Genomic DNA, 55,729 nt, shown 5'->3' on the forward strand with positions numbered 1-55,729 from the left:
ACGGCAGGCCCGGGCGACACGGACAGCGATTTCGCCACGGTTGGCGATCAACACCTTGCGCATGTCAGGACGCATCCTTTTCATGACGGGGCCTGGAAGCGAGTGGGGGCTCCTCGCGGCGGGAGCCTCCCGGCGCCACCGCGAAGAGCACGTGTACTTCCGCTCAGGAGTCGCTGCCGTCAGGGGTTTCCCAGGAGTAGATGTGCACCCAGCGTCCGTCCGGGTCCTGGAGCCTGAGGATGTAGCCGATGGCGGCTTCGACGATGGGCGGATGCTCGATGCCGATCTTGTCCATGTAGGCGGCCCATTCCTCGACGTCGGCACGGGTCTGCACGCCGAAGCTGATCGGGTCGAAGTCCTTGAGTCCGGCCGCGGCCTCCGGGTTCTCACGGAGCGCGAAGAGCGTGGTCTCGACGCCGGGCACCTTGCTCACCAGACCCCGGAGGACCCCGTCGTCGTCCTTGAACTCCATCGTCGTCTCGATGCCGAGGACCTTCTGGTACCACTCGAGCGACCGGGCGACATCGCTGACGGGAAGCTTCACGTGGTGGATTCCGCCAAGCACGGGCATGTCCTGCTCCTTCAATGGTGTCGAGTGCGGGCCGGAACCCGCGAGGGGATTACTTGCTCCGGCGAGCGCTGGTCTCCGCAGCGGTGGAATAGACGACCGACCCGTCCGTTCCGTAGACAGTCGCCTTGCCTGTGCCGGAGTACCCGGACTCCGACAGTCGCGCGTCGAACTCGATCTGTATGTACGCGACGGACTTTCCGGTCGGGCTGATCTGCTCGCCCTTGAAGACCTCCTTGACCGTCATGTGGAAGGCGTCCGGACCGGTCGTCGACCAGCTTCCGGTCCCGATGCTCTTCTTCGTGTCCAGTGACAGCGATCCGTCCTCGACGAAGATGGCCGTGTAGTCGTCGACCAGTCCGTCGTAGAAGACGGAACCCGTCCACGTCCCAACGGGGCCGTCCGGAAATGCGGACAACGGCAGCTCCTTTCTGTGATGGTGATGAACGATCTCTCGGAGATCCGGGCCGGCGGACCGGACCGTCACCCGTCCAGGATCGGATGGACTCCGAGCTGCTCTTCCTCGAGAGCACCCAGCGCTCCCCTGAAGAAAATGAGCGGTTCCTGATGCCTGCGCGGAATTCCCAGCTCCATTACCTCGCCCAGGATGATGGTGTGATCACCACCAGGGAATTGGTCGACGATCCTGCACGCCAGAAAGGCGAGGGCTTCACTGAGAATGGGAACGCCTTCCGCGCCCCGGTGATGGGCCACCTCGGAGAAGCCTGCGGTCTTCCGGCCGGCAAACGCCCGTGCCAGGTATTCCTGTTGTCCGGAGAGGAAGTTGACCGCGAAACCACCCGACTCCCCGAGCACCTCGTGGAGTCGGGACTGCCGGTGCAGACAGAAGAGGACCAGTGGGGGGTCCAAGGACACCGAGGTGAACGAGTTGACAGTCGCACCGTCGGCACGACCGTCGACTCCGGTCGTGATCACGGTGACGCCTGTCACAAAGAGCCCACACACCTGTCGCAGGGTCCGCGAGTCGATCTGCTGGCCCTCGTGCACAGAATGCCACTCGGTGGTCATTCTCGTCCTTTCGGCAGCGGGACTCGGCTGAACGGCCGCTTCACAGCAGCTTCCTGACGCGGGGGCCGGCCTTGAGGAGTTCCCGTGCGAGATCGCGGCCCAGGCGCCTCATCTCCGGCCCGCTTTGGACCGACGCCCAGTACATGAATTTCGCCAGGGTCGCGCTCTGGGGCGCCACGAAGCGGTGCTCCGGGTCCTTCCAACCGAATTCCGGGTTGACCTCGTCGGACTCCTGGAGGACCTTGAAAATGATGTCTGCGGCTTCGTCGCCGGTGAGTTCACCGACCTCGTACTTCTCACAGGTCTCCGCGGTGACGTCGAGGATGTGCTTGAACGCCTCGCCCTCGGGCCACCACAGCCCGGGATAGGGGACGTTCTCAAGGTCGCGGAAGTGCCAGTCGTTGCCGTCCGCCATGTAGCGGAGCCTGGCGCGGGCGAGACGCATGACGCCCGGGGTGATGAAGGCGCCCCACACCCTGAACACCGCGTTCCACAGCCTGAAGTGGTTGAAGGCGATGAAAGAGCTGTTGACCAGTTCGTCGTTGAAGTGCAGCAGGCCCCGCTCCACCTCCTCGACGTACCGGAAACGCTCCGCCGAGAAGTCGCCGTCCTTGAGCGCGTCGATCAGGCGGCAGCTGAGCGCGTCGACCACCTCGAAGGTGTTGGACAGGCCCCGGGAGTAGAGCGGGTCGATGAACCCGGCCGCGTGGGACATGAGGCACCAGCGATCGCCGATGGTCTGTTTGGAGGAGTACTGCAGCCGGTCCGTCGACACCCAGTCCCGGACCCGGCGCGCGCCTTCGAACTGCCGCTTCACCGCCGGGTACATGTCCAGGTAGCGCTGGAACTCCTCTTCGGGGGTGATGTCGGTCGGCTTCGGATAGAGGCGTTCGTCCAGCTGCAGGCCGACGCTGCACAGGGGGTTCTTCGACTTCGGGTGGCTGTCGAAGGGAATGATCCAGAACCAGCCGCGCTCGATCAGATGGTGCATGGTGCCCTTGTGCCAGTCAACCGGCGGACGCAGGTGCTTCGGGTGGCCGCAGACCTCGTCGAACGGCTTGACCCCGATGAAGTGCGTGAACATCGAGCGCGAGTGATGCTTGAACCGCGCGGGTTTCTCGCGCAGATCGAACTTCTCGGCGAGCGGCGAACGGAACCCGCTCGCGTCGATGAGGTACTTGGCCCGGAACGCCTCGCCGGTGTGCCCGGTCACCGTGACACCGTCGTCGTCGAAGGCCAGATCGGTCGCGCGCCAGTTCTGCCGGACGGTCGCCCCGTACCGGATGGCGACATGGAACATGTAGGAGTCGCTGTCCTGCCGGAACAGGTGGCTGGTCTGTGCGAGGAGCCGCGGGATGGCGAACTGCGTGGCTTCCCGGGGGTTGGGCTCCTTGCCCGGCTGGTGGCGCATGAAACCGAAGTGGATCTTGGTGCCGAAGACCGGGCCGATGTCGCGTGTGCTGGCGTCGACGCTTGTCAGGCTCTTGATCTCAGGAACCTGGTAGCGCTCGCTGAGAATGTGCAGCCACTCGACCAGCTGCGGGGTCGTGGATTCTCCGATGGCGAATCGGGGGTGCTGGCCGGCGTCGATGAGCACTACGTCGGCGCCGTTCCGGGCCAGGATCGAGGCGACCACCGAGCCGGCGAGTCCCGATCCCAGGATGAGGACGTCGCACGGTTTCGCGTCAGAGGCTTCCTTCGCTGCAGCGGTCATCTTCATCGCCATGAACAGTCTCCTGTCGGTCAGATTGCGTTGGCTTCGCTCGACCTGGTGCCACCCTGGGATGGAAAGGAAAGTGCCGTGTCGGTCATGGGACCGACACGGCACAGAGGTATGGAAAACTGGCCGGGAAGCGAAGATGAGAGATGCGGAAATCAGGGCCGGGGATCAGCGCCGCATGCCTGTTCCTGATTCCGGGCACGACTCGGCCACGGATCAAGCGTGACAGGCTTCCACCGACGAGTCAACCATTCCAAGGAATTCGAGAGGACGCGCAACTATACGTTTGCCGCCGTGTGTTGGTGTTCCAGCAGCTTGAACAGCAAAGTCCGCAGCTCCGCATCTCCGCCGGCACCGAGCATCCCGGCTACGTCGGACTGGAGCTCCTCGACCGCTTTCCCCACCGTCGCAAGGCTCTCCCTGCCGCGGCCGGTGAGTTCCAGGGCGTAGCGGCGACGGTCGTGCGGATCCCGCCCGCGCCGGACAAGGCCCGCCCGTACGAGTTCGTCGACGACCACCGCGGCGGCCGGCTCGGTGATTGCCAGATGTTCCGCCAATTGCCGCTGGGCGCAGGGAGCGAAGGTGTTGATCGCCGAAAGCGGAGCGAAATGGCGTACGCGCAGGCCGGTGCCGGCGAGCTTGTCATCGCCGATTCTGCGCAGCCGGTAGTGTGCCTGTGCGACAAGGTATGCGGTACTGCGCGGGATGGGCTGTGCCGGTGTGGGCAGCAGTCTGCTCAGGAGCACATCGAGGCGCGTGCGCTCGCGCGTGGACAACGGTGCAGTGAGCCTCATGTCGCGGTCCGCCACGGACTGGCGCATGCCCTCCAGGGCGTCGCGGCCCGAGGCGGTGAGCGAGAGGACGTACGACCGCCGGTTGTCCGGGTTCCGGGTGCGGGTGACGTAGCCGTCGCCCTCCAGACGATCGATGACCTGCACCATGATCGTCCGATTGATGCCCAGCCGTTCGGCCAAGTGGTGCTGGGACAAGGAGTCCCCACCGGCCAGCGCGTCCAGCACGACAAAATTCCGGGTGGCGGCTTCATCGCTGCCCGCACTCGTGCCGAGCAGCACGAAAACACGCCGCAGCGTATACCCGATATAGCTCGTCAGCTCGGACGGGAGCGCGACACCCGGCACTTCCCCCATTGGTTCCTGGGCGGTGTGATCGTGTTCGCTGAGCAAGATGAGATACCTCCCGCGCAAGCGTACCCGAGCAGCGCTTTCACGGGCCCGGCGCCCGGCGTGCGTCCGCGGTTGCGGATGCGGGCCGGGCGCCGGGCGCCGATCACGGTTCCGGGGGCGGCAGGTCAGTGCTGCCGTTGCACCGCGGCCCTGATGGTCAGTGAACCGACGATCAGGGCGGCCAGGTAGAAGCCGCCCCCCACGACGAAGCCGACCGTGTAGCCGTCGGTCAGGTCAGCGGCGGTCGGGGCGCCGCCCTTCGCCGCGTTGGAGGTCACCGTGGAGGCGATCGTGGCCAGGACTGCCAGGCCGACCGCGCCGCCGACCTGCTGGCTGGTGTTGAGGAGACCGGAGGCGATGCCGGTGTCCTCCGGAGCGACCCCCCGCACCCCGATCATCGTGGTGGTGACGAAGGTGAGACCGAGGCCCACGCTCACGACCAGCTGTGCCGGCAGCAGCGCGGCGAAGAGGTTCGACTGCGGGGTGAGCACGCTGAACCAGCCCATGCCGACGGTGGCGAGGAGCAGGCCCAGCACGATGACCGTCCGCTCCGAGACGCGGCTCAGCAGCTGAGGGCCGATACCGCCGGCGGCGATGCCGATGCCCAGCGCGAACGGCAGATACGCCAGTCCGGTCTGCATCGGGGAGTATCCCTTCACGACCTGCATGTACAGGGTGAGGAAGTAGAAGGTGGCGAACATGCAGGCGCCCGCGAGGAACATGATGAGGTTCGAGCCGACCCTCCCGCGTTCCTTGAGCACCCTGGAGGGGATCATCGGTGCCGCGCTGGCCCGCTGGATGAGCACGAAGGCGATCATCAGGACGGCCGCGACAGCGAGGAAGCCGACGGTGAGACGGTCACCCCAGCCCTCTGAGGCCGCCCTGTTGATCGCGTAGACCAGCGACCCGAGAGCGGCCGTCGCGGCGATCGCGCCGGGCAGGTCGACCTTGACGCGCTGCCGCTCGCCCTCGACCAGCGAAGAGGTGCCCATCAGCACGGCGATCGCGATCGGAACGTTGACGAACAGAACCCAGCGCCAGCTGAGGTACTCGGTCAGCGAGCCGCCGAGCAGCAGACCGAGCACCGAGCCGAGCGCCCCCATCGCCCCGTACACGCCGAACGCCTTGTTGCGCGCCGGCCCGGGCGGGAATGTCGTGGCCAACAGGGACAAGGCGGTGGGTGCGATGATCGCGGCACCGATGCCCTGCAGCGCCCGGGCGGCGATGAGTGCGGATCCGCTGGTGGCGAGGCCGCCGATGAGCGAGGCGACGGCGAAGACGACCAGCCCTATGCGGAACACCTTCCTGCGGCCGAACACGTCACCGGCGCGCCCGCCGACGAGCAGCAGTCCGCCGAAGGTCAGCGCGTAGATGGTGATCACCCAGTTCAGATCCGCCACCGCTAAGTGCAGTGCCCTCTGCACGCTGGGCAGGGCGACGTTCATGATCGTGCCGTCCAGCGTGAGCATGCACTGCGCGGTGGCAATGATCAGCAATGCGAGGCCGTGCCTGCCGCCGGCGGCCGACGGCGCTTCGGCCACCGCCGTGGGCTCGGTTCGTTCGTGCGCGGACATGAAAAGTCCTCCTCAGATGGCGCGCTCAGTTGTTGGCCGGTGATTCCGTGACGCCCCAGGGATCCAGCTGGGCGAAGGTCTCGCGCCATTCGTCCTCGTAGGCGAGGCGCGCCTTCTCCGGTATGCGCGAGAGGACGGAGGCGACCATCTCCTCGTGCTGGCTGTCCAGCAACCACGGCAGGTACCGGGACACGTCAGGACCGATCCGGTCGCGATGGACCTCGGCGAAGCGCTGCCACTGCTCTTCCGTCAGAGCCGAGTCGATCAGTGCCAGGCCCTCCTCCTCCTCGTGCTTGAGGTGGAAGGCCACCTTGGTGGCGAGAGTGTCGATGAGTCCCCCGAGCCGCTCGGGTCCGGACTCGCGATCGGCCAGCGCCTCGTCGACCGCATTCAACAGGGGGTCGATGAGGGCGTGTTCCGCCTCCATCTCCCCCATCAGGGCGAGGTCGTCCGGGCGTTCGGCCAGCACCTGCTCCATGACGCCCCACACGGTGTCGTCCTCGGAGGTGTGATGCACACGCAGATGAGCCTTGAACAGCTCCCAGCCGACGGCGGTTTGCAGGATGTGACGGGGATCGTCGTCGGTGCGGGCGGTTATTCGTGCGAGTCGCTCCAGATCCCGTCGAAAGGCGTTGTGGACGGCATACATCATCGTCATGTCCAGATTGAAGGGCTTGCCGCTCATGGTCTTCCACCTTCTCCATCGGGCTGGGTGAGCATTCGTCAGGGCCGATCCGCATGGCCCCAGGGCCCCCGAATCCGTCGTCTGCCGCTCACAGTACCGCTCAGGGGGGCAATCATCAACTACCCAACTAACAACCTACGAACTATCAGGAGGCACCAGTGACCTGGCGATGCCGGCGCGCCTGCGCCGCCGGCTCGAGGTCCGAATCCCTCGCCGACCGGCGGAACCAGGTGAGGGCAGGGGTGGTCACCGCCGTGGTGAGCAGAGCCATCAGCACGAGCACCGTGAACAGATCGGGCCCGATGACACCCAGTTGGAGGCCGATGTCGAGCACCACGAGTTCGGTCAGGCCGCGGCAGTTCATCAGCACACCGATCGACATCGCGCCGCGCCATGGCCAGCCCGCCATCCGGGCCGCACCCGTGCTGCCGCCCCATTTACCGAGCACCGCCACGGCGAGGACCGCCAAGAACCACAGCCAGAGGACGGGGTTGTCCACGAGCAGCGCCAGATCGGCACGCAGACCGGTACTCACGAAGAAGAGCGGGAGCAGCACCGGCATGGTGAAGGCCCGCGTCCGGGCGGCGGAGCGCTCGATCGTACGGGAACCGCGCGGGCAGACGGCGCCGAAGACGAAGGCTCCGAACAGCGCATGCACCCCGATGGCTTCGGTGGCCAGCGCCGACAGACACAGCCCACTGAAGAGCACGACCAGCACAACGCTGTCCGAGCCCCGCTCCGCGCGCGCCGCCCACCTGGCGAGCAGCGGGCGCACCACGTACACCATCACGACCAGGAACGCGGCGGTCAGTGCGGCCGTCACGAGGGCCCCGGTCGGCGAGCCGCCGGTGGCCACGGCCACGACCGCGGCGAGCAGACACCACGCCGTCACGTCGCCCACCGCGGCGCACGTCATCGTGAGGGTTCCCACGGACGTCCGGTACAGGCCGTGGTCGGTGAGGATCCGGGCGAGCACGGGAAACGCGGTGATGCTCATCGCCAGCGCGATGAACAGCACAAAGGGCAGCATGCCCACGCCCTTGGGGGCTAGTGTCTTGTACATGCCAAATGCAAGCAGTGCGCCCAGTGCGAGCGGCAGTGCGATGCTCATCTGGCCGACCGCGACCGCGGTACGGCCGTGGCCGCGTATCGCGGACAGGTTGAGCTCCAGACCGGCCAGAAGAAGGAACGCCAGCAGGCCTATGTTGCCCAGCGTCTCGATGTACGGCAGCACCGCCTCCGGGAGGAGCCAGTGCTCCGCGCTCGGCCAGATCCAGCCGAGCAGGGAGGGGCCCAGCACGATCCCGATGGCGATCTCCCCGACGACCGGCGGCTGACCGGCCCTGCGCAAGAGTCCCGCTCCCGCTCGGCAGGCCAGGATCACGGTCGGGATGGCGATCAGCAGGTCATGTAGCGGGGCAGCGGAAGACGACATCGCAGCTCCTTGTAGGGACGCACATCAGGCGTGATGCAGTTTCAGCCGCCGTACGGCCGCCGCTCCTTCGCGTCGCGCAGCGCACGCGCCCACCAGACGAGCTGGTCGAGCATGACCTTGGCGGCGGCGTTGGCGCCCTCGGGGTCGACCGGGAAGCGCCCCTCGGAGTCGTAGTGGTCCAGGATCCGCGGGAAGCTGACGGTGTCCTTCATCCCGATGGAGTGGAACTCGGCGAAGATCTGCCGCAGATGTTCCACCGCGCGCACCCCACCTGCCATGCTCAGGCCGTAGCCGACGAACCCGACCGGCTTGGCCTCCCACTCGGAGTTGAAGCTGTCGATGAGGGTCTTCAGGGGACCCGGCACGCTGCGGTTGTACTCCGGCACGATGAACACGAAAGCGTCGGCCGCGGCCAGGCGCGGGCGCAGCGCGACAGCCTCGGGCACATCAGGGTCGAGACTGGCCGGCAGGGGTGTGCCGGACAGGTCGACGACGTCCGTGACCAGATCGTCTCGCTTGTCCGTCTGCCCCGCGAACCATCGCGCCACATCGGGGGCCAGCCGCCCGTCACGGGCGGATCCGACGACAACGACCACCCTGATCCGCTGGTAGGACATGATCCGCCTACCGCTTCGCCGCGGTCGGCGCGGCGGACAAGGTCAGGGAGAGGAACTCGGTGGCGCCGACCCGGGACAGGATCCGCCGGGTGAGCGCGGGCATCCGCGTCTGCCCGTCGTCGGAGAAGACGACCGGGTTGGTCAGGTGCATACGGCGTCCGCGGGTCGTGATGTCACAGCCCCCCGCCGCCAGCACGTTCTTGACCCAGTCGGAACCGGGCCCGTACGGCAGGGTTATCACGATGTCCTCGCCGCGCCGGAACAGCTTGACCGGAGTGCTGTATTCGCGCCCGGACTTGCGGCCGCGGTGGTGGACTTTGCCGAAGCCCGGCATACGGCTCAGGACCGGGCCCACGAAGTGGTTCGCCACCGCACGGTTGAAGCGCGCCACCCGCCTGTCGATCGGCACTGATTCCCTCCTTGTCCATGATCTGGAAGCGGTAGTGGTACAGGGCGCCGGGACCGCATGGCCCCGGCGCCCTAAGGCACATGACGACTTGTCAGGCCGGCCCGGGCTTGCCGGCGCCAGGGCCGCCCGGAGTGAGAGGCCCGCCGGGCTTTCCGCCGGACGTCAGGAAGCGGTACGTCGTGAAGTTGTCGACGATCCCCCAGCGCTCCGCGATCTTCTCGCCCTCGAACCGGAACCAGATGATCGCGTTGTGCTCGACCTCCAGACCGGTCGGCTGGACACCGAGGAACGGGCCGGTGTGCCTGCCGTACATGACCCAGCGGGCGGCGGCCCGGTCGCCCTGAGAGACGAAGTCCAGAATCTCGTACTTGATGTCGCTGAAGGCGCTCTGCTGGATACGGATGGTGTGCTTGAACGCCTCCGGACCCCGCATGGAGTCGTCGTGGCTGCCGTTGTTCTTGAAATCCGCGGTCAGGTGTTTGTCCGCCACAGAGAGATCACCGTTGGTGAGCCCCTCGCGGAAGATCTCCTCAACGATTTCCTTCTGCCGCTCAGCGCTGGCCATGTCTGCCATTCCTTTCTTCTGAGGTACCGTCATATGTTCCGTCGAGCTTTCGACCGTCGTGGCATCGACCGATGTCACGCCTGAAGGAACCGCCCCGGTGGACCACACGATCCGGAGCTTCAGGCTCTTGATGCGCCAGCCGCGCGGTGTGCGCTGCGCCACTCCGTCGAACCTGCCGCCCAACTGGAAGTAGCTCGTCGGCGCCGGGGGCCGGGGCGAACCGAAGTGAACATGGGAGGCGATCAGACTCCAGCTGATCGAAGCCCGGTCGCCGTCCAGCTCGATGACCGTCCCGGAACCGTGGTGATGGGTCCGTTCCCAGCGGTTCATGATCTTCTGTGTGAAATCGGCTGCGCCTGCGATTCCCTGATGGCTTCCCACGGGGAAGACCAGCGAGATGTCCTCGGTGAACAGGGACTTGGCCCAGTCATCGTCGAACGGACCCTCGTCGAGGGTGACCATGTAACGGTCGACGAGCTCGCTCAGACTGGCGCGATCGGACAGCGTGCGCACCTGCTCGGCGATCTGATCGAGTGGACTCTCAGCGGGCAATCCGCCTCCCCCTTCTGATGGTCGCGTCGACAGAATGAAGCACTGGACACCACTTCCTTCGGTCACGGGGCGGACTGCTGCCGGGTCCGCACAGCACTGAGTGCAGCCGAGGGGAACTCGGCTGCACTCTGGGGTCATTGCGGTCGAGCGTTTCGAACCAGGAAAAGAGCGGGGCCCTTTGATGACAGCTGTTTCAGTGATGCCGCCGCTGTCCGATCGCGACCGGTGCGTCCGCCGATGCGCGACAAAAGAGCCGCAGAAAGTGTCGATGCGCGTTGAACTCGGACACTTTCAGGGCATGGGGGCGCCGCCAGCAGCGTGACACACACGCGTTTCTCGCGTCAACACCAGTTCGGAGAAGGTCAGTTCGACGCCAGTTCGACGTGACGGGCTGTCATGGCAGGCCCGGCCGGGAAGCCGGGCACCGACTGCTGGGACAGCACGGGGAGCGGGAGCAGGCGGCGATCGCCGCACAACGACCTACCGGCGCCCGACCCCTCGGCGTCGGCCCCCTCGCGGTGAGGCCGTCGACCGGCGGGCGCCGCCCATCACTCGTCAACGTCCCAACTAATCATTGGGCCAATAATCACCCTTGATATGCTCTATGTTGAGTCGCACCGTAGGAGAGACGAGGCAGCAGGGTGAGCGCCATAAGACCGACGGAGGTCCAGGGCAGGGCCGCACCCACGCCCGCTCCGGCAGGCGGATACTTCGGTGATCTGCTGCGCCGCGTGTTCGCGCAGTTCACCGCGGACGCGATGGAGGGAGCACCCCAGTCCCGCGATTACGTCCTGCTTGATGCCCTGGCGGAGCAGGACGCGCGGTCGCAGAAGAACCTCGCGGAGCGCCTCGGCATCAACCGGACGGTCATGGTCCGGCTCATCGACCGGCTTGAGGACCTCGGACATGTGTCCCGGACCCGCAACCCGGCCAACCGCCGGTCGTACGTCCTGAGGCTGACCGACACCGGGCGGGCCGCACTCGACGACATGCGCGAGGCGATGTCCGAGCGGAACGCGCGGACGGCCGCCACGCTGTCGGCACACGAACGGCGGCGGCTGTACACACTGCTCGCCAGGCTGCTGCCGGAGACGGAGCAACCCGCCACCCAGAGCATCGAGTATCTCCTCGCGCAGGCCCACCTCCACCAGCGCCGCAGCTTCGACGCCCTGCTCGGCGGACTCGGCCTGCGGGCACGGCACTTCGGTCCCCTGATCGCGATCGACACGCTGGGGCCGTGCCCGCAGCAACGGCTGGCACAGCACCTGGCGATCACGGAACCGGCCGCGGCCGAGGTGGTCGACGATCTGGTCCAGGCCGGTCTGGTGGCCCGCGGGAAGGACCCGCGCGACCGCCGCCGATACGCCCTGGAACTCACCGGCCCCGGCCGCGAGTTGCTGCCCGCCGTGTACGACACGGGGGAGCGCATGCAGGCGGACACCCGCGCGGCCCTCGGCGCAGGCGGAGAGGATGAACTCCGCACCTTGCTCTGCAAGTTGCTCTCCGCGGAGGAGTGAGACGCCGCCGGCCCGGGTGATGCGGTGCAGTCCGGATGCCCCTTGGGCGAACAGCCGCCTCGCCATCGCGGAAGCCGGTGAGGAACGCTTCACCCGGTAACCGCGGGACCGAGGACGCGCTCCGTGGGCGTGGCGTGAACCCGCCCGCCCGACCGACCGACCGGCACGCTCCGGCCGCACGTCGCCCGCACCGTGTGCGCTGATCCCGGTACCGGCCCGTCCGGCACCTGACGTGCGGCCAGCCGGGGCGTTCTGCTCGCAGCGCGACCTCGCACCGGTCGGTGAACAGCATCCGGTCGCCTCCCGCGAGGTGGTGTGAACCATCATGCGCTTCGCCCTCCGGTACCCGGCCCGCGGCGCTCTTCCCGTCGGCGCGGCACGCCAAGCAGCCCGGCCAGAGGCCGGGGGTCCCCCAGCCGGTCGAAGTGCGCGGCGTGACCCGCGAGTTCCGGCCCGTTGACCGGCTGCACCACCCGGCGGACACCCGGCGGAACGCCATCCGGCATCCGGGCACCGTCAACAGCGGGCAGGGGCGCCGACGCACCGGCCCGCCCGCACCCCGCAGGTCAAGGCTCTCTCGGCGCGCCGCCCGGCAGTGGCATCTCCCCCCGGGCGAATCGGCATATCGGCATCGCGATGCCCGCACACACCGTGCGGCGGCCTCGTCGACCACGTCCACCAGACCGGACCGATGGTGATCACCATCCAGAGTCGGACGCCATTTCGCCACTTCGCGTTCGGGTGGTTGACAAACCGATCGACCGGTTTTTAGCTTTGGCAACGGGTCGGATCAAGCTGAACAGACACCCCTAGACAGAGCACCCCTACCAGGCGAAGGGGGACTATGGGCAAGCACGAGCGCTCCGGTCACACACTGGAGCGCCTACTGGCATCTGCCGCTGAGCAGTTCGCGACGCACGGCTTCACCAAAGCGACCCTGGCCAATGTCAGTCAGGCGGCAGGTGTGACCAAGGGCGCATTGTTCTTCCACTTCCCGACAAAGGACGAATTGGCCGATGCCGTCCAGCTGAGGAGCCTCGAACTGCTGGAAGAGGCCGTATCGCAACGGCGCGCGGTCGAGACGTCCTGCCTCCAGGTGATCGTCGACGTGACGCATACGCTCAACCGGCTACTGCGCGAGAACCTGTTCATGCGCGCGAGCGTCCGGATCACCAGGGAGCGCGCCGACAGGCGCACGGCCGCCGACCACCGCAACTTCTACCTGCTCTGGCTCGACCGCCTGTGGCATCTCGTGGACGAGGCAGGCCGGAACGGCGAGCTCCCCGCCACACGGACGGTGCTGACACGGACCGTGGTCACGGCTGCGGTGTCCGGCGTCGAGGCGCTCGTGTGGACGGGAACCGCCCAGTCGGAGGTCGAGACGTGGCTCAGCCAGCTGTGGCAGCTGACCGACGCGGGCACCATGGGGCTGATCAGGACGACCGCCCACTAGGGGGTGTTTCGAAAGTCCCGCACAGCACTCACGGCGCCCGGCACGCTCCCCCAGGCTCTTCGAGCAGGGGGCACCCGCACTCGCCGCACCGGCCGAAACCCCGAGTACGTCCAGTACGAGGGCTTTCGTCCGGCACGCCGAGAGCACGCACCGGACACCGCGGGCACCACACAGGACTTTCGAAACACCCCCTAGCAGGGTGCCCCTGACGGCTCCTGTCGGGATCGGGTGGAGCAGTGCCGGGGCCGTACCGGCGTACCGTGGCCTGACCTGCCCGAGGCGTACGGTCCCTGACGGACCGTCTGAAAGCGGCACCGCCGCCGGGCCGCGGAAGATGCCCGGCAGCGCGTCCTCTCAGGAGGACAGCCCCCGCACATCTCCGTGCTGTGGAGGGCTTGCGCATCCGGCCGCACCACGCCGGGCCCCCGCGCACCCGTCCGGGCGGCTGCCCGAAGAGGCGAGTCATGGTCCAGCCGCGGCCATCACGCCGGCTCACGGACGCACGGGCCGCCCCTCGGCCGGATCAGTCGGCACCGGCCGCCGATTCCGCCCGCAGCGCACCCGAGCCCCTCGGATCGAACCGTCCGAGTCGGCGCGCCGGGATGATCGACGGCAACAGGAACCTCCAGAGGTCGGCAACCCGGTCGTGGATGTCAGCGCGCCCGGTTCGGACCTGCGAGGTGATCTGGATTCCCGTGAACGCCCCGATCAGGTGGACCGCGAGATCGGCGATGTCGACCTCCGGCTTCACATCCCCCCGCCCCTGCGCGAACGCCAGGGCCTCCCGCACCTGCTCGATCCACTGGTCGTAAGGAGCGGCGTCGCCGTCTCCCGCAAGACCGTGCTCGAGGACCAGTCGGATACCGGCCCTGACCCGAACGTTCACGCACAGCTGTTCAGCCAGCCAGTGAGAGCGGTCGATGACGCTCTGCACGCCGAACCCCTCGGACTCCGACGGAGAGGTCACGGCCACGAACTGCTCCTGGACAAGGGCCTGCGCGAGGGACTCCTTGGACGGGAAGTGAAAGTACAGAGCTCCTTTGGTCACCCCGGCCTGACGCACGATGTCGGTCAGACTGGTGCTGCCGAACCCCATGCTGTCGAAAACGACCGCGGCGCCGTCGAGAATGGCCTGCCGTGTCGCTACGGCCCGCTCCTGTCTCACCCTCGCCATCACCGATCTCCCTCCCCGCCCCGGGCAGCGCCGCACTGTACCCGCTCGGTATCGGTCATACACCCTGCCGGGCAACTCTACGTAGCAGATCCCCCAGCTGAAAAAAACCAGTCAGCTGGTACGCTCGGCTCCGGGCACCGCAGGCATGCGGAAACGGGCCGCGTGATGTCCTGCTCCTCCGCCTTCATTGGTTAGTGCGCCTCCTAGAGTGGGGACTGGGAATGAATGCACTTCAGCCTGCGGATCAACGGGACGTCACTGAGAGATGCGGCAGCCCGGAGCTCTTCCAGCAGACCGTTCCCCGCGCTCTCGTCCACCGGGCCGCCGTGTCCGAAGTGCTGGTGACGGGGGTCAGACACAGTGGAGGCGGGGGCCATCAGGTCGGTGCCCAGTGGCCGCGCGGGCACAGCTATTACGGTCCGGTCGCGGGCCGCTGGCACGATCCCATGATCTTCGCGGAGACGATCCGCCAAGCCTGCGTGCTCCTCGCCCACCAGACGCTGGCCGTTCCCATCGGGCACAGCTTCCTGACCGTCGCTCACTCGTTCGCGATCCTCGCGGACGGCGCGCGCATCGCCGACCAGCCCGCCCATGTGATTCTCGAAGTGTCCTTGCACAACGTCGTGCGGCGCAGAGGGAACGTCTCCTCCTTCGCCTGCTCGATCGACGCCTACCGCGACGGGGAGCGCATCGGCATCGGGGACTCCGTCGCGAACTGCGTGACCCCGGCGGTCTACAAGCGGTTGCGTGCCCACCGCCTCGGCGCCGTCCCCTCCCCCGACATGCCCGAACCGGTACAGCCCGAGCTGGTGGGCAGGAGCAGCGCCTCCGACGTCGTACTCAGCCCGCCTCTCGATGACGGGACCTGCATCCTGCGCTTCGACGCCTCACATCCCATACTCTTCGACCATCCTGTCGACCACGTCCCCGGGATGGTGGTCATGGAGGCCGCGCGCCAGGCCGCGATACTCACCGTCGGCATCCCAGGCGGCCTGCTCCTCGCCTGCTCGGCCGACTTCCTGCGGTACATCGAGTTCGACGCCCCGTGCGTCGTGTCGCCCACCGCCCCGGAAGAGGTCACGCCCGGGCTGCACGTCCTGACCGTCACATTCCACCAGGCCGGGTCCCTCGTCGGATCCTGCCGGGTGACCGTGTTCGACGGCCGGGCGCAGTGAAAGGCTCCGCGCCTTCGCGGCACCCACGGCACCCCACCGGGGCGGGGGTGATGGTGGTGGGCGGAACGGGATTCATCGGCCGCGCCGTCGTGGAGGCGCTTCTCGACGGTCCCTGCGACGGCATCGCGCCTCCGGTCGTCAAGGTCCTGTGCCGCCACCCGCCGCCACCCGCTCAGCGGAACGACCGGGTCCAGTACGTGATCGGCGACCTCTCCGATCCCCGTACGCTGCAAGGAGTCTGCTCCGGCCTGACCACGGTGGTGCACGCCGCCTCCTACGTGGGCGGTGAACCGCGCCACTGCCGCGAGGTCAACCACCTCGGCACACTGGCCCTGCTCGAGGAGTCCGGCCGGGCGGACGTCCGCCGCTTCGTCTACATCAGTACGGCCGCGGTCTACGGTTTCGGCCCTCACCGCGGCCTGACCGAGATGGAAGCGGTGCCGGCGCCGCAGTCGGCCGCCAGCGCGTCGCGGCTCGAGGCGGAACACGCGGTTCGCCGGGCCGGGGGGGTCGTCCTGCGTCCACACCTGATCTACGGGCCCGGCGACCGGTGGTTCATCCCCACCATGGCCAGGCTTCTCCACCGGGTGCCCATGTGGCCGCGGGGGCTGTCCCCGCACAGCTCGGTCCTGCACGCGAACGACCTCGGGCGAGTGGTCGCCGCGCTGGTCGACGGAGAGCGGCCTCCCGCGGCGGGGCACGTCTACCATGTGGCCCACCCCCGGCCCGAATCCATGCGGGCGCTGGCATCCACCGTGTGCCGGTGGCTGGGGCTGCCCCAGCCGGAGGACTCCCTCTCGGCGGCGGAGCACCGCCTGCTCACCACACAGGCTCTGCCCGCGCTCTCCGCGCACCAGTACGACCTGCTCACCCAGGACCACTGGTACGACACGAGTCGGATCTGGCGCCATACCGAAGTGGCTTGCGGAGCGGGTTTCAAAGCTCGGTTCGCGGAGTGCTCGGGATGGTACAGACGGCATCTCGTCGACCTTCTGGAAGCCTGAGTCGGTTCTGTTTGCTTCCCGAACCACCGCCCCGGCACCGGAAAGCGGGTGGACCGCACACCGGATCGGGGCGCGGTCCAGAACTCACGCGGTCCTGAACGCGGGGGCGTTCAGCTTGTACCCGATGCCGCGCACCGTCTGGATCCACTCCGAACTGCCCAGCTTGCTGCGCAGGGACCCCACATGGACATCGAGGGTGCGGGTGGAGCCGAACCAGTTCTCACCCCATACCCGTGACATGATGTCCCGGCGTTCCATCACCACACCGGGGTTTTCCATCAGCACGGCCAGCAGCTCGAACTCCTTGGGAGTGACGCGTACTTCCTTCTCCCGCAGGAGGACCAGGCGCGCGGCCGGATCCAGGCGCAACTCTCCGACCCGGAGCGATCCCGCAGTGGCCGCCCGCGCCGGCAACAGCGCCCACGCCGACGTCAGGTCCATCGTGGACCGCTTCAAAGCGCAATGCGCGGCGAAGTGGAGCCTGCACTGCGCGCTGCGCCGCAGCACGGCCTGGATGCGGGCCATCAACTCGTACTGGCCGTGCGACTTGTGTACAATATCGTCCGCCCCCATGTGGAGGGTGATGACCCGGTCGAGTTCGTTACCTTGATCGCTCAACGCGATGACTGGGACACAGGAGTTCTCTCGGATGCGTCGGCAGACCTCGTGTCCTGCGAGGTCCGGCAAGCTGAGATCCAACAGCACCAGAGTCATGCCCGGCAGCTGCCGCAGGGCCGCTGCCCCGGTGCTGACCCGCTCCGTCTTGTATCCATGGCTTGTCAGAGCCCGATCGAGCTGCCGAGCCGCCTCGTCATCGTCGTCGACGATCAGAACGTTCATGGTCTAGACGCCTCTTCCCCCGCAGAGCATGTCAACGGTGTATGGCTCCCGCTCAGTACTGACCAACCCGTTCTCTGAACTGTTTTTCGACGATACAAGCCGGTTGACCGGTTCTCAAGCCCGTCCTGACCTGCCACTCCGCGCGTGAGGCACCCATCACCCGGCGACGGACTTTGCGAAGTCATGAACAAACCCTTACCCAGGCACACGGTTTGCACAGAGTTCTGACACAACTCTGCTCTTGGCCCTGTTGAGGGTTGCAACGCCAAATGTCAACAATGACAACCGTCAGCCCGGTCGCGGCTCTTGCCACAGCGCGACATCGCCGCGACCGACGAACATCGCAGATCGGATATCTCTCCATACATCACGACCGGGGGCTCTATGTCGCTAGAGAAGTCCAGGCCATACAGCGGACTGCCGGCCGATCGACTCCGTCGGCCCGCTTATGGCTCAGCATCGCGCACCTGCGTCTCCTCCCGCTGCCAGCGTTCGCATACCGACCCACGGCCCGGATCCGTCACGACCCGGCTGTGCCCGAGCTGCGTGGAAGTCCTCCGAGCCGACCTGCACAAGCTGCTCGCCGCCTACCGCGAGAGCGACCACGCGCTCGCGTCCACGGCACCCCGCCCACGCGTGCGGGTCAGCGGCAACAGACCGGCGAAGGGCATCGTCCTCGATGAGAGAATCGTGGCCCTGCGCGCACAGATAGCGGAGACACTGGCCTCTTGGGCGCGACTGGTCGTCGACGAAGCGCGGTCTCCGAAGCCCGACCGGTGCGAAGTGGCCTGTCTCGTGCACTTCCTCAGCCGTCACGTCGACTGGCTCGCAGCACACCCGGCAGCCGCTGACTTCAACGACGAGATCAGCCGCCTGCTCGAATCGTGCAACACCGTGCTCGGGCCCGGAGCCGTCCAGCGCACGCCCATCGGCCGCTGCCCCGAGCCCGGCTGCTCCAGCACGCTGGAGGTCGTCACCCGCACGGACTCCGGCCAACCTCCCCGGCAGATCGTCTGCGAGTCCGGGCACGCGCTGCCACCCCGTGAGTGGCTGCGCTTCATGGGCCGCTTCCCCACCACGATGTCCCAGAACGGCTCTCTCCCGCTCGCCGCCGAAGGAGCCCGCCCGTGAACGCCAGTGTCTCTCCCGGCAAACCGTCCAGGCCGCGCACCGTCCCCACCGAGCTGGCCGCCCTCGCCATGGGCGTCTCTCCGGCAACCATCAGGAAGTGGGCCAGCCGCGGAAAGCTGACACGTCACGGCACGCCGCACCGCGCCGAGTACGACCTCGAGGAACTCCGCGCGCTGACGGCCGAGTCCCTCCCCTCCACGTCTGCCCCGTCCCCCCGGCAGTGAGCCGATCGGCAGGGGTGCGATCCGGCGGGCCCACAGGCCGCCCTGTCGAGACGCATCCCTGCCGTACCGATGGGCCCGGCGCGGGGCACGGTGGCCGTCTCCTCCGCGGCCGGGCCCGGCCGGCCGGGCGTCTCGTGGCGGGGTCCGAGGCATCTGCGCCGTGATGGGACGCGCACGGAGGGGGGCGGCGGAACCTCCGCGGAGCGGCATCGGCATACTGCTGGGATGGCAGGCACAACCCGGCATCTCCGTACACTCCTGGCGGCATCCCTGTCCGTGGCACTCGCCGTCCTGGCCTCGGGCTGCGCGAACAGCCCCGACTCCCACCGCGCCACCCCTGCTTCCGCGCCGACCGGCGGTCCGGGCATCCCAGGGCGGGCCCATGTGGACGTCGCCGACGTCGACCTGACGATCACGGATGCCGTCGCGCACCTCGATCGTGCGGGTGACGGCTCACTCAGCATGAGCGTGCGCAACGAGGACGGCGTCCCCGAACATCTCGGCATGGTCGCGACCCCGGACGGCGGACGGGGGGTGCTGGCCGGGGGAAGGTCCGCCGAGGGCAACGGCTCGCTGTCCACCGCCGGCATCCTGCTGCTGAGCGGCACCACCGTCACCTTCGGCGGCAGCGGTCCGCGCGTCCTGCTGCACCACGTGCGGGGCGTCACCGCCGGGCACACGCTGCCGGTGGCCCTGCAGTTCGGCGTGGCCGGACTGGTCCGGCTCCAGGCGCGCGTCACATCGTCCTGAACGCCGCGGCGGTCCCTCCGCCGGCTGCCGCGTCACCTCGGGTGACGGGGCCGGAGACGGCGTCGGCACACTGCCCGTCCCCTGCCGGACCGGGCGGGTGCGACGGCACCGGGAACACTCCCGATGCCGTCGGCCCAGGGGCGGTCGCCGCCGGCCGGCCAGGGGCCGGGGCAGGGCCGCTCCCGGGGTGTCACCAGCCGGTGGGCAGCGCGAAGACCGGTACCACCGAGAGCTGGTAGAGGTAGCCGCCGTTCTCCATGCCGGTCAGCACGACGTTGTACGCGTAGTAGATGACCTTGATGGTGTTGTCCTGCGAGATTTCGGTGACGTAGACGATGCGGTCGGCCATGGTCCCGATCTCGCTCTCGGTCCACAGGATCCTGTTCGCCATGGTGCCGATCGCGTCCTCGGTGTAGAGGACTCCGTTGAGGGACTGCTCGTAGGTGGAGGCGAACTGGTCACCCACGTAGACCACGGCGTCGGACGTACTCGTCGCCGCGGCGGCCTGCGGAGCGTTGGCGCCGATGGTCACGGCGAGAAGGCTCGTGAGCAGAACGAGCGGCAGGAGGACCCTCTTGAGCATGGGTGACATCGTCTGAAGCATGGCATTTCCTTCATTCGGTTACGGGACGCGGGCGGATCACCAGGCCCGCGACACATACCCTGGGGGGTATTGAGGATGATGCCAATGTATACCCCCTGGGGTATACAACCCCAGCCGCCCGGTGCGCCGCGAGGACGTGATTCCAGCCACTGGCGAAGCCGCCGCGGGCGGGCGCGCTCCGGCGCTCTCGGCACCGGAACGCCCGCCGGAGTGCACCGATCACGGAGTGCACCTCCCTGATGGCGGACGGTCACCGACGGGCCAGCGGATTGGGCAGCGGCAGATAGCGCGCGTCGGCGCCGTCCGCGCCCGTCCAGCGCAGCAGGAGGTTCGTCTTGCCGGGCAGGGTGGGCGAGGCCAGCAGCGCGGGGATCTCGGGGACGGGGTGGCGGGCCAGTTCCGCGCGGGCGGTCGGCCAGGGGTTCCAGCCGGGGTGGCGCTCCGCCAGCAGCGCGGCCACCTCGGTGAGGTTGTTGACGACGAGGCAGTACACGAGCCGCTCCCAGCCCGCCGGGCGGGACACGTCCGTCAGCAGCTTCACGCCCTCCGCGTCCCTGAACAGCGCCTGGACGGGCAGGCCGGCGGCGTCCACCGCGACCAGCGTGTTCTGCAGGTGGGCCTCCAGGACGACGCCGTGCCGCTCGAACGCCTCCAGCGCCGGCGGGACGAGCTGGCGCAGATACGCCGTCCACCAGGGGCCCGGGTCGGTGAGCGTGTCGAGGGGGCTGCCCTCGAAGCCCTCCACGAGGGCGGCGGCCAGCAGCGGGGTGGTGCCGGGCAGGAGGTGCCCGCGCACTCCGTCGCGTACCAGGACGGCCAGTTCCTCGAAGGCGAACCCGGCCGTGCGGTAGCCGCGGTCGCTCAGCCAGGCCGCCGGGCCCGGCAGCGCCGCGAACGCGGACGCCACCGCCGTGTCCGTGCGGCGCAGCGCCAGCAGGTCGTGACGCCAGAGCCGGCGGATGTCGTTGGTGATCCGCACATCGAGGCTGAACTTGAGGAACAGGTCGCCGTCGGGGGCGTACACCGTGCGGATCGCCGCCGTGGGCCAAACGGGCCACGGGGTGTCGCCGAGCCGCACCAGGCGCCCGTCCTGGAACGCCTCGCGGATGGGCGGCCGGGAGCCGACCAGGGCGAGCTGCCAGGGGTGTACGGGCAGCAGCCGGTAGCCGGGCGGGGCCGTGCCGAGCGCGTCCAGCGCCGCGGTGTCGCCCTCCTCCAGGACCGCGTCCGCGCGCACTCCCAGCAGGGCCAGCGGGAAGCGGGCGTACGCCTCGGGCGCGTACGGCAGCCAGTCGGCGACCGGGCCGCCGCCGCGCGCCTTGGGCGCGGGGTGGCGGGGGTGCCCGGTGACGAGGGACTGCTCCGAGCGCAGATACGGGTCGTCGGGCGCCGTCGCGCGGGCGCGGGCGGCCAGGATCGCGGCCACCGCGTCCCGGCTGTCGAGCATCTCGCCGGGCAGTTCGAGGTTGGACACCCCGGTGGCGCGGCACAGTTCCTCGGCGGTGAGCTTGACCAGTTCGGCGTGGCTGAGCGGGTGCCAGGCCCCGCGGGCGAACACCTCGGGGTCGCGGGGCCGGCGGTCGCCGCGCACGCGCAGCAGCCGGCCGCCGGCCCGCAGGCGGTGCACGCCCTGCTCGCCGGCCGGTTCCGCGGCCTCCCGCAGCAGGCAGTTGAGCAGCGGTGCCGCCGCATGGGCGTCGGCGCGCTCGCAGACGCCGTCCGGGGACATGGGCTCCATGGGATCCATTCGTTCCGTACGGTGCACTGGCGATCAGTATGTCCACAGTGGTTCCCCCGCCACGCCGTGCCACCCCGTCGCGAGGAGTCCGACCGTGCACCCTTCCCCTTCCGCGGAGGCGGCCGTCGCCGACGAGCTGGCCGTCGTGCGGCCCGATCTGGCGGGGGCGTACGAGGCCGCGCTGCCCGGCGCCCGGGCCGCCGTCCTGTCGCGCCTGTGGCGGGGGCTGGCCCATGAGCCGCTGCCGTGGGTCGCGCGCCGGGAGCCGACGCGCGGCGGACTCACCGTCCGCCTGGCCGACGGGCGCCTGCTGCACGGCCCGCCCGCGGACCCGTACACGACCGCCGCGCACGTCACCGAGGTGCTGCTCGACGGCCGGGCCCACCACCGTCCTGCCGCGCTGATGGCCGCCCTCGGGGTCCCGCACGGTGATGTGTTCGCCGCGGAACTCGACCACGGCACCGCCTCGTTGGCGCTGTCCCGGGCGGGCCGGCCGATGGCCGCGCCGCAACCGGCGGCGAGCTGGGAGTGGGAGCAGCGGGTGGTGGACGGGCACCCGTTCCACCCCAACTGCCGCTCGCGGCCCGGCTTCTCGGTGGCCGAGCAGCTCGCGTACGGACCGGAACACCGGCCGCTGGTGCGTCTCGGTCTGGTCGCCGTGGACGACTGTCTGGTGCGGGGCGAGTGGCCGGCGTGGCTGTGGGACGGCGCGCGCCCACTGATCCCGGTCCACCCCTGGCAGACGGCGCACGTGCTCGCCGTGCCGTCCCAGGACGGCCCTGTGGCCCGTCCGCTGATGTCCCTGCGGACGCTCGCCCTGCCCGAGGGCGGCCCGCATGTGAAGACCGCGGTCAGCGCCCGGCTGACGTCCTCCGTGCGGGACATCTCGGTCGGCTCGGTCCGGACGTCGGCCGTGCTGTCCGGCTTCCTCACCTCGATCGCCGCGCGCACCGGCGGTCTGCTGCACATCACCCGCACCCTGGGGGCGGTCAGCGCCCACACCCCCGATCTCGCCGCGGTGCTGCGGGAGCCGCCGGACGTGTACGCGGTCGCGGCGACCGGCGAGCGGGTCGTCCCGGTGGCCGCCCTGCCGCTCACCGGTCTGCCCGCGTCCGCCTCCTGGCTCGGCTCCCTCGCGCGTCTCGCCCTCGCCACCGGCCTGCGGCTGCTGGATCTGGGTGTGGCGCTGGAGGCGCACGGCCAGAACCTCCTGGTGGTGCTCTCCTCGTCGGGTGAACCGCTGCGGCTGGTCTACCGCGACCTCGCGGACATCCGGGTGAGCCCGGCCCGGCTGGCCCGGCACGGCATCAAGGCCCCGGACGTAGCGGGCCGGATGGTCACGGACGACGAACGGGCCCTGCGCCGCAAGCTGTTCGGCTCGCTGGTGGCGGGTGCGCTGGCCTCGGCGGCGGGTTCGGGACCGGCGCTGCGGGCGGCCCTGGAGACCGCCGTACGGGATCTGCCCCGCACCCCGGATGTCCTGGCGCTGTGTGAAGAGCCCCTGCCCGCCAAGGCGTTGACGCTGATGCGGCTGTCCCCCGGGCGGCCCGGCGACCTCTGGGCGCGGCTGCCCAACCCGCTCGATTGCGCGTTCGCCCCCGCTGAGCCATGAGATCGTTTTGAAGCACTCCCCCTCCGGTCAATAAGATCCGCCGATGATCACAAGAAAACGGCTGGCGGCGGGCGCCTGCGCCCTGATCGCCGCCCTGGCGGCGGGGATCGCGGTCCCGACCGGCGCCGTCGCCGACGAGACGACAGCCCAGGACGCCCCCAAGGTGGATCTCGTCCTCGACGTCAGCGGTTCGATGCGGGCACGGGACATAGACGGCGGCTCCCGGATGGCCGCGGCGAAGCAGGCGTTCAACGAGGTACTGGACGCGACGCCGGAGGAGGTGCAGCTCGGCATCCGGACGCTGGGCGCCAACTACCCCGGCAACGACCGCAAGACGGGCTGCAAGGACACCGCGCAGCTCTACCCGGTGGGACCGCTGAACCGGACCCAGGCCAAGACGGCCGTCGCGACGCTCCAGCCCACCGGCTGGACGCCGATCGGCCCCGCCCTGCTGAAGGCGGCGGACGACCTCGACGGCGGCAACGGATCGCGCCGCATCGTCCTCATCAGCGACGGCGAGGACACCTGCGCGCCGCTGGACCCGTGCGAGGTGGCCCGGGAGATCGCGGCCAAGGGGATCGGGCTGACCATCGACACGCTGGGCCTCGTCCCGAACGCCAAGCTGAGCAGGCAGCTGAGCTGCATCGCCGAGGCGACCGGCGGGACCTACACATCGGTGCAGCACAAGGAGCAACTGTCCGACAAGGTCAACCAGTTGGTGGACCGCACGGCGGACAAGACGGTCACGCCGGTCGCCGTGGACGGCACCGACCGGTGTGCGACCGCGCCGGCGCTGAAGTCGGGTCTGTACACGGACCGCGAGGAGTTCGGACAGCACCGCTTCTATCGCGTCGACGTGCGCCCGGGCCAGGAGCTGCGGGCCTCGGTGAGCGTCTCCGACGACCGGCAGGTGGCCCGGGACTACGGGGTGACGCTGCGGGCGGTCACCGTGCACGGGCGTGAGATCGTGCGCGGCGAGGCGACCGGCTCGGGCCGCACGGACGTCCTGTCGACGGGCCTGCGCTATCCGAAGGCGGAGAGCGACGACGAGAACGCGCCCGCCGAGACGGTGTGCCTGCAGGTCGCCAACTCCTTCTCCCCGGCGGCCGGTGTGAAGGCCACGCCGGGGCTGCCCCTGGAGCTGACGGTCGACGTGGTCGACGGTCCCGACCCGGCGGGCGACGTGGCGTCCTTCGGCCTCGGGCGCGGCTGGTGGCTGCTCGGCGCCCTCGTGGTGGCCGGGTTCCTCGCGGGGCTGCTGTGGGGATGGGTGTCACGCTGGCGGGTCGCGGTCTGGAGGACCAACTGATGCGTATCGCACGAGTACTGATCGCCGCGGCCGCGCTGCTGGGCGCCGCCGTGTCCCCGGCCGCCGCCGACTCCTCGCCCTCCGCGAGCCCGTCCGGCGACAGCACCGCGCCCACCTCGGCGGGTACGTCGTTCCGCACGGCGGTGGAGGTCCAGCAGGGTCAGCAGGCCACGGCGAGCGCCTCGACGGGTGACTACCTGTACTGGTCGTTCCCCGCGGACGCCGGGCAGCGGCCCACCGTCAAGGCGACCGTGAAGCTGTCGTCGTCGTCCCGGAGCGGGACGCAGACATGGCAGCTCGACGTCTACGACGGGCTGCGGCGCCGCCAGGCGTGCCAGTACGGGGCGCAGACACGTACGGCCGCCCAGGACGCCGCCGCCGTGGACCTGTCCTGCACGCTGCGCACGGTCCGCGCCTGGTCGGAGCCGTGGGCCGACGATCCGCTGCCGGGCACCTACTACATCCGGCTGACCGCCGTGGGCCTGGGCGCGGCCGACCTCGGAACGCCGGTGGACGCCGAGGTCGTGGTGGACTCCAAGGACATCGGCGGCTCGGCGGCGGTGGACGGTTCGCTGGCGCAGCCGCTGGTGCCGGGGATCGCCGTCTCGCAGGAGTCCGCCGACTCGGAGGCGGCCACGCTGTCCTCGCTCGCACCGGGCGACGGCTGGGCCTCCGGCTGGTGGTCCGACCGGTGGGTGTGGACCGCGATCGGGGGCGTCCTCGCGGCGCTGGCGGGCATCGGCGGGTACGCGCTGACCCGCGGCTCGGGCCGGCCGTCGCGGGTGCCGCCGGGCGTCTGATCCGGAAGGCGGCAAGACCAAGGCCCGCCGCGCCCCCTCCGGCCCGGCGGGCCCCTCCCCGGACCGGCGGTCGGCGCAAGGACAGCGCATGGGGTCCGGGCCGCAGGTTCGCGGCGCCGGGCGGCCCACCGCAATCATTTCGAACCTGATGGAAACGTCCCGCGCGGCGGGCACCCTCTCCCCGTCCTCGGCCACTCGGGCACGTCCGGTCCCCGTCAGTCCCCGCGCAGCGCCTTGGCGAGCGTGCCGTCCCCCGTCACCTCGACGCGTCCCTCCCGTACGGCCTGAGGGAACGTCAGGGAGCCCCGGCCCAGGGCGGTGCAGGTCTCAGCGTCGAGGGTCAGCCGGGCGTCGGGCTCCCCGGGCGCGGGTCCGTCGCCGTACACGGGGCCGTCCTCGGTGCCGAGCCACAGGTGGAACGCCCCCTCGTCGAGCCGGACGTCGACCAGGCCCTCCCCCTCCAGCGAGCGCAGCAGCGGCAGCGCGAACCAGTGCGCGCGCACCGCGTCCGTCGGCCGGCGCTCCGCCAGCTCGGGCGCGCCCCACGCGTCGAGCGCCTGCAGCACGGGCAGCAACTCTCTTCCACGGCCCGTGAGTTCGTATACGTACGCGGCCCCCGGCGGCGGCAGCCGGCGCCGCGTGGTCAGCCCGTCGCGCTCCATGTCCTTCAGCCGGGAGGCCAGGACGTCCGTACTCACGCCCGGCAGGTCCGCGTGCAGGTCGGTGTAGCGACGCGGACCGGCGAGCAGCTCGCGGACGATCAGGAGGGTCCAGCGGTCGCCGACGGCGTCGAGGGCCCGGGCCGTGGAGCAGTACTGGTCGTAGCTTCGACGAGGTGACATGCGACGCAGTCTAGACATGTCATTGGACTTTCCAAGCTTCCACTTGGTAAAACCAAGCAACAGCGGACAGCGGAGGGGAAGCGGCGCATGGAGTTCCGGCAGTCGAGCAAGCTCAGCGAGGTCTGTTACGAGATCCGCGGCCCGGTCATCGAGCACGCCAACGCGCTGGAGGAGGCCGGCCACAGCGTGCTGCGCCTGAACACCGGCAATCCCGCGCTCTTCGGCTTCGAGGCGCCGGAGGAGATCCTCCAGGACATGATCCGGATGCTGCCGCAGGCGCACGGGTACACGGACTCGCGCGGCATACTCTCCGCCCGCCGCGCCGTGGCCCAGCGCTACCAGGCCCGGGGCCTGGACGTCGGCGTCGACGACGTCTTCCTCGGCAACGGGGTCTCGGAGCTGGTGTCGATGGCCGTCCAGGCGCTCGTCGAGGACGGCGACGAGATCCTCATCCCCGCACCGGACTTCCCCCTCTGGACGGCCGTGACGACCCTCTCCGGCGGCAAGGCGGTCCACTACCTGTGCGACGAGCAGGCCGACTGGTACCCCGACCTGGACGACATGGCGTCGAAGATCACGGACCGCACCAGGGCCGTCGTGATCATCAACCCCAACAACCCCACGGGCGCCGTCTATCCGAAGGAGATCGTCGAGGGCATCCTCGACCTCGCCCGCCGGCACGGACTGATGGTGTTCGCGGACGAGATCTACGACCAGATCCTGTACGACGGCGCGGTGCACCACTCGGCCGCCGCCCTCGCCCCCGACCTGGTGGTCCTCACCTTCTGCGGCCTGTCGAAGACGTACCGTGTGGCGGGCTTCCGCTCCGGCTGGCTGGTCGTGACGGGCCCCAGGCAGCACGCGCGCGACTACCTGGAGGGCCTGACGATGCTGGCCTCCATGCGGCTGTGCGCCAACGCCCCCGCCCAGTACGCCATCCAGGCCGCGCTCGGCGGCCGCCAGTCCATCGCCGAGCTGACCGCGCCGGGCGGCCGGCTGCACGAGCAGCGCGACCGCGCCTGGGAGAAGCTCAACGAGATCCCCGGCGTGACGTGCGTGAAACCGAAGGGCGCGCTGTACGCGTTCCCCCGCCTCGACCCGGCCGTGCACAGGATCCACGACGACGAGAAGTTCGTCCTGGACCTGCTGCTGCGCGAGAAGATCCAGGTGGTCCAGGGCACGGGCTTCAACTGGCCCCGCCCCGACCACTTCCGCATCCTCACCCTGCCGCACGCGGACGTCCTGGAGACGGCGATCGGCCGGATCGGGCGGTTCCTCAGCGGGTACCGGCAGTAGCGGCCGACGGCGGCCACTGACGGTCACGTCAGGGCGACCTCGCACCAGACCGTCTTGGTGTACGGGTCGCCCGCCGTGGTGCCCCAGTGCGTGGCCAGGGCCTCGACCAGCAGCAGGCCGCGGCCGTACTCGGCGTCGGGCCCGGGCGGCCGGAGCGTGCCGGGGGCGGGCGGGCGGCGCCCGGGGGCGCGGGTCCGTCAGCTCGATACGGAGCGTGGCACCCTCCGGGTGAAGGACGAGGCGGAGCCGGAAGTCGCGGCCCTTGACCCGGCCGTGCAGCACCGCGTTCGCGGCGAGTTCGCCGACGAGGAGCGCGACGGTGCGGTTCGGCCCTGAGTCGTAGGGCCAGCCCCAGGTGCGGAGTTGCTCGCACGCCAGGCGACGGGCAAGCCGTGCGCCTCTGCGGGTCGCCGAGAGGCGGATGGCGAAGTGGCGGGCGGGGGCGGAGGTTTCTCCCAGGGGTGACATCTCGACGTTCATGTCACTCAGCGTGGTGCCCGATCCCTACGCTGCACACCATCACCGGCGGTACGCAGCGTCACTGTCCGGTCGCTGTCTGGGAGTGTCCGGGCGGCGACGCGTTGCCCGGCGGGCCGGCGGGGAGTTGGGTTCGGGCAGCACGTGGGAGGTGCCGGGGCGTGGGCATGACCGGGCAGGGCGAGGACGAGGAGTCGGCGGCCGTACTGCGGACCGTCGGCAAGGTCGTCAAGATGTGCAGGGAACGGGCGGGGCTCACCCAGGCCGAGCTGGGCGCGGCGATCGGGTACAGCGAGGAGCAGGTGTCCTCGGTGGAGCGGGGGCGGCGGGCACCGACGGCCGCCTTCCTGGAGGCGGCGGATCGGGTGCTCCAGGCGGGCGGCATGATCGCCGGGCTGAGGCGGGAGGTCGAAGAGTCCCGGTATCCGAAGAAGGTACGGGATCTAGCGAAGTTGGAGGCGGAGGCCGTGGAGATCTGCGCGTACGACAACTCCGTCGTCAATGGACTTCTACAGACGGAGGAGTACCTTCGGGCCGTGTTCGGGTCACGACGGCCGGCCTTCTCCGAAGAGGAGCTGGAACGACGTGTCGCTGCCCGTCTGGCACGTCAGACGGTCGTCGACACCGAGCGGATGACCCCGGTGTTCAGCTTCGTTCACGACGAAGCGACCCTGCGCCGACGAGTCGGAGGCAAGATGGTGCTACGCCGACAGCTCGAACGGCTCTTGGCCATCGGGCAGATGCGGAACGTGGAGATCCAGGTGCTGCCGCTGGATCGTGAGGACAATGCAGGTCTCGGTGGGCCTTCCACCTGCTGCGGCTCAAGGAGGGCACCACGGTGGGGCACAGTGAGGTGCAGCGCATCAGCCGCCTGATCTCGGAGCCCAAGGAGATCCAGATCCTTGAGCTGCGCTACGGCATCATCCGTGCCCAGGCTCTCACGCCCCGTGAGTCCTTGGCCTTCATCGAGAAAATGCTGGGAGAGACATGATGAGCAGCCCCTCGGCAGGTCACGGCCTTGACGAGAAGTGGTTCAAGAGCAGCTACAGCACCGACGACGGCCCGGCATGCGTCGAGGTCGCCGTCACCCCCGACACCGTCCGCATACGTGACTCGAAACGCACCGAGGGCCCCCACCTCACCGTGGGCGCCGCACCGTGGTCCACCTTCGTCTCGTACGCCGCGCATCACTGACCCACGCCCCCTGGCGCCCGCGCCCGGTCCGGCACCGGGCGTCGGACGTCGCATGCCTTGTCATACCCGGCACGTACTGTTCCCGCATGGCCCCTCTCCGCGGAAGGGCGGCCCATCCCCCCATCCCCGTCCTGCGGGAAGGAGCACGTCGTGACCCGGCCGCCGACCGCCGCGCAGCGGCGGGTCATCGACGCCGCCGACCCCGTGACCGGGCGGCTCAAGGGGACGCCGGCCCAGCTCGCGGCGCTGGTGAAGCGAGGGCTGGCCTTCCGGCATCCGCGGCCGCCGCACGACCACTTCCTGACGCCCGCCGGGCAGCGTGTACGGGAGGCGCCCGCCGAGGAGGCGGTGGCGTCCGCCCCGGCCGCGGCGGACTCCGGCGTGTTCGCCGCGCGGGGCGGCGGCGGGGAGTCCGCGGACGCCTCGCCCGCGCGCCTGCGGGAGGTGCGCGGTGCCTGGCAGGGGCTGCTGGAGCTGCGCCGGATGACCAACCCGGACGGCGCCACGGACCGCCCGTGCGGCTGGGAGCGCGCGCACCTGGTGCGGGCCGCGGCGCTGGCGCTGGAGGCGGCGGGGCACCGGCCCGCGTCCGGCGACGGCGCGGGCTACCGGGTGCGCGCGACCCCGCAGCCGGAGGCGGTCGCCGTGCGGGAGCCCGACCTCGCGGCACTGCGCGCCTGCGCGGCGACGCTGGAGGAGGCCGGCTGGCAGGTGAGCGAGCACACCGACCCGCGGACGAGACAGCGCTACGTGCTGGCATCCCCGCGCCGAGTCTGAGAGGCCCATGCCAAGATCGGTGGGCAGGGCAACGAACGTGAGAAGGGGAAGCAGTGAGCGAGCCGTTTTCCGTCCGGGTCACCGTCCGCGGATACGAGACCGATGTGCAGGGCCATCTCAACCAGAGCGTGTACCTCAACTACGCCGAACACGCCCGCTGGTCACTTCTACAGGCGGCGGGCATCAGCCAGACCGGGCTCGTCGCCACGGGCGTGGGTCCCGTCGCCCTGGAGACGACCATCCGCTACAAGCGGGAGCTCCTCGCCGGTGACGAGGTCGACGTGACGTGCGCCTTCGTCTGGGGCGAGGGCAAGACGTTCCGGATCGAGCAGACCATCCGGAAGACGGACGGCACCGTGGCCGCCGAGCTCACCGGGGTCGGCGGGCTGCTGGACCTCAAGGAACGCAGGCTGGTGGCGAATCCGCAGGACTGCTTCAAGGAGCTGGCGACGGATCCGAGCCTGTTCGGGCTGTAGGAGCCGGGGCCCCACCCCGGCGGGCGACCGCGGCCTACGCGTCGAGCGGCTCCGGCCGGTGCTCGGCGTCGTAGGCTGCACGCGCCTCGGCGATGTGGACGCGGTTGCGTTCGGCCCAGTCCGTCAGCCGCTGCAAGGTCTCGTATCGGTCGCGGGCGATCGGGGTCAGCGCATACCCGACTTCGGTTGCACCGGCCATGGTACTGGTGGGCTCGCGCATTCAACCGACGCGGCCGTCCAGCTCTGCAATTACTGCTGATCATGACGTCTGGCAGGAGCGCGGCTGAGGTCAGAGAGGGATCCAGTTGATTGAGCCCATGACTGTCTATGAGGTAGCCCGTCGGCTTCCGGCCATCGCCGGCCTGAGGGACCTGTGCCGCTCGCTTGCAAAGGTTGAGTGATCGGTAATCCTTCGCCGGCCGGACTCGTCATGGCTAGGGTGCCGTTCGTGTCGATCCTGTTCATCATCTGCGGGTTGCCCGGCTCTGGCAAGACGACGCTGGCCGAACGCGGCCACGCACGCGGTCCGGTTCGCCGCCACCATCCTGTGGTCCACACTCCCCAGCACCCCGCCACCGGCTGCCCTCGGCGGTGGCCCTGGCGCTGACGGCGGCCGTGCTGCGGCCCGAGCCTCGGTGAGCGGGTGCTGCTGCCACTGCTTCGTCGCGCCCGCCGCCGCGGCGTCACTCCGACGCGCCTGATATCCGGGTGCGGGGTTCGGTCCTGGGCTGTCAGGCTGCACATCCATGGCAGCACGAAAGATCAAGCCGAGCCTGTACGTCTCCGTCGACGTCGAGGCGGACGGCCCGATTCCGGGGCCGTACTCCATGCTGAGCCTCGGCGCCGCCGTCGCGGGGGTGCAGGACGCCGACGGGTTCACCCCGGCCGACCCCGAGGAGCGCACGTTCTACCGGGAACTGCGGCCGATCAGTGACGACTTCGTGCCCGAGGCGCTGGCGGTGAGCGGCCTCGACCGGGAGCGGCTGAAGGCCGAGGGCGCCGAACCGGCCGTCGCCCTCACCGAGTTCGCGGACTGGGTGAGGGAGGTCAGCGGGGGCGCACAGCCCGTGATGGGCGGATACCCGGCCTCGTACGACTGGACGTTCCTGTACTGGTACCTGATCCGCTTCACCGGGGCGAGCCCGTTCGGCCACTCCGGTTGCCTCGACATGAAGACGCTGTACGCGACGAAGGCGCGGCTGCCGCTGCGCGCGGTGGCGAAGGGCACGATGCCCCGTCATCTGCTGTCCCGCCGCCGCCATACGCACCATGCGCTCGACGACGCCGTCGAGCAGGCCGAGTTGCTCGCCAACCTCATGGCGTGGCCGGGTCCCGCGCCGGCCCCGGGCGCATAGCCGGGCATCGCGCGGGCGGCCGTCGTGCCGGCATCCGGGACCGCTCCGGGGCGCACCCGTTCCGGAGCGCCCCGGCGACGGCCGCCGTGGTCCCCGCTCGGGTCCACGGGCGTCGGCCGGGAGCCGTCCCTCCCGGCCGGAGCCGCGGACCTGTCAGCCCCCCGCGGCGATCCGGGCCAGGCGGCGGGCCTGCTCGCGCGTGGAGCGGGCGACGGCGTCCTCGTCGACGTGCAGCAGCCGGCCGTTCTCCACGATCTGCCGGCCGTGGACGAACGAGGCGGTCACCGGCGCCGCCGCGCCGAGGACCAGGGCGGTCACCGGGTCGGCGATCGAGGCGTGGGCCAGCGTGTCGAGCCTCCACAGCACCAGGTCGGCGAGCTTGCCCGGTTCCAGGGAGCCCAGTTCGTGGGCCCGGCCCAGGACTTGGGCGCCTCCGTAGGTGCCCAGGCGCAGCGCCTGACGGGCGTTGAGGGCGGATTCGCGATGGGGGCCCAGGCGGTTGATGAGGAGCGCGTTGCGCAGTTCGGTGTGGAGTTCGCCGGACTCGTTGGAGGCGGTGCCGTCGACACCGAGGCCGACGGGAACGCCGGCGGCGAGCATGTCCGGGACACGCGCGATGCCCGCCGCGAGACGGGCGTTGGACGACGGGCAGTGGGCGACGCCCGTCCCCGTCCGGGCGAAGGCGGCGATATCGGAGTCGTTCATGTGGACGCAGTGGGCCATCCACACGTCCTCGCCCAGCCAGCCCGTCGACGCGAAGTAGTCGGTCGGGCCCATGCCGAACAGCTCGTGGCAGAACTTCTCCTCCTCCACCGTCTCCGAGCCGTGGGTGTGCAGGCGCACGCCCCTGCGGCGGGCCAGTTCGGCGCCCTGCGCGAGGAGTTCGGTGGAGACGGAGAACGGCGAGCAGGGGGCGACCGCCACCTGGGTCATGGCGCCGAAGGAGGCGTCGTGGTGCTCGTCGACGGTCGCCTCGGTCGCGGCGAGCGCGCCCTCAAGTGTCTCGACGGCGAAGTCCGGCGGCAGGCCGCCGTCCTTCTCGCCGCGGTCCATGGAGCCGCGGGCCAGGGTGAGGCGGACGCCCGTCTCGCGGGCGGCGCGGACGATCGCGCCGGACAGGTCGCCGGAGCCCTTCGGGTAGATGTAGTGGTGGTCCATGGCGCAGGTCACCCCGCCGCGGGCCATCATGGCGAGCGAGCCCTGCGCGGCCGCGTGGACCATCGTCTCGTCGATGCGCGCCCAGGTCGGGTAGAGCGCGACGAGCCAGTCGAAGAGGTTGTGGTCCGTGGCCAGGCCCCGGGTGAGCCACTGGTAGAAGTGGTGGTGGGTGTTGACCAGGCCGGGGGTCACGAGGTGGCCGGACGCGTCGATGCGGCGTACGACGTTCTCCAGTCCTTCGGGGGCCTTGCCCGCGCCGACCGCCTCGATGCGGTCGCCCGCCATGACGACGTGTCCGGAGGCGTACTCGGTGTCGTCTGCGTCCACGGTCGCGATCGCGCCGTTCTCGATGACGGTGCGCCGGGCTGCTGCCATGGTTCGTTCGTCCTTGTCCGTCGGAGGCCGGAGGTCAGAGGCCGGAGGTCAGAGGCCGGAGGTCAGAGGCCGGAGGTCAGAGGCCGGAGGTCAGAGGCCGGAGGTCAGGGGGCAGAGGCCGGAGAGGCAGAGGCCGCAGGTCAGAGGTTGCTGAGGTCCACGGGGATCCTCGCCTCGCAGCCGTCTCTCAGGACCGTGGCCTCGATCAGGCCGTACGGCCGGTCGGCGGCGAAGTAGACCTCGTTGTCGTTCGTCAGCCCGAACGGCTCCAGGTCGACCAGGAAGTGGTGCTTGTTGGGGAGCGAGAAGCGGACCTCGTCGATCTCGGCGCGGTGGTCGATGATGCGCGCGCCCATCCGGTACAGCGTCTGCTGCAGCGAGAGGGAGTAGGTCTCGGCGAAGGCCCGCAGCAGGTGCGTCCTGGTCTGTTCGTAGGACTCCTCCCAGTCGGGTGCCTTCTGCTCGTCGCCGGTCCAGTTGAAGCGCCAGCGTCCGGAGACCTGGGTGGCCAGGATGCGGTCGCGGGCCTCCGGCAGCGTCGTGTACCTGTCCTTGACGTAGCCCCAGAACTCGGAGTCGGTCGTGTTCATCACAACGAGGTCCTTGAGGCCGGAGACGACCTCCCACGACGAGCCGTCGTACGTGATCTGCGTCAGGCGGGTCTCCCGGCCGCTGCGGACGAAGGAGTGCCGGGGCTCGTCGGGGCCGGCCGGCCCGGCCGCGGCCTCCGATGTGGCGATCCGGTCCCAGGTGTACTCCTCGACGCGGATGCGGGCGCGGTGGATGGACTCCTGGGAGGTCACGAAGTGGCGGGCGAGGTGGATGGCGAACTGCTCGGCGGAGTCGATGCCGTACTCCTTGGCGAACGCGAACACCGTGTTCTTGGTGGTGTCGGTGGGCAGGACGGTGGCGTTCGAGCCGGAGTAGTGGACCTCGTCCATGTCGCCGGAGAGCGACACCGACACGTTCAGGTCCTTGATGTGGTGGGTGGCGCCGTCCCGGGTGACCCTGACGACTCGGTTCTCGGCCTTGCCGTACTGGTTCTGTCCCAGCATCACGGGGCGTGCCGGTTGGGAATGGACTGCCATGGTGCCTGCTAACTCCCTCGGTATACGGAGTAGCCGAACGGGCTGAGCAGCAGCGGCACGTGGTAGTGCTCGCCCGGCTCGACGGCGAACGTGATCGCCACCTCCGGGAAGAAGGCTCCTACGGCACCGCTGTCCCGGTTCGCGGGGGCGTCCTGCTGCGCATCGGCTTGCTTCTTCTCGGCGTACGCCTCGACCGCGAAGTCGAGCCGCACATGGGTGGTTCCCTCCGGCGGGGCCGGGAGGTCGGCGCACCGCCCGTCCGCGTCGGTCACGGCACCGCCGAGCGCCCGCCAGCCCGCGTCCCGCCCCGGGCGGGCGGACAGACGGACGGCGATACCCCGGGCGGGGCGGCCGACGCCGGTGTCCAGGACGTGGGTGGACACGGAGGCGGTGGTCCGGGTGCCGCTCATGCGCGGTCCTCGTCGAGGAGCCGGGCGAGCCGGATGCGGTTGATCCTGCCCAGTTCGGTGCGGACGATCTCTCGCTCCCGCTCCGGCGGGTTGCCGATCCGTTCCCTGAGCGCGTCGCGCATCTGCTCACCGGTCCTGCCGGTGGCGCAGATCAGGAAGACGTGGCCGAACCTCTGCTGGTACGCCAGGTTGAGTTCGAGCATCTCCGCCTTGAGCTCTTCGGAGGCGCCCGCCATGCCCCGCTGCTCCCGGGCCGAGGCGGGGTCCCCGGGCGCGGGGCGGCCGATCGGCGGGTGCCCGGCCATCGCCTCCCGAAGGTCCGCCGCGGTCAGCTCGGCCAGGGCGGCGTCGCTCGCGGCGTAGAGGTCGTCGGCGGTGCGGTAGGGACGCGCGGCGGCCAGTCGGCCGGCCCACGCCGTGGAGGCGCATGCCCCGCGGAGGACGGCCAGGGCCGCGGGCTGCTCCAGGGCGTTGAACCGGGTGAGACCCGGCGGCGCGGAAGTCGAGGTCACGAGGGCCTCCGTGGCCTTGGTCCAAAACGGGCTGCGACCAGCTAACGCCCTGCGCGTGACGGCGTCAACACTTTGTTGAAGATTCTGGGTCGGAGGTGCCTTCTCAGCCCTGCTTCTCGCGGTTGAGGTAGTTGTAGACGGTGAAGCGGCTGACGCCGAGGGCGCTCGCCACGGTCTCCACCCCGTGCCGCACGGAAAAGGCGCCGCGCGCCTCCAGTACCCGTACGACCTCCTGCTTGGCCTTGCGGTCCAGTTCCGCCAGCGGCTTGCCGCGCTTGCGCTCCATGGCGGCCAGGAGGTGATCGAGCGAGTCGGCGAACTGCGGCAGCCGTACGGCGACGACGTCGGCGCCCTGCCAGGCGAGCACCACGTCGTCGGGGCCGGCCTGGTCCGGGGGCAGCATCTCGCCCCCCATAGCGTCGACCAGCGGTTTCACAGCCGTGATGAAGGACTCGTCCCCGGTGGCTGTCATCTGCCGCCCTCCCCCACCACGTTGACCTGCAGCGAGACCCGGGTGGCGCCGGCCTCCAGGGTCCTGCGCAGCAGTACCTCGACGGCGGTGAGCACCGCGTCGGCGCCGCCTTCCGCGGTGTTGCCGAACGGACCGACGTCGACGGCGTCCAGGTCGGCCGCCTCGATGACCTCACGGGCCACCAGCGCGTGCGCGGGCGCCTCGTCGAGGTCGAAGGGCTCGGTCGTGAATTCCACTCTCAATCGCACTGTGCCCCCATGGCATCGGCTTTGACCTGCGCGTTGTCTCAGCCCTCCGGCCGAGAGAGCACATCCAGGGCTCGCTCCGGGACGACCTTAACGGACTCGTCGCTTGCGCCCAGGCTCGGTCACGATCGTCTTCGCGATGACGTGGTGTGGGGCGGGTCTCCTGTCTCGCCCAGGAAGCACACCCGGCATGCCGGATGCCTCGCCACAGACCGGCAGGGAGGCTCCTGGGGAGAAAAGGGAAGGCGGCGCCAACGCGCCGTTGGCAGGATGTCCGCGCTCGACACCCGATGGGAAAGGACCCCACGACCGTGGCTCGTGCCATCACCCTGATCCGCTCCGCCTCCCTGTCCGACGTCGCCGAGTACGCCTACGCAGCCACGGCGCCCGCCGAGTCACGCCTGATCTTCCTCGCCGGGGCGTGTCCACTGAACGACGACGGTTCCACGGCAGCGATCGGAGACTACGCGGGCCAGGCGCTGAAAGCCGTTGAGAACATGCAAACTGCCCTCACTGCCGCCGGTGCGTCCCTCCAGGACGTCATCAGTACGAGGGTTCTCGTCGCATCGGTCCGGCGGGAGGATCTGGTAGCCGCCTGGGAAGTGGTCCGGGATTCGTTCGCTGACCACGATGTCCCCAGCACTTTGATGGGCGTCACTGCGCTCGGCTACAAGGACCAGCTCGTCGAGATCGAGGCCGTCGCCGCCGTACTCGATGCGTGAGGCCCATTGACGCACTGCGAACCCGGGAGCACGGAGGTCCGGGGACAGAGATGCCCGGAGGCCCGGAGACCCGGAGGCCCGGAGGCCCGGAGGCCCGGGGAGACGGTCCAGCGCCCCGGCCGGGTGTTCCCACGCTGGTGCCGGGGCGCTGGCGCCTGGCCGTCCATGCCGCGCCGTCTACCCCAGCAGGGTCTCGCCGATCCAGCCGCCGGGGGCGCAGCCGGGCGGGACGGCGAAGACGGCGGAGCCGATCGGGGTGGTCCACTGGTTGAGGAGGTCGGAGTCGGCGAGCCTGCGCTGGATGGGCAGGAACTGTTCGCCGATGTCGCGCTGGTAGGCCACGAAGAGCAGACCGGTGTCCGGGCGTCCGCCCGAGTCCGGCGCGTCGTCGTAGTTGTACGGGCGGCGGAAGATCTTCAGCCGGTCCTCGTTCACACGGGCCCGCCGCATGTGCGAGAACTCCGAGATGACCGGGAAGCCGAGCGCGTCCCTCGCCTCGAAGTCGGGAACGTCTTTCTCGTGCGTGCCGGTGAGCGGGGCCCCGGTGCGCAGACGCCGGCCGATGGTGAACTCCTTGGCCTTGGTGTCGGCGGCGTCCCAGGTCTCCAGCTCGATGCGGACCCGCCGCACGACGCAGGTCGTGCCGCCGTTCCGCAGCCAGCCGGGGCCGGAGTCGGTCCACACCGCCTTGGCGAAGGCGTCCTGGCCGGGTACCGGATTGGCGGTGCCGTCGAGCTGGCCCATGAGATTGCGCTGCGTCAGGCCGTCGTCCTGGATGCCGCGTCCGCGACGGAACCCGCGCTGCGTCCAGCGCAGCCGGGCGAACGAGCGCGCGTCCTTGACGATCATCCGTTGCGCGTGCGCGACGGTGACCGGGTCGTCGGCGCAGATCTGCACCAGCAGGTCGCCCCCGCTCCAGCGGTCCTGGAGCCGGTCGATGGAGAAACGGGGCAGGGGCGTGAGCGACGCGGGCCGCTGGTCCTCCAGACCGGCGGCCTTGAAGAGACCCGGGCCGAACCCGAAGGTGACGGTCAGCCGGGCCGGCAGCTCCGCGAGGTCCGCCTCGGTGTCGGCGAGAGCCGGCTCGCCCTGGGTGAGACGCGCGGCGTCGTCGGTCAGCAGCCGCATCATCCGGCCGAGCGCCGCGCGGTCCACTCCGGGAGCCAGGTCGAAGCCGAGGAACACGCCGTGGGCCTGCGCCGGGGTGGCGATCCCCGCCTGGTTCCGGCCGTGGAAGGGGACCTTCTGCACACCGTAGGCGACGTTCTGCGGCCGAGCCGCGCCGGTGCCGGAGGCACTGCCGGAACCGTCGCCGGCCGCGGCGACGATTCCGGCCCCGGCCAGGGCCCCGCCGAGGGTGAGCGCCCCGCCGGACAGCAGCCGGCGCCGGCCGAGCGCCGCGCCGCCCCCGGCTGTGTCGCTGGATGCGGCGGGGGGTGTGGGGCTCTTGTCCATGGCGGGCATCAGCTCTTCTTCATGCCGGGCATGTAGTTCTCCTTGCCTCCCGCGAACGCCTTCGCGACGGCGGTGAACTTCACGGTCCGGCCGTCCTTGAGCGTCAGGGTCACGGTGACCTCGTCACCGGGCTTCACGGCCTTGGCCAGGTCCATCAGCATCACGTGGTCGGAGCCCGGCTGGAGCACGTGGCTGCCCTTGGCCGGGATGACGAAGCCGCCCTCCTTCGGACGCATCATCGGCTTGCCGTTCACGTCGGCGGTTTCGTGCAGTTCCACCGTCTTGGAGGCGGTGGAGGCGCCGGACACAACCGTGATCTCGGCGTCGGTGTTGTTGACCAGGGTGCCGAACACGCCCGTCATCTTGCTGTCGGCGGCCTTCACCCACGGGTCCTTCACGGTCACCGGCGCCGCGGCGGTCGTGGCCTTGGCCTCGGCGGGCGTCGCGGTGGCGTCGGCCTTCCCGGAGGAGGACGACCCGCCCGAGCCGCACCCGGCCAGGGCGGCGATCCCTATGGAGACCGCCGCGGTGGCGGCGAGGACACCGCGGCGGGTGGAACGTCTCGGCGTGGTCCTGGTGGTGGTGCTCATGACTTGATGCCCTCCGGCTCGGTTGCGGCGTCACCCCCGCACTTGCACAAGGGGTCGGGCCGCACCGGCGGAAAGTTCCCACGGGAAGGCGGTGGATCCGCGGGAACTTTCCGGGGGCCGGACCCGACGTACTGGTATGTGAAGCGCAGATTCCCCTACCGCTCGCTCCGTCCGGCCCGGCTGCCGCTCGTGCCGGCCCTGCTGCTGGCCGTCCTGTCGGTCCTCCTGCCGGCGTCACCGGCGTCGGCGCACGCCCGGATACTCGGCTCCAGCCCGGCCGCGGACTCCGTGGTGGCCAAGGCACCGACGACCGTCACGCTGCGCTTCGACGGCCCGGTGAACCAGCAGTACACGACGGTCGCGGTCACCGGACCGGACGGGTCGTACTACAGCGAGGGCACACCGAGCGTGGTGAACGCCGACGTACGGCAGAAGGTCCGGGCCCTGCCGACCGGCACGATCCAGGTGACCTGGCGGACCGTGGCGGCGGACGGGGCTCCGCTCCAGGGCCGGTTCACCTTCACCAGCACGGACGAGGCGGCGGCCGCGGCCGCCCGGCCCTCGCCCCCGCCGACGACGGCGCCGTCCACGCCCGCGGCGCGGGCCTCTTCCCCGCCCGCGCGACCGGTGGCGTCCGGGGGCTCCGGCGGCACCGCCGACCAGGTCTGGTGGGCGGCGGGGGGCGTGCTCGTCGCACTCGTGGTGGGGCTCCTGGCCGTCGACGCCCGCTCCCGCCGTTCGGCACGCCGGCGCGACCGCTGACGTCGCGTCCACAGGGCCCCGCGCCGATCACCCGATCGACGCGGGGCCCTTTTCGTGTGCGCTGCGGGGCCCTGTTCGTGTGCGCTGCTTGACAGCCGTCCACACCTGCGGACAGGCTTCCATTAACGGAAAATGTATTCCGCAATACGGAATCAAGGCATCGGAACGGTGGACGTCGAGGAGGAGAGGAGCGAAGCCGGATGGGATTCGCGGACCAGCGCTTCACCCTCAACCTGTCGATCCTCTTCACGGAACTCCCGCTGCTGGAGCGCCCCGCGGCCGCCGCCGCGGGCTTCACCGCGGTGCGGCGGCCCCGCCCAAAACCCGCGGACACCGGACACAGACCGTCCCGCGTCCGGTGCTCTCGGTGTTCCCGGGTGCGAATCCGGCCATGCGGCAGCAGCCTGAAGACATGGAGCAGCCAACGGAACATGCGCACATCGTGGTGCACGCCCCGGCGCTGGACGGATCGCGGCGGGTCACCGAGGGTGAGGTGACCCTCGGGATCGCCAGCCACCTGGACGACGTCGTCGAGATCCTGCGTCTGGTCGATCTCGACCGGATCGAGGTGGAGGAGAGCGACCTGATCGAATGGCAGGGCGGCGGTCCCGACGACTGGCCGGGGCTGTCGGAGCACGAGGCCGGGCACGAGAGCGGGTGAGCCGGCTGCACCGACGGGCGTACGCCGTCTACGCAACCCTCAAGTGAACCTCTGAACACCTGTCGGGGGGCTTCAACTCACCCCCGTCGCGGGCACATCCTCGGCACACGGGTCCGCCGGCACGGGGGCGGCGGGCCCCGTCTCGTTCGGGGCCCTCATGGACGACACGGCGACGGACCGGCCGGAGCCGCACGGGATCGCGTTTTTGCGGGGTGGTCCCCGCGCCGCCGTCACGGTCGCCGTGCTCGCGCTGCATCTGCGGGAAACCGTCGAGGCCGGCCGGGCGGGCACGATGCGGACGACGCGGGCACTCAGCGGGGCGGGACAGCCCCTGCCGGCCCTGCCGAAGGCGGTGCACTCGGCGCTCCACCGTCCCGCGGGCATGCGGCAGCAGGAGCGGAGGTTGACGCCCCCGCCGCCTCACCCCGCCTGGCCCTCATGTGCCGGCCGACCGGGTACCGCGGCCGATGGCCGGCCGGCTCCGCGCAGGACCAGTGCCGCGAGGGCCTCCGGAGCGCCGGTCTGGCCCCGGACTCCGGGGAAGGCGTTGATGTCCACGATCAGCGGGGCGCCGTCGCCCCTGTCGATCACGTCCACGCCGTAGACGTCCAGCGCGAAGACCTCGCCGACCCGGCGCACCAGGGCGGGCCAGCCGGGCGGCAGGCCGTCGGGGGCGAGCGGCAGGGTGGGGCCCCGTCCCTCGGGAGAGAGTTCGGAACGGCGCAGGGCGGCGAACAACCGGTCCCCGATCGCCCACAGTTTGTGGTCCCAGCCGCTGTTCGGCGCGAACTCCTGGACCACGACCGGCTCCTGCGGCCAGGCGGCGGCCAGTTCCCGCAGGCGGGCGCCGTCGTCGAGGAGGGCCACCAGGTCGTGCCGTCGGCTGTGGCGACTCTTGACCACCACGGGGCCGGACAGCCGCGGGCCCGACGCCAGTCGAGCGGGTGTGGTGACCGTGCGGGTGGCCGCGAACGGGAGGCCGGCCCGGCGGGCGTGTTCGGCCATCGCCACGCGGTCCTGGCACAGCGCGGTGGCGGCTGCGGAGTTCACCACGCGGGCGCCGCGCCGCTCCAGGGCGTGGGCGAGGGCCAGGGCGCGTGGCGTACGGGACTTCAGCAGGTAGACGTCGGCGAGCGGCCCGGAGGCCCCCGCCGTTCCCGGGTCCAGTGTCTCCACATGATGCCGGGGGGTGAGCAGGGCGGCGGTGGCGGCCAGCAGCGGATGGCCGGGATCCGGCGTGATCACGGCGATCCTCATATGTTCTCGCCCATCGCCACGGGGAGCTGAGCGGGACGCGCACGGAGCTTCAACGGCGGCCCCGCGTCCGCGGGGTGCTGTTGCGGCGGGCGGGCGGAAGCCGCGGCGGATGCGTCGGCCGCGGCGGAGGCGTCCGCCGCCTCGGCCGCGGCGGGCGGCCGGCCGGTGCGGGCCAGCCCGAGCACGGCCCGTGCCACTCGCGCCGCCGCGTCGGGGACCTGCCGGAAGCTGGGGAAGTCGTTCACGTCGACCACCACGGGGCCGTCGGGACCCAGCACCACGTCGACCCCGTACAGATCGAGGCCGTAGACCGCTCCGACCTGGGCGGCCATCGCGGCCACCTCGGCCGGCAGCGGGATGCGGCGCTCCCGCACCGCACGGTGCGGGTGGAGCGGGGAGCGGCGCTCGGTCGCGTACAGTTCGCCACCCACGCAGTACACCTTGACGTCGACACCCGAATTGGCCACATACGGCTGGGCGATGAGCATGCCCTCTCCGGCCAGTTCGGGGACCATCGTGGCGAGCCGGTCCGGCGACGACACCAGGTGCACGGCCCGTCCGGAGCTGCCGTCGGCGGGCTTGACCACCAACGGGTACTCCGACGCCGGTATCTCGGCGAGGAGTTCGGGCCGCGCCGCCGCGTAGGTCGGCGGCAGCGGAAGCCCGCGGCTGCGGCCGATGGCGGCGGCCAGCGCCTTGTCCCGTACGCCCCGTATGGACCGGGCGTCGTTGACCGTCGTCATCCCGGCCGAGGCCGCGGCTTCGAGCAAGGTCAGCCCCGGGCCGCCGGAAACCGTCTTGAGCACCCACGCGTCATGGGTGCTCGCCTGTACCGCCTCCGTCATGCGCAGCAGCGAACCGCCGGGCCGCAGCACGTCCACCTGGTGTCCCCAGGAGGTCAGTTGGCGGATCACTTCGACCGGCATGCCGTCGTGGCGGTATTGCTCCTCCACCAGAAAGCAGAGCTTCATCCATCTTCCCCGTAGCCTCCGGACTCCCGCCCTTGCCGGCCGGCATCCTGTGACGTCCTGTGACGCCACAGGATGTCATGGGCCGTCCCGCGGCCACGGAGGTCCCGGCCATCGGGGTCGGTCCCCGGCTCCACGGGACCGGCTGGCATCCTGCCGTTCGGAGGAGGTTTCATGGGCGACAGGGCACGGGCGGCGGTTCCGTGGGCGGCCGCGGCCGCCGTCGTGATCGCCGTCGTCTACCGGCAAAGCCCCTTCGAGTGGGGGGAGCCCGCCCCGCCGGGCCCCGCACGGGCCGTGCCCCTGGACGGAGGCGGGGTCACCGACGGCGGTGAGTGCGGGGTCAAGGGCTTCCACCACTTTCCGCTGCCCGCGGACGCCTCCTCCCCCGCGCCCAGCGACGAACCGCCGCAGCCCGCCGGCCCGCGGCTCGTACTCGGCTCCTACGGATACGAGCAGCGGGCGAACGCCCCCGGCCGCTTCACCATCCAGCTGCTCTTCGCGCCCGGCGGGAAACAGCCGCTGAAACTGTCCCGTACCCTGGGCACGGACGGAGTCGCCGTGGAGATCGAGGGGCCGAACGGCCTGATCGGCGGCGCGCACGGGCTGCCCGTCACCTGGACCAGTCCCACGCGCGCCGGCCGCGACGGCGCGATGCGCATCGACGCGAGCGGCGGCGGAGCCGCTGAGGTCACCCTGCCGGTGCGGGCCCTGTGCCCCGGCTACCGGGGGGCGCATGTCATGGACGGCCTTCTGGCCCCGATCGACTCCTCGAACACCATCACGGGCCAGCCGGCCTACACCCTGACCGTGTCGGTCAGCGACCCGGGCATCGGAGAACTGCGTGAGGCCGTCCTGTCCCCGATCGGCGGCGACCTGCTGAGCGCCAACAACCTCGTACCGCTGGACGCGGCGGACGGCAGCCGCCCCTGAGCGAACTGGTGGCAGGCGTACAGGGGTTGATGTGGGAAGCTGACGTCGGCCGTTCACGCGCAGGTGAGCCGTGGCGGGCGTCGAGAGGAGCGCAGTGTGAGACAGGGCGGCTTCCGCGCCGAGGAGATCGACACCAGCAGACCGCATCCCGCGCGGATCTACGACTACCTGCTGGGCGGCAAGGACAACTACGAGGTCGACCAGCAGGCCGGCGACGAACTGGCCGCCGCAGCGCCCGAGGTGCGGATGGGCCTGCGGGCCAACCGCGACTTCCTGCGGCGTGCCGTCCGCTACGTCGTCGGCGAGGGCGTCCGCCAGATCCTCGACATCGGCACCGGGCTGCCCACCTCGCCGAACGTGCACGAGATCGCCCACGAGGTGGCGCCGGACGTACGCGTCGCGTACATCGACAACGACCCGATCGTGAAGGTGCACGCCGACGCGCTGCTCAGCCGCTCCGGCTCGACCAGCATCGTCCTCGCCGACCTGCGCGACCCGCGGGCCATCGTGGAGCACCCCGATGTCCGCCAGGTCATCGACTTCGACGAGCCGGTCGCCCTGCTCCTCGTCGCCGTCGTCCACTTCCTCACCGACGCGGAGAACCCCGAGCGGATCGTCACCACCCTGCGCGACGCGCTGCCGGCCGGCAGCTTCCTGGTGCTGTCGCACGCCACGGACGACTTCGCCGACCGCAGCGATGCCCAGGCCGTCTACAACAAGGCCACCGCCAGCCTGAATCTGCGGTCCCGCGCCGAGATCGAGCGGTTCTTCACCGGCTTCGAACTGGTCGAGCCCGGCCTCGCCCAGGTCCCGTTCTGGCGCCCGGACAGCCCGCCGCCGGCAGGATCCGAGGAGATCGGCTTCTACGGGGGCGTGGCGCGCAGGAACGGCTGACGCAGCCGGCGCGGCAGTGTAGCCGAAGAGGCGGACCCGACTCCTGTATGGCGAAGGTCACAGCGCGTTCGTTTTCCCAACACGTTCGCGCGCAGCAGCTGTTGGGACCGCGCCCTCAGGTGCCCGCGGCCATGGGACCACCGCTGCCCGACCCCTCCGCCGCCGCTCGGCGGGCGCTCCGGACCCGGCTTGTTCGGCCCGTGCGCGTCTGGCTACAGGCGGCACGCATGACCAACAGACCCCTCACTCATCCGGAGCAGCTTCGCGGCCGTCCAGCCCCACGGTCCGCAGCTGACCGCGTACTTCTATGGCCACCTCGTCACCCACCACCCCAGCGTGCGCCCGCTGTTCGCGGCTCACCTCGATGAGCAGCGCGACCGCTTGTGGGCCGCGCTGGGTGCGCTGGTCGCCAACCTGGACGACTCCGACGCCCTTGTGGGCATGCTGCAGAACCTGGGCCGCCGCCACGTTGGCTACGGCGCGCTGGCGGTGTACTACCCGGCCGTGGGGGGAGAGCCTGATCGCCGCCTTGCGCCACTACGCGGGCGATGCCTGGACGCCGGACGTCGAGGAGTCCTGGACCGCGGTCTACGGCATGATCTGCAGCACCATGGTCGCGGCGGGCCAGGCCGCCCCGCGCTGACCCGGCCCCCAGAGGCCGCTTCCGGCGCGCCGTCGGCCGGCTCCCCATCAGTTTTGGAGGTCGCCCCTGATACCGGCCACCGGAGGACGGACGCTCCTTGTGGATCGCTGCGGTCGGGGCCTGCCCGGTGATGCAGAGGATGGGGATCGAGTCACCGGTCGCGGAGCAGAGGCCGGTGATCATGTCGGTGCCGTGGCCGGGCCGGATGTGCCGATGCACACACCGATGTTGCCGTGGCGGGTACGGGTATGGCCCTCGGCCATGTGCGAGGCGCCCTCGACATGGCGGGCGAGCGTGTGGTGGATCCCGCCGGGTGCCTTCAGGGCCGCGTAGAAGGGGTTGATCGCCTTGATCGCCGCCCCCGGGACACCGAACGCGTTGCTGGCGCCCTCGCGTTTGAGGATCTCCACCGCCGCACGGGCGGCGGTCATACGAGCCCTGGGGTGCTCCTGCTTCCGCTGTCGGATTCGCGCTCCCGTCGCGCCCCGCGGTGAGCACGGAGTTTCACCAGTGGAGTCCGAAGCTTCCGTATGGCGGAATTCTTTTTTTGCTAACTGAAAGGTATGTACGTGGGGTCGCGCACGTCGTCAAGACGGCACCACCGTGGGGTCCGCGATGGGCCAAGCGACGGACACGAGAGGGCCGGCGGGGGCACCATGGGACCCCCGTCCCGATGTGACACCTTGGAGTGGGCCATGCCCGAGAGCGTGCCGGTGCGCTGTCCGGCCTGCCGCCGGGAGCACCTCTACACCGTGCCGTCCTACCCCTGTGCGTGCGGCGCCCCGGTCGCCCCGCCGCTGAACCGTCTGTCGGAACCCTCCGTCGTCACCCACCGCACCTGGGACGACGACTGGGTCGCGGTCCGCTGCACACTCTGCGGCCGCGAGGACCAGTGGCCGCAGCCGGATCTGGGCTGCCCCTGCGGGGCGATCCTCCGGGTCCCGGTGAACGGGGCGGTGCGACCACTGGGCGAGGACGGCCCGCCGCCCGGCGGGGGCGAGGCCCCGATGCCGCCGCGGGCCGCCTTCCAGCCCGTCGCCATCCGCACCGCGCGGGACGCCGTCACCGCTGCCGCGCTCTATCTGCGCTGGCTCGGCTACCGCGACGTCCGGCGCGCCGACCGACGGCAGCCGAACGGGATCGGGCTCGCGGCACGCGGCGTCCTTGCGCAGGTGGACCCGACGGTGCGGCCCGCCTCGCCGCGGGACGTGGAGTGCCTGTGGCTCACCGCCCTGTCGGAGTCCGCGCGCTCCGTGTACTTCTCGCTCTCCGGCTACGCCGACGACGCCCGCGGGGTCGCCGACCGCCTCGGCGTCCCGCTCTTCGTCCTCGATCTGTCCGGCACGCCCCAGCCGGTCAACAGCCCGGCCGACGAACTGGTCGCCGACCGGGCCTGAACCGCCTACGCGCGCCTTCCTCCACGCGCCTTCATCCACGCCTACTCCCGGGCCGCGTACGTCTCCCGCAGCTCGATCTTCCGCACCTTGCCCGAGACCGTCATCGGGAAGGAGTCGAGGATCCGCAGCCTGCTCGGGATCTTGTAGTGCGCGAGCCGTTCCTCGCAGAAGGCGCGCAGTTCCTCCAGCGTCAGCGGGTCGGCGGGGTCGCGCGGGATCACGCAGGCGAGGACCTCCTCGCCGTACCGCTCGTGCGGGATCCCGACCACCTGGACGTCGGCGATCTTCGGATGCGCGTACAGGAACTCCTCGATCTCACGCGGGTAGACGTTCTCGCCCCCGCGGATGATCATGTCCTTGATACGGCCGACGATCTCGACGTAGCCGTCCTCGCGCATCATCGCCAGGTCGCCGGTGTGCATCCAGCGGCCGGGGTCGACCGCCTCCGCGGTCTTCTCGGGCTCGTTCCAGTAGCCGAGCATGACGCTGTAACCGCGGGTGCACAGCTCCCCCGCCGAGCCGCGCGGCAGGGTCACCCCGGTCGCCGGGTCGACGACCTTGACCTCGATGTGCGGCAGCACCCGGCCCACGGTCGCGGTGCGGTGCTCCAGGTCGTCGTCCATCCGCGTCTGCAGCGACACCGGCGAGGTCTCGGTCATGCCGTAGCAGATGGACACCTCCTCCATGTGCATCTCGGCGACCACCCGCTTCATCACCTCGACCGGGCACGGCGAGCCCGCCATGATGCCGGTCCGCAGGGACGACAGGTCGTATGTGGCGAAGTCGGGCAGGTTCAGCTCGGCGATGAACATCGTCGGCACGCCGTACAGGGACGTGCAGCGCTCCTGCTGCACCGCCCGCAGCGTGGCCGCCGGCTCGAAGGACGGCGCCGGGATGACGATGCACGCGCCGTGCGAGGTGGCGCCGAGGTTGCCCATCACCATGCCGAAGCAGTGGTAGAAGGGCACGGGCAGGCACACCCGGTCGTGCTCGGTGTAGCCGACGGTGCGGCCCACCCAGTAGCCGTTGTTCAGGATGTTGTGGTGCGAGAGCGTGGCGCCCTTGGGGAAGCCGGTGGTGCCCGACGTGTACTGGATGTTGACCGGGTCGTCGCAGCTCAGCTCGGCCGCGATGGAGGCGAGTTCCTCGTGCGGCACCGAGGCCGCGCCCGCCGTGAGCGCGTCCCAGGACGGATCCTGGATGTAGACCGTCTCCCGCAGCTCGGGGCAGCGGCCGCGGACCTCGTCCACGAGGGCGCGGTAGTCGCTCGTCTTGTGCGCGAGGGAGGCGATCAGGAGCGAGATCCCGGCCTGCTTGAGCACGTACTCCAACTCGTGGGAGCGGTAGGCGGGGTTGATGTTCACCATGATCACGCCGATGCGGGCGGTGGCGTACTGCACCAGCACCCACTCGGGGCAGTTGATCGCCCAGATGCCGACCCGATCGCCCTTGCGCACGCCCTTGGCGAGCAGTCCACGCGCGACCTCGTCGACGGCGGCGCCGAACTCGGCGTACGTCCAGCGGCGTCCGGACGGCACGTCCACCAGCGCGTCACGGTCGGGGTACGCGGCGATCGCACGGTCGAGGTTGGCGCCGATGGTGTCACCGAGCAGCGGCGTCGTGCTGGTTCCGTGCGTGTACGACAGTGCGGTCACCGGAAGTCCTCCTCGCGGTACTCGTTCTGGGAGCCGGCGGCCGTGGCCTCACGCAGCTCGATCCGGCGGATCTTGCCGGAGACGGTCTTGGGCAGGTCGGCGAACTCCAGCCGGCGCACGCGCTTGTACGGGGCGAGCACCTCGCGGGAGTGCTCGAAGATGACCTTCGCGGTGTCCGGGCCGGGTTCCCAGCCCGCGGCGAGCACGATGTACGCCTTCGGGACGGCCAGGCGCAGCTCGTCCGGGGCCGGCACCACGGCCGCCTCGGCCACCGCCTCGTGCTCCAGGAGCGCGCTCTCCAGCTCGAAGGGGGAGATCTTGTAGTCGGATGCCTTGAAGACATCGTCGGCCCGCCCGACGTAGGTGATGTACCCGTCGTCGTCCCGGGAGCCGATGTCCCCCGTGCGGTAGTAGCCGCCCGCCATGGCCTCGGCGGTGCGGTCGGGGTCGCCGTGGTAGCCGGTCATCAGACCGACGGGCCGCTGGGACAGGTCCAGGGCGATCTCGCCCTCCGTCGCGCCCGGCGCCCCGGTCACCGGGTCGAGCAGTTCGACGCGGAAGCCCGGGCTGGGGCGGCCCATCGAGCCGGTCTTGAGCGGCTGGCCGGGGCTGTTGGAGACCTGCACGGCGGTCTCCGTCTGCCCGAAGCCGTCCCGGATGGTCACCCCCCAGGCCCTGCGCACCTGCTCGATGACCTCGGGGTTGAGCGGCTCACCTGCGGCGACCGCCTCACGCGGCGGAGTGCGCAGCTGGCTCAAGTCGGCCTGGATGAGCATGCGCCAGACGGTGGGCGGGGCGCAGAAGGTGGTCACGCCCGCGCGTTCCATCTCGGCCATCAGCCGGGGGGCGTCGAAGCGGGTGTAGTTGTGCAGGAACACGGTCGCCTCCGCGTTCCAGGGGGCGAACAGGTTCGACCAGGCGTGCTTGGCCCAGCCCGGCGAGGAGATGTTCAGGTGCACGTCCCCCGGCTTGAGGCCGATCCAGTACATCGTCGCCAGATGGCCGACCGGGTACGAGACATGGGTGTGCTCGACCAGCTTGGGGCGGGCGGTGGTGCCCGAGGTGAAGTAGAGCATCAGCGGGTCGTCGGCGTGCGTGGGCCCGTCCGGCACGAAGTCCGCGCCGGCCGCGTACGCCTCCTCGTAGGCACGCCAGCCCTCGGGCGCGCCCCCGACCGCGATCCGGGTGTAGTCCCCCGGCACGTCGTCGAACTTGGCGGCGTCCCCGGAGCGCACGACGACATGCCGGACCCGGCCCCGGTCGACGCGGTCGCGCAGGTCGGCGGGGCCGAGCAGCGGCGTGGCCGGGATGACCACCGCGCGCAGCTTCATCGCGGCCAGCGCGGTCTCCCACAGCTCGGCCTGGTTGCCGAGCATGACCAGGATGCGGTCCTCGGCCCGTACCCCCCATTCGCGCAGCCGGTTGGCGACCCGGTTCGAGCGCTCGGACATCTCGGCGAAGGACAGCCGGGTGGTGGCGCCGTCCTCCTCGACGATGTGCAGCGCGGTGCGGCCGTTGCCCTCGGCGATGACGTCGAACCAGTCGAGCGCCCAGTTGAAGTACGCCGGACGCGGCCAGCGGAAGCCCTCGTACGCCGTCGCGTAGTCTTCCCGGTGCGCCAGCAGGAAGTCCCGCGCGGCCCTGAACGCGTCCGTGGCGTCGATGGCATCGGTGTTCGCCGTCATGTGTCCTCCTCATTGCCGGACAGCCGTCACATCGTGTAATCCCTGATGAAGGTCTCACCACCCCCGAACGGGGGTACGCCGCGATGAAGGGGCGAGGACGTGGCAGCTGACGCAACCGAAGCGGTGGAGGTGCGTGGCGCGCTGGTGCGGCTGCGGCGCGCGACGGGGCTGCCGGTCGCCTTCGGCGGACTGGTGGAGGCCGGGCGGCCGCAGATTCGCATCAGCGAACTGAGCGGCAATGTGACGGCGGCGCTCAGCTCGCTCGCCGTCGTCTCCGGCAACGGCCTCGGGGGAAAGGTGGCGGCGCTGGCCCGGCCGTGCGCGGTGACGGACTACTCGGCCTCACGGCAGATCAGCCACGAGTACGACATGGCGGTGGCGACCGAGGGCCTGCGGTCGGTGCTCGCGGTGCCGGTCGTCGTCCGCCGCCGGGTGCGCGGGGTGCTGTACGGCGCCCTGCGGGCGGCCCAGCCGCTGGGCGACCGCACGCTGGCCGCGGCCGTGGAGGCGGCGCGGGACGTGGAGCAGGCCCTGGTGGCCCGGGACGAGGCGCGTGCCCTGCTGGCGGCCGTGCGGGAGCCCGCCCCGCAGGGCGCGGCGTGGGAGCAGGTCCGTGAGGCGCACGGCACGCTGCGCACGCTGGCCCAGCGGGTCGAGGACCCGGTGCTGCGGGCCGAGATCCTCCAGGTGTGCGGGCGGCTGGCCGGGGCCGCCTCCGACGGCCCCTTCGCCCGGGTCGTGGAGCTCTCGCCGCGGGAAGTGGACGTCCTGTCGTGCGTGGCGGTGGGCTCGACCAACGCCGCGACCGCGGACCGGCTGGGGCTGCGCCCCGAGACCGTGAAGGGGTATCTGCGCTCTGCCATGCGGAAACTGGGCGCGCACACCAGGTGGGAGGCGGTGGTGGCGGCCCGGCGGGCCGGGGCGTTGCCGTAGCGCCGGGCGTGTTCGTGGCACCGTGCCGCACGGCTTCCGGTGAATTACCCCCATCCATCCTTTTTGCACCCTCCCCGGCGGCCGACTCTTCCGGCATTCGCGACCCCGGCGAATTCCCCCGCGACGACCGCGTGATATATCGCTCACCACGCTGTGTGTCCGAAATTCAATGAGTGATTGCCTAATATTGGCCAGGACGCGGCGCAGACGGACCACGGAGGGGAGCGGTGACCGTGCGACGGGACTTCAGGAAGTCCGGCAGACCCCGCCCCGACGTGGTCATCGGCCGCGAGGAGCTGATCGCGGGGGCCCGAGCGCAGCTCACCGGCGGGGGCAGTGTCCTGGTGCACGGCCCGGCCGGCAGTGGAAAGTCGACCGTGCTGCGGGCGCTGGCCGCGGAATACGGTGAAGCCGTGCACACCGTGCTGCGCTGCTCGGCGACCGAGTCCGAATCCCATCTTCCCTTCCTGGCCCTGGCCGACCTCCTCGGTCTCGTCGTGGACGAGGTCGCCCACCAGTTGCCCGCCCCGCAGCGCACCGCCCTGGAGTCCGCGCTGACCGGCCGCGGCGAGTCCACGCTGCAGCGGGACGGACTCGCCCTGCGCCTCGCGGTGCTGTCGACGCTCCGCGCGCTCGCCGCCCGCGGCCCCGTCCTGATCGTCGCCGACGACCTCCAATGGCTGGATCCGGCCAGCGTCGAACTCCTCGGCTTCGCCGCCCGCCGCCTCGGCGGTACACCGGTGCGCATGCTGTGCGCGGTGCGCACGCACACCGAGCCGCACGGCCAGGAACACGACCGCTATCTGCGCGCCGCCCCGCCGGACACGCTCGCGGTCAGGATCAACCCCCTCTCGCGCGCCCAGGTCGCCCAGCTCCTCGACCACCGCGGCTACACCAACCTGCCCCGCTCCACCGTCCGCGACATCCACCGCACCAGCGGCGGCAACCCGCTGTTCGCGCTGGAGCTGGGCCGTGCCCTGTTCGAGAGCACGACCCCGCCGAGCCCCGGCGAACCGCTGCCCGTGCCGACCTCGCTGCGCACCCTGGTCCTCAACCGGCTGGGCGCGCTGTCCACTGAGGCACGCCGCACCCTGCTGGTGGCCAGCGCGGGGGCACGTCCCACACCGGCCCTGCTGCGCGCGGCGGGCCGGGAGAACGCGGAGGCGGAGACCGCGCAGGCCGCCGCGCTCGGCCTGCTGGTGACGGAACGGGACGCACCGGTCGTACGGTTCGCCCACCCCCTCATATCGGCCGCGCTGTACGCCGAGGCGAGCACACAGGAACGGCGGGCCGCGCACGCCGCGCTGTCGACGGCGGCCTCCGATCCGATCGAGCGGGCTCGGCACCTGGCGCTCGCCACCACCGGCAAGGATCCGCAGGTGGCCGCCCGCCTCGGCGAAGCCGCCGCCGCCGCCCGGGACCGGGGAGCGCCGTCGGTGGCGGCGGAGCTCGGGCTGCTCGCGGCCCGGCACACCCCGGGGGACGCGGCACCGGGTCCCCACGAGCGGCGGCTGCAGGCCGCCGCCGACGCGCTCACCGCCGGGGAGACCGACTTCGCCCGGGACATCGCCCACGAGGTGCTGGCCCAGGCGACCGATCCCTCGGACCGGGTGCGGGCCTGGATGATCGTCATCGACGCCGCCGGGCACGCCATGGCCGAGGTCGACGCGGCCTTCCCGCAGGCCCTGGCCGACGCGGGTGACGACCCCGGGCTGCTCACCCTGGTGCACTACCAACTCGCCTGGCGGGCGCTGCTCGTGGAGGGCGACTTCGACCGGGCCCGGGAGGAGGGCGCGCTCGCCGCGGACCTGGCGGCCCGGGCCGGCGACCGGCGCAACGAACTTCTGGCGCTGGCCTTCCAGGCCCAGACGGAGACGCTGATGGGGCATCCGAACGCGCCCGCCACCATCAAGCGCGCGCTGAAGGAGCCGCAGGACCCCCGGGTGGCGTGCAGCCACAACGGCGCGGGGGCCGTGCGGTTCCGCTGGCTGATCATGAGCGACCAGCTGTCCGAGGCGCGCAAGACGATCAGCGCACTGCTGCGCGAGGTACGGCGGCGTGGAATGGTCGAGGCCGAGGTGCACTTCCTGCGGGGCCTCGCCGAGACCGAGCTGCGCGCCGGGCACTGCGGGCGTGCGCTGGACCTGGCCCGGGAGAGCCTGCGGCTGGCCCGGGACACCGGGATCGGGGAGGCCGCGAGCGCCATGCTCACCTCGCTCGCGGAGGCCGCGGGCGGCGAGGTGGACAGGGCGCTGGCCCTTGCGCGAGAGGCCGTGGCGCGCGCCGAGGAGGACGGCGACGTGCTGTACCTGTCGCGTGCGCTGGCCGCCCTGGGCCACGCCGAACTGGTGGCCGGGAACGCGCCGGGAACGGTGCGGTCACTGCGCCGGGTACGGGAGTTGGAGGAAGGCCTCGGGGTCGTCGACCCGGCCCGTGGGCGCTGGCACGGCGACCTGGCCGAGGCGCTGGTCGCCATCGGGGAGCCGGCCGAGGCGCAGGACGTCATCGACGACACGCGTACCCGGGCGCTGCGGCTCGGGCGCGACAGCGTGCTGGCGGTGCTGGACCGTGCCGAGGCGCTCGTGCGCGCCGCGCGCGGTGAGACGGAGACGGCCGAGCGGCGGTTGACGCTGGCTCAGGACCGGCTGGCGAAGCTGGGCTACGGCCTGGAGGAGGCTCGGGCGGCCTACGCGCTGGCGGGCCTGCGCACCCAGCGGCCGGGACCGACGTCGTACGACGAGGCGGCGCGTCTGTTCCGCCGCTGCCGCGCGATGCCGTGGCTGCGCCAGGTGGAGACGGCGATGGTCACGGGCCCGGCCCGGCCGTCGCTGGCCGGGCCCGCCCTCGACACCCTCGCCGCGACCGAGCGTCAGGTGGCCGCGCTGGTCATGGAGGGCGCGACGAACCGGGAGATCGCGGCTCGCCTGTTCATCAGCGTGAAGACCGTGGAGGCCACGCTGACCCGCGTCTACCGCAAGCTCGGGATCCGGTCGCGGGTGGACATCGTACGGCTGGCGGCGGGGCACCGCTCCGGCTGATTCACCACTCCCGGTGTACCGGTGGGGTGGGTTTACGCGCGCAGACCGAGGGTTTCCCCTGCCCAACTCCGTTAGGGGGTTCCCTCATTGGGGGAGCACCCGTCCTGCTTCTAGCGTAAGGGCGTGCCGCTCGCCGGACACATGGGGGCCGGTCCCGCGACCCCCATGCACCACCCCCCACCCGCGAGACCCCCCACCGGCAGACCTGAGGAGACTCATGTTCGGGCTCAACCGCGCCAGGAAGGCCGCCGCGCCCTCGTCGCGAGCCACACGGTGTGCGTCGGCCACCCGGGTGTCCACACCGGGCTGACCACCTTTTCGAACCTGGTGACGGCCCAGGTCAACTCATCACCCCACAGAGCTCCTGAGTACCCCTCAGGTAGATACCAGGGGGCGTTGCGGGCCTCCACGAGCGGCCCGCAACGCCCCCTATCCACTGCCGTCGGCCTGATCACTGACATCCTGTGGGGACTGACCGCGTCGGCGGCGCGCGCCTGGTTCGCCCTCCCCCGAGTTCCCGGCCTCGCTCGAACAGGGTCCCCATGGACCGCCGGCTGTCGCTGACCGGCGGCGCGGGCGGGTTCACGACGATCGGGCTGGAGCTGACCTGACGGTGACGGGACGGGCGCGCTGGGTCCCGGGACCGCGCGAGGCCGGAGTCCCGCTCCGCGGTGCGGCGTCGCGAGCATCCGCTCCCCCGGGCACGCTGGGCCGCCACTGTCCGTGATCGCGGCCCGGCCCGCTCCGGGCGCACTCCGCACACCCGCGTCGTTTGCCCCGTATATCCTGCCCCGTGCTCACACAGGCGTACGTTCGACACGGGAGGCAGTCGCGATGTCCGAGCGCCGTGCCAGCCCAGCCCCGAAGAGCGGCAGGACCTCGGTCTGGCGCCGCGCCCTGAACCAGGCACCGCCGCCCGCCCGCTCTCCGGCACCCGTCCCCGGTCCGGACCCGGTGGCCGCGGTGGAGACCGGCAGCGTCGTCCAGGCGGCCCTGTACCGGGACGGCGTCCGCGTGTCCTCGCCCCTGTCCCTGGCCGACACCTTCCACGCACTGCGCGACGCGCCGGACGGCATGGCCTGGATCGGTCTGGCTCGCCCGACCGAGTCGGAACTCCTCTCCCTGGCCGAGGAGTTCGACCTTCACCCGCTCGCGGTGGAGGACGCCATGGAGGCGCACCAGCGGCCGAAGTTGGAGCGGTACGGCGACACGCTGTTCGTCGTGCTGCGCGCGGCCCGCTACCTGGACGCCCCGGAGGAGGTCGACTTCGGGGAACTGCACGTCTTCGTCGGCCCCGACTTCGTGATCACGGTCCGTCACGGTGCGGCCCCCGACCTGTCGGCGGTGCGCCGCCGCATGGAGGAGTCCCCGGAGCTGCTGAAGCTGGGGCCGGAGGCGGTGCTCTACGCGATACTGGACGCGGTGGTCGACGGGTACGCCCCCGTGGTCGCCGGGGTGCAGAACGACATCGACGAGATCGAGACCGAGGTCTTCCGCGGCGACCCTGAGGTCTCCCGGCGCATCTACGAACTCTCCCGCGAGATGGTGGAGTTCCAGCGCGCCACCCGCCCCCTGGTGGGCATGCTGCACGGCCTGATGGCGGGCTTCGCGAAGTACGGCACGGACGAGGAACTCCAGCGCTATCTGCGCGACGTGGCCGACCACGTCACCCACACCAGCGAGCGTGTTGACGGCTTCCGCCAGGCCCTGACCGAGATCCTGACGGTCAACGCGACGCTGGTCACCCAGCAGCAGAACGCGGAGATGCGGGCGTTGGCGGAGGCGGGCTT

Annotated in this window: 53 protein-coding genes and 6 pseudogenes (1 of these 59 cut by a window edge); 27 read left to right on the forward strand and 32 right to left on the reverse strand. The window is 70.8% G+C overall.

From position 1 onward, the window contains the following. From ACFSL4_RS15030 to ACFSL4_RS15085, 12 genes are all read right to left on the reverse strand, one after another. Positions 1-63: biotin carboxylase N-terminal domain-containing protein (locus tag ACFSL4_RS15030; protein ID WP_344069737.1), on the reverse strand; the 63-nt coding region annotated here is incomplete at its 3' end. Between the two features lie 100 nt (positions 64-163). Next, the gene (locus ACFSL4_RS15035) at positions 164-571 is read right to left on the reverse strand and encodes a VOC family protein (RefSeq protein ID WP_381082666.1); all 408 of its coding nucleotides are present in this window, start codon (positions 569-571) and stop codon (positions 164-166) included. 49 nt (positions 572-620) lie between these two features. Next, a complete protein-coding gene (locus ACFSL4_RS15040; RefSeq protein ID WP_381082668.1) occupies positions 621-986 on the reverse strand; it encodes a dehydrogenase in 366 nt (121 codons plus the stop codon). Positions 987-1,051: 65 nt separating this feature from the next. Then, complete coding sequence (locus ACFSL4_RS15045; RefSeq protein ID WP_381082670.1) at positions 1,052-1,597, reverse strand: flavin reductase family protein; 546 nt, start codon at positions 1,595-1,597, stop codon at positions 1,052-1,054. A 40-nt stretch (positions 1,598-1,637) separates the two neighbouring features. Beyond that, positions 1,638-3,323 (reverse strand): tryptophan 7-halogenase, encoded by a 1,686-nt coding sequence (locus ACFSL4_RS15050; RefSeq protein ID WP_381082672.1) that lies wholly within the window; start codon positions 3,321-3,323, stop codon positions 1,638-1,640. A gap of 272 nt (positions 3,324-3,595) precedes the next feature. Further along, positions 3,596-4,501 carry a MarR family winged helix-turn-helix transcriptional regulator gene (locus tag ACFSL4_RS15055; RefSeq protein ID WP_381082674.1) on the reverse strand — a complete coding sequence of 302 codons (906 nt, stop codon included), beginning with the start codon at positions 4,499-4,501 and terminating at the stop codon, positions 3,596-3,598. 125 nt (positions 4,502-4,626) lie between these two features. Next, positions 4,627-6,075, reverse strand: a complete 1,449-nt coding sequence (locus ACFSL4_RS15060; protein ID WP_381082676.1) for an MFS transporter — start codon at positions 6,073-6,075, stop codon at positions 4,627-4,629. Between the two features lie 25 nt (positions 6,076-6,100). Continuing rightward, entirely contained in the window at positions 6,101-6,760 is a 660-nt protein-coding gene (locus ACFSL4_RS15065; protein ID WP_381082678.1) for a hemerythrin domain-containing protein, read from the reverse strand. Positions 6,761-6,905: 145 nt separating this feature from the next. After that, a complete protein-coding gene (locus ACFSL4_RS15070) occupies positions 6,906-8,195 on the reverse strand; it encodes a cation:proton antiporter (RefSeq protein ID WP_381082680.1) in 1,290 nt (429 codons plus the stop codon). Between the two features lie 41 nt (positions 8,196-8,236). After that, positions 8,237-8,812: an NADPH-dependent FMN reductase gene (locus tag ACFSL4_RS15075; protein WP_381082682.1), complete on the reverse strand. Its 576-nt coding sequence runs from the start codon at positions 8,810-8,812 to the stop codon at positions 8,237-8,239. Between the two features lie 7 nt (positions 8,813-8,819). Further along, complete coding sequence (locus ACFSL4_RS15080; RefSeq protein ID WP_381082684.1) at positions 8,820-9,221, reverse strand: nitroreductase family deazaflavin-dependent oxidoreductase; 402 nt, start codon at positions 9,219-9,221, stop codon at positions 8,820-8,822. Between the two features lie 91 nt (positions 9,222-9,312). Then, positions 9,313-10,404, reverse strand: a complete 1,092-nt coding sequence (locus ACFSL4_RS15085) for an ester cyclase (RefSeq protein WP_381082686.1) — start codon at positions 10,402-10,404, stop codon at positions 9,313-9,315. A gap of 575 nt (positions 10,405-10,979) precedes the next feature. On the opposite strand from ACFSL4_RS15085, the gene ACFSL4_RS15090 reads away from it, so the two are divergent. Both ACFSL4_RS15090 and ACFSL4_RS15095 read left to right on the forward strand, forming a co-directional pair. Continuing rightward, positions 10,980-11,855, forward strand: coding sequence for a MarR family winged helix-turn-helix transcriptional regulator (locus ACFSL4_RS15090; RefSeq protein WP_381082688.1), 876 nt, complete (start codon positions 10,980-10,982; stop codon positions 11,853-11,855). Positions 11,856-12,699: 844 nt separating this feature from the next. Next, positions 12,700-13,308, forward strand: coding sequence for a ScbR family autoregulator-binding transcription factor (locus tag ACFSL4_RS15095; protein ID WP_381082690.1), 609 nt, complete (start codon positions 12,700-12,702; stop codon positions 13,306-13,308). A 523-nt stretch (positions 13,309-13,831) separates the two neighbouring features. Here the strand turns inward: ACFSL4_RS15095 and ACFSL4_RS15100 are convergent. Further along, positions 13,832-14,482 (reverse strand): ScbR family autoregulator-binding transcription factor, encoded by a 651-nt coding sequence (locus ACFSL4_RS15100; RefSeq protein WP_381082692.1) that lies wholly within the window; start codon positions 14,480-14,482, stop codon positions 13,832-13,834. Positions 14,483-14,703: 221 nt separating this feature from the next. On the opposite strand from ACFSL4_RS15100, the gene ACFSL4_RS15105 reads away from it, so the two are divergent. Further along, positions 14,704-15,657: a ScbA/BarX family gamma-butyrolactone biosynthesis protein gene (locus tag ACFSL4_RS15105; RefSeq protein WP_381082694.1), complete on the forward strand. Its 954-nt coding sequence runs from the start codon at positions 14,704-14,706 to the stop codon at positions 15,655-15,657. A gap of 50 nt (positions 15,658-15,707) precedes the next feature. Then, positions 15,708-16,661 carry an NAD-dependent epimerase/dehydratase family protein gene (locus ACFSL4_RS15110; protein WP_381082696.1) on the forward strand — a complete coding sequence of 318 codons (954 nt, stop codon included), beginning with the start codon at positions 15,708-15,710 and terminating at the stop codon, positions 16,659-16,661. A gap of 84 nt (positions 16,662-16,745) precedes the next feature. On the opposite strand, the gene ACFSL4_RS15115 is transcribed toward ACFSL4_RS15110, so the two are convergent. Next, a complete protein-coding gene (locus tag ACFSL4_RS15115) occupies positions 16,746-17,501 on the reverse strand; it encodes a response regulator transcription factor (RefSeq protein WP_381082698.1) in 756 nt (251 codons plus the stop codon). Positions 17,502-18,047: 546 nt separating this feature from the next. On the opposite strand from ACFSL4_RS15115, the gene ACFSL4_RS15120 reads away from it, so the two are divergent. From ACFSL4_RS15120 to ACFSL4_RS15130, 3 genes are all read left to right on the forward strand, one after another. Then, on the forward strand, positions 18,048-18,632 hold the full coding sequence (locus ACFSL4_RS15120) for a hypothetical protein (RefSeq protein WP_381082700.1): 585 nt from the start codon (positions 18,048-18,050) through the stop codon (positions 18,630-18,632). After that, positions 18,629-18,856 carry a MerR family transcriptional regulator gene (locus tag ACFSL4_RS15125; RefSeq protein ID WP_381082702.1) on the forward strand — a complete coding sequence of 76 codons (228 nt, stop codon included), beginning with the start codon at positions 18,629-18,631 and terminating at the stop codon, positions 18,854-18,856. The genes ACFSL4_RS15120 and ACFSL4_RS15125 overlap by 4 nt, the downstream gene beginning before the upstream one ends. A gap of 225 nt (positions 18,857-19,081) precedes the next feature. After that, positions 19,082-19,606, forward strand: coding sequence for a hypothetical protein (locus ACFSL4_RS15130; RefSeq protein WP_381082704.1), 525 nt, complete (start codon positions 19,082-19,084; stop codon positions 19,604-19,606). Positions 19,607-19,796: 190 nt separating this feature from the next. On the opposite strand, the gene ACFSL4_RS15135 is transcribed toward ACFSL4_RS15130, so the two are convergent. Together ACFSL4_RS15135 and ACFSL4_RS15140 are read right to left on the reverse strand one after the other, a co-directional pair. Next, entirely contained in the window at positions 19,797-20,210 is a 414-nt protein-coding gene (locus tag ACFSL4_RS15135) for a hypothetical protein (protein WP_381082709.1), read from the reverse strand. A gap of 250 nt (positions 20,211-20,460) precedes the next feature. After that, entirely contained in the window at positions 20,461-21,948 is a 1,488-nt protein-coding gene (locus ACFSL4_RS15140; protein ID WP_381082711.1) for an IucA/IucC family protein, read from the reverse strand. Between the two features lie 94 nt (positions 21,949-22,042). Between ACFSL4_RS15140 and ACFSL4_RS15145 the strand changes: the two genes are divergently transcribed. From ACFSL4_RS15145 to ACFSL4_RS15155, 3 genes are read left to right on the forward strand one after another with little or no spacing between them, the layout of a single operon-like run. Then, a complete protein-coding gene (locus ACFSL4_RS15145; RefSeq protein WP_381082713.1) occupies positions 22,043-23,560 on the forward strand; it encodes an IucA/IucC family protein in 1,518 nt (505 codons plus the stop codon). A 43-nt stretch (positions 23,561-23,603) separates the two neighbouring features. Beyond that, positions 23,604-24,869, forward strand: a complete 1,266-nt coding sequence (locus ACFSL4_RS15150) for a VWA domain-containing protein (protein WP_381082715.1) — start codon at positions 23,604-23,606, stop codon at positions 24,867-24,869. Beyond that, the gene (locus ACFSL4_RS15155; RefSeq protein WP_381082717.1) at positions 24,869-25,669 is read left to right on the forward strand and encodes a hypothetical protein; all 801 of its coding nucleotides are present in this window, start codon (positions 24,869-24,871) and stop codon (positions 25,667-25,669) included. The genes ACFSL4_RS15150 and ACFSL4_RS15155 overlap by 1 nt, the downstream gene beginning before the upstream one ends. Before the next feature lie 215 nt (positions 25,670-25,884). On the opposite strand, the gene ACFSL4_RS15160 is transcribed toward ACFSL4_RS15155, so the two are convergent. Beyond that, positions 25,885-26,511 carry a winged helix-turn-helix transcriptional regulator gene (locus ACFSL4_RS15160; protein ID WP_381082719.1) on the reverse strand — a complete coding sequence of 209 codons (627 nt, stop codon included), beginning with the start codon at positions 26,509-26,511 and terminating at the stop codon, positions 25,885-25,887. Between the two features lie 87 nt (positions 26,512-26,598). Between ACFSL4_RS15160 and ACFSL4_RS15165 the strand changes: the two genes are divergently transcribed. Then, entirely contained in the window at positions 26,599-27,807 is a 1,209-nt protein-coding gene (locus ACFSL4_RS15165; protein WP_381082720.1) for a pyridoxal phosphate-dependent aminotransferase, read from the forward strand. 23 nt (positions 27,808-27,830) lie between these two features. On the opposite strand, the pseudogene ACFSL4_RS15170 reads toward ACFSL4_RS15165, so the two are convergent. After that, a pseudogene (locus tag ACFSL4_RS15170) lies at positions 27,831-28,287 on the reverse strand (ATP-binding protein). A 164-nt stretch (positions 28,288-28,451) separates the two neighbouring features. Between ACFSL4_RS15170 and ACFSL4_RS15175 the strand changes: the two are divergent. The 4 genes and pseudogenes from ACFSL4_RS15175 to ACFSL4_RS15190 all read left to right on the forward strand — a co-directional run bounded on the left by ACFSL4_RS15175 (position 28,452) and on the right by ACFSL4_RS15190 (position 30,731). Next, a pseudogene (locus ACFSL4_RS15175) lies at positions 28,452-29,275 on the forward strand (helix-turn-helix domain-containing protein). Continuing rightward, on the forward strand, positions 29,272-29,478 hold the full coding sequence (locus ACFSL4_RS15180; RefSeq protein ID WP_381082722.1) for a DUF397 domain-containing protein: 207 nt from the start codon (positions 29,272-29,274) through the stop codon (positions 29,476-29,478). Before ACFSL4_RS15175 ends, ACFSL4_RS15180 begins: the two are co-directional and overlap by 4 nt. A 150-nt stretch (positions 29,479-29,628) precedes the next feature. Continuing rightward, positions 29,629-30,255: a hypothetical protein gene (locus ACFSL4_RS15185; RefSeq protein ID WP_381082724.1), complete on the forward strand. Its 627-nt coding sequence runs from the start codon at positions 29,629-29,631 to the stop codon at positions 30,253-30,255. Between the two features lie 53 nt (positions 30,256-30,308). Then, positions 30,309-30,731 (forward strand): acyl-CoA thioesterase, encoded by a 423-nt coding sequence (locus ACFSL4_RS15190; protein ID WP_381082726.1) that lies wholly within the window; start codon positions 30,309-30,311, stop codon positions 30,729-30,731. Positions 30,732-30,765: 34 nt separating this feature from the next. Here ACFSL4_RS15190 and ACFSL4_RS15195 read toward each other — a convergent pair. Further along, positions 30,766-30,915: pseudogene (locus tag ACFSL4_RS15195) on the reverse strand (winged helix-turn-helix transcriptional regulator); the annotation flags it as partial. 562 nt (positions 30,916-31,477) lie between these two features. On the opposite strand from ACFSL4_RS15195, the gene ACFSL4_RS15200 reads away from it, so the two are divergent. Then, positions 31,478-32,086 (forward strand): 3'-5' exonuclease, encoded by a 609-nt coding sequence (locus ACFSL4_RS15200; RefSeq protein WP_381082728.1) that lies wholly within the window; start codon positions 31,478-31,480, stop codon positions 32,084-32,086. Between the two features lie 153 nt (positions 32,087-32,239). On the opposite strand, the gene ACFSL4_RS15205 is transcribed toward ACFSL4_RS15200, so the two are convergent. The 6 genes from ACFSL4_RS15205 to ACFSL4_RS15230 all read right to left on the reverse strand — a co-directional run bounded on the left by ACFSL4_RS15205 (position 32,240) and on the right by ACFSL4_RS15230 (position 36,349). Then, complete coding sequence (locus tag ACFSL4_RS15205) at positions 32,240-33,619, reverse strand: 8-oxoguanine deaminase (RefSeq protein ID WP_381082730.1); 1,380 nt, start codon at positions 33,617-33,619, stop codon at positions 32,240-32,242. A gap of 140 nt (positions 33,620-33,759) precedes the next feature. Then, positions 33,760-34,707: a factor-independent urate hydroxylase gene (pucL, locus tag ACFSL4_RS15210; protein ID WP_381082732.1), complete on the reverse strand. Its 948-nt coding sequence runs from the start codon at positions 34,705-34,707 to the stop codon at positions 33,760-33,762. Between the two features lie 8 nt (positions 34,708-34,715). Beyond that, positions 34,716-35,117 carry a hydroxyisourate hydrolase gene (uraH, locus tag ACFSL4_RS15215; protein WP_381082734.1) on the reverse strand — a complete coding sequence of 134 codons (402 nt, stop codon included), beginning with the start codon at positions 35,115-35,117 and terminating at the stop codon, positions 34,716-34,718. Beyond that, the gene (gene uraD, locus ACFSL4_RS15220) at positions 35,114-35,629 is read right to left on the reverse strand and encodes a 2-oxo-4-hydroxy-4-carboxy-5-ureidoimidazoline decarboxylase (RefSeq protein WP_381082736.1); all 516 of its coding nucleotides are present in this window, start codon (positions 35,627-35,629) and stop codon (positions 35,114-35,116) included. The genes uraH and uraD overlap by 4 nt, the downstream gene beginning before the upstream one ends. A gap of 103 nt (positions 35,630-35,732) precedes the next feature. Further along, a complete protein-coding gene (locus ACFSL4_RS15225; RefSeq protein WP_381082738.1) occupies positions 35,733-36,101 on the reverse strand; it encodes a helix-turn-helix domain-containing protein in 369 nt (122 codons plus the stop codon). After that, the gene (locus tag ACFSL4_RS15230; protein WP_381082740.1) at positions 36,098-36,349 is read right to left on the reverse strand and encodes a YkoF family thiamine-binding protein; all 252 of its coding nucleotides are present in this window, start codon (positions 36,347-36,349) and stop codon (positions 36,098-36,100) included. The genes ACFSL4_RS15225 and ACFSL4_RS15230 overlap by 4 nt, the downstream gene beginning before the upstream one ends. A gap of 308 nt (positions 36,350-36,657) precedes the next feature. Between ACFSL4_RS15230 and ACFSL4_RS15235 the strand changes: the two genes are divergently transcribed. Then, positions 36,658-37,068, forward strand: a complete 411-nt coding sequence (locus tag ACFSL4_RS15235) for a RidA family protein (RefSeq protein ID WP_381082742.1) — start codon at positions 36,658-36,660, stop codon at positions 37,066-37,068. A gap of 177 nt (positions 37,069-37,245) precedes the next feature. Here ACFSL4_RS15235 and ACFSL4_RS15240 read toward each other — a convergent pair whose 3' ends face one another. Both ACFSL4_RS15240 and ACFSL4_RS15245 read right to left on the reverse strand, forming a co-directional pair. Then, positions 37,246-38,532, reverse strand: coding sequence for a Dyp-type peroxidase (locus ACFSL4_RS15240; protein ID WP_381082744.1), 1,287 nt, complete (start codon positions 38,530-38,532; stop codon positions 37,246-37,248). Next, complete coding sequence (locus ACFSL4_RS15245; protein ID WP_381082746.1) at positions 38,532-39,113, reverse strand: copper chaperone PCu(A)C; 582 nt, start codon at positions 39,111-39,113, stop codon at positions 38,532-38,534. The genes ACFSL4_RS15240 and ACFSL4_RS15245 overlap by 1 nt, the downstream gene beginning before the upstream one ends. A 138-nt stretch (positions 39,114-39,251) precedes the next feature. On the opposite strand from ACFSL4_RS15245, the gene ACFSL4_RS15250 reads away from it, so the two are divergent. From ACFSL4_RS15250 to ACFSL4_RS15260, 3 genes and pseudogenes are all read left to right on the forward strand, one after another. Beyond that, entirely contained in the window at positions 39,252-39,875 is a 624-nt protein-coding gene (locus tag ACFSL4_RS15250; RefSeq protein WP_381082748.1) for a copper resistance CopC family protein, read from the forward strand. A gap of 200 nt (positions 39,876-40,075) precedes the next feature. Beyond that, positions 40,076-40,180 (forward strand): annotated as a pseudogene (locus ACFSL4_RS15255) (hydroxypyruvate isomerase); the annotation flags it as partial. A 107-nt stretch (positions 40,181-40,287) separates the two neighbouring features. Beyond that, on the forward strand, positions 40,288-40,536 hold the full coding sequence (locus ACFSL4_RS15260) for a hypothetical protein (RefSeq protein ID WP_381082749.1): 249 nt from the start codon (positions 40,288-40,290) through the stop codon (positions 40,534-40,536). A 420-nt stretch (positions 40,537-40,956) separates the two neighbouring features. Here ACFSL4_RS15260 and ACFSL4_RS15265 read toward each other — a convergent pair whose 3' ends face one another. Both ACFSL4_RS15265 and ACFSL4_RS15270 read right to left on the reverse strand, forming a co-directional pair. Then, complete coding sequence (locus ACFSL4_RS15265) at positions 40,957-41,793, reverse strand: ATP-grasp domain-containing protein (protein ID WP_381082751.1); 837 nt, start codon at positions 41,791-41,793, stop codon at positions 40,957-40,959. Further along, positions 41,790-42,764, reverse strand: coding sequence for an ATP-grasp domain-containing protein (locus ACFSL4_RS15270; RefSeq protein ID WP_381082753.1), 975 nt, complete (start codon positions 42,762-42,764; stop codon positions 41,790-41,792). The genes ACFSL4_RS15265 and ACFSL4_RS15270 overlap by 4 nt, the downstream gene beginning before the upstream one ends. Positions 42,765-42,935: 171 nt before the next feature. Between ACFSL4_RS15270 and ACFSL4_RS15275 the strand changes: the two genes are divergently transcribed. The 3 genes and pseudogenes from ACFSL4_RS15275 to ACFSL4_RS15285 form a co-directional block, all read left to right on the forward strand. After that, positions 42,936-43,694: a hypothetical protein gene (locus ACFSL4_RS15275; RefSeq protein WP_381082755.1), complete on the forward strand. Its 759-nt coding sequence runs from the start codon at positions 42,936-42,938 to the stop codon at positions 43,692-43,694. A 96-nt stretch (positions 43,695-43,790) separates the two neighbouring features. Next, positions 43,791-44,588: an SAM-dependent methyltransferase gene (locus ACFSL4_RS15280; RefSeq protein ID WP_381082757.1), complete on the forward strand. Its 798-nt coding sequence runs from the start codon at positions 43,791-43,793 to the stop codon at positions 44,586-44,588. A 336-nt stretch (positions 44,589-44,924) separates the two neighbouring features. Beyond that, positions 44,925-45,035, forward strand: a pseudogene (locus ACFSL4_RS15285) (hypothetical protein); the annotation flags it as partial. A gap of 289 nt (positions 45,036-45,324) precedes the next feature. Here the strand turns inward: ACFSL4_RS15285 and ACFSL4_RS15290 are convergent. After that, positions 45,325-45,662: pseudogene (locus tag ACFSL4_RS15290) on the reverse strand (thiamine pyrophosphate-binding protein); the annotation flags it as partial. 264 nt (positions 45,663-45,926) lie between these two features. Between ACFSL4_RS15290 and ACFSL4_RS15295 the strand changes: the two are divergent. Continuing rightward, on the forward strand, positions 45,927-46,628 hold the full coding sequence (locus ACFSL4_RS15295; protein ID WP_381082759.1) for a hypothetical protein: 702 nt from the start codon (positions 45,927-45,929) through the stop codon (positions 46,626-46,628). Between the two features lie 41 nt (positions 46,629-46,669). Here the strand turns inward: ACFSL4_RS15295 and ACFSL4_RS15300 are convergent, their stop codons facing one another. Both ACFSL4_RS15300 and ACFSL4_RS15305 read right to left on the reverse strand, forming a co-directional pair. After that, positions 46,670-48,283 (reverse strand): AMP-binding protein, encoded by a 1,614-nt coding sequence (locus ACFSL4_RS15300; RefSeq protein WP_381082760.1) that lies wholly within the window; start codon positions 48,281-48,283, stop codon positions 46,670-46,672. Next, positions 48,280-49,968, reverse strand: coding sequence for an AMP-binding protein (locus tag ACFSL4_RS15305; RefSeq protein WP_381082762.1), 1,689 nt, complete (start codon positions 49,966-49,968; stop codon positions 48,280-48,282). Before ACFSL4_RS15305 ends, ACFSL4_RS15300 begins: the two co-directional genes overlap by 4 nt. Before the next feature lie 99 nt (positions 49,969-50,067). Between ACFSL4_RS15305 and ACFSL4_RS15310 the strand changes: the two genes are divergently transcribed. The 3 genes from ACFSL4_RS15310 to ACFSL4_RS15320 all read left to right on the forward strand — a co-directional run. Continuing rightward, complete coding sequence (locus ACFSL4_RS15310; RefSeq protein WP_381082764.1) at positions 50,068-50,901, forward strand: helix-turn-helix transcriptional regulator; 834 nt, start codon at positions 50,068-50,070, stop codon at positions 50,899-50,901. A gap of 227 nt (positions 50,902-51,128) precedes the next feature. Then, a complete protein-coding gene (locus tag ACFSL4_RS15315) occupies positions 51,129-53,939 on the forward strand; it encodes an ATP-binding protein (RefSeq protein WP_381082766.1) in 2,811 nt (936 codons plus the stop codon). Between the two features lie 834 nt (positions 53,940-54,773). Further along, positions 54,774-55,729, forward strand: partial view of a magnesium and cobalt transport protein CorA gene (locus ACFSL4_RS15320; RefSeq protein WP_381082768.1) — the 5' portion only. It continues 202 nt past the right edge of the window; only the first 956 of its 1,158 coding nucleotides appear in the window; the start codon lies at positions 54,774-54,776; its stop codon lies off the right edge, out of view.

The sequence above is a fragment of the Streptomyces caeni genome (assembly GCF_042678285.1).
GTDB lineage: Bacteria > Actinomycetota > Actinomycetes > Streptomycetales > Streptomycetaceae > Streptomyces > Streptomyces caeni.

Excerpts from the sequence above, each read along its gene's own strand:
- ACFSL4_RS15035 (WP_381082666.1), bottom strand. The coding sequence starts at position 571 with ATGCCCGTGCTTGGCGGAATCCACCACGTGAAGCTTCCCGTCAGCGAT.
- ACFSL4_RS15045 (WP_381082670.1), bottom strand. The coding sequence starts at position 1,597 with ATGACCACCGAGTGGCATTCTGTGCACGAGGGCCAGCAGATCGACTCG.
- ACFSL4_RS15050 (WP_381082672.1), bottom strand. The coding sequence starts at position 3,323 with ATGGCGATGAAGATGACCGCTGCAGCGAAGGAAGCCTCTGACGCGAAA.
- ACFSL4_RS15060 (WP_381082676.1), bottom strand. The coding sequence starts at position 6,075 with ATGTCCGCGCACGAACGAACCGAGCCCACGGCGGTGGCCGAAGCGCCG.
- ACFSL4_RS15065 (WP_381082678.1), bottom strand. The coding sequence starts at position 6,760 with ATGAGCGGCAAGCCCTTCAATCTGGACATGACGATGATGTATGCCGTC.
- ACFSL4_RS15070 (WP_381082680.1), bottom strand. The coding sequence starts at position 8,195 with ATGTCGTCTTCCGCTGCCCCGCTACATGACCTGCTGATCGCCATCCCG.
- ACFSL4_RS15075 (WP_381082682.1), bottom strand. The coding sequence starts at position 8,812 with ATGTCCTACCAGCGGATCAGGGTGGTCGTTGTCGTCGGATCCGCCCGT.
- ACFSL4_RS15095 (WP_381082690.1), top strand. The coding sequence starts at position 12,700 with ATGGGCAAGCACGAGCGCTCCGGTCACACACTGGAGCGCCTACTGGCA.
- ACFSL4_RS15100 (WP_381082692.1), bottom strand. The coding sequence starts at position 14,482 with ATGGCGAGGGTGAGACAGGAGCGGGCCGTAGCGACACGGCAGGCCATT.
- ACFSL4_RS15105 (WP_381082694.1), top strand. The coding sequence starts at position 14,704 with ATGAATGCACTTCAGCCTGCGGATCAACGGGACGTCACTGAGAGATGC.
- ACFSL4_RS15110 (WP_381082696.1), top strand. The coding sequence starts at position 15,708 with ATGGTGGTGGGCGGAACGGGATTCATCGGCCGCGCCGTCGTGGAGGCG.
- ACFSL4_RS15115 (WP_381082698.1), bottom strand. The coding sequence starts at position 17,501 with ATGAACGTTCTGATCGTCGACGACGATGACGAGGCGGCTCGGCAGCTC.
- ACFSL4_RS15130 (WP_381082704.1), top strand. The coding sequence starts at position 19,082 with ATGGCAGGCACAACCCGGCATCTCCGTACACTCCTGGCGGCATCCCTG.
- ACFSL4_RS15135 (WP_381082709.1), bottom strand. The coding sequence starts at position 20,210 with ATGCTTCAGACGATGTCACCCATGCTCAAGAGGGTCCTCCTGCCGCTC.
- ACFSL4_RS15140 (WP_381082711.1), bottom strand. The coding sequence starts at position 21,948 with ATGGAGCCCATGTCCCCGGACGGCGTCTGCGAGCGCGCCGACGCCCAT.
- ACFSL4_RS15150 (WP_381082715.1), top strand. The coding sequence starts at position 23,604 with ATGATCACAAGAAAACGGCTGGCGGCGGGCGCCTGCGCCCTGATCGCC.
- ACFSL4_RS15155 (WP_381082717.1), top strand. The coding sequence starts at position 24,869 with ATGCGTATCGCACGAGTACTGATCGCCGCGGCCGCGCTGCTGGGCGCC.
- ACFSL4_RS15160 (WP_381082719.1), bottom strand. The coding sequence starts at position 26,511 with ATGTCACCTCGTCGAAGCTACGACCAGTACTGCTCCACGGCCCGGGCC.
- ACFSL4_RS15165 (WP_381082720.1), top strand. The coding sequence starts at position 26,599 with ATGGAGTTCCGGCAGTCGAGCAAGCTCAGCGAGGTCTGTTACGAGATC.
- ACFSL4_RS15180 (WP_381082722.1), top strand. The coding sequence starts at position 29,272 with ATGATGAGCAGCCCCTCGGCAGGTCACGGCCTTGACGAGAAGTGGTTC.
- ACFSL4_RS15200 (WP_381082728.1), top strand. The coding sequence starts at position 31,478 with ATGGCAGCACGAAAGATCAAGCCGAGCCTGTACGTCTCCGTCGACGTC.
- ACFSL4_RS15205 (WP_381082730.1), bottom strand. The coding sequence starts at position 33,619 with ATGGCAGCAGCCCGGCGCACCGTCATCGAGAACGGCGCGATCGCGACC.
- pucL (WP_381082732.1), bottom strand. The coding sequence starts at position 34,707 with ATGGCAGTCCATTCCCAACCGGCACGCCCCGTGATGCTGGGACAGAAC.
- uraH (WP_381082734.1), bottom strand. The coding sequence starts at position 35,117 with ATGAGCGGCACCCGGACCACCGCCTCCGTGTCCACCCACGTCCTGGAC.
- ACFSL4_RS15225 (WP_381082738.1), bottom strand. The coding sequence starts at position 36,101 with ATGACAGCCACCGGGGACGAGTCCTTCATCACGGCTGTGAAACCGCTG.
- ACFSL4_RS15240 (WP_381082744.1), bottom strand. The coding sequence starts at position 38,532 with ATGCCCGCCATGGACAAGAGCCCCACACCCCCCGCCGCATCCAGCGAC.
- ACFSL4_RS15245 (WP_381082746.1), bottom strand. The coding sequence starts at position 39,113 with ATGAGCACCACCACCAGGACCACGCCGAGACGTTCCACCCGCCGCGGT.
- ACFSL4_RS15260 (WP_381082749.1), top strand. The coding sequence starts at position 40,288 with ATGGAGCAGCCAACGGAACATGCGCACATCGTGGTGCACGCCCCGGCG.
- ACFSL4_RS15265 (WP_381082751.1), bottom strand. The coding sequence starts at position 41,793 with ATGAGGATCGCCGTGATCACGCCGGATCCCGGCCATCCGCTGCTGGCC.
- ACFSL4_RS15270 (WP_381082753.1), bottom strand. The coding sequence starts at position 42,764 with ATGAAGCTCTGCTTTCTGGTGGAGGAGCAATACCGCCACGACGGCATG.
- ACFSL4_RS15275 (WP_381082755.1), top strand. The coding sequence starts at position 42,936 with ATGGGCGACAGGGCACGGGCGGCGGTTCCGTGGGCGGCCGCGGCCGCC.
- ACFSL4_RS15295 (WP_381082759.1), top strand. The coding sequence starts at position 45,927 with ATGCCCGAGAGCGTGCCGGTGCGCTGTCCGGCCTGCCGCCGGGAGCAC.
- ACFSL4_RS15305 (WP_381082762.1), bottom strand. The coding sequence starts at position 49,968 with ATGACGGCGAACACCGATGCCATCGACGCCACGGACGCGTTCAGGGCC.